Origin of the sequence: Sinorhizobium terangae, assembly GCF_009601505.1 — a bacterium.
Classification (GTDB): Bacteria; Pseudomonadota; Alphaproteobacteria; order Rhizobiales; family Rhizobiaceae; genus Sinorhizobium; species Sinorhizobium terangae.
In genome coordinates this window covers 1-55879 of record NZ_WITC01000099.1, presented here as the reverse complement: position 1 = coordinate 55879, position 55879 = coordinate 1, and the positions used below count along the sequence as shown (strand labels likewise).

54 protein-coding genes and 1 pseudogene (1 of these 55 cut by a window edge) are annotated in these 55879 nt (G+C 63.1%); 27 read left to right on the top strand and 28 right to left on the bottom strand.

Annotation, left to right across the window (positions count from 1 at the left end; genetic code table 11):
- The 9 genes from GHK62_RS23220 to GHK62_RS23180 form a co-directional block, all read left to right on the top strand.
- Nucleotides 1-778: the 3' portion of a LysR family transcriptional regulator gene (locus GHK62_RS23220; RefSeq protein WP_153441410.1), read on the top strand. 125 nt of this gene lie to the left of the window's left edge; 778 of the gene's 903 nt are visible here — the last part of the coding sequence; its start codon lies off the left edge, out of view; it ends in the stop codon at nucleotides 776-778.
- A 304-nt stretch (nucleotides 779-1082) separates the two neighbouring features.
- A complete protein-coding gene (locus GHK62_RS23215) occupies nucleotides 1083-1292 on the top strand; it encodes a cold-shock protein (protein WP_153441409.1) in 210 nt (69 codons plus the stop codon).
- A gap of 126 nt (nucleotides 1293-1418) precedes the next feature.
- On the top strand, nucleotides 1419-1706 hold the full coding sequence (locus GHK62_RS23210; protein ID WP_153441408.1) for a cold-shock protein: 288 nt from the start codon (nucleotides 1419-1421) through the stop codon (nucleotides 1704-1706).
- 149 nt (nucleotides 1707-1855) lie between these two features.
- On the top strand, nucleotides 1856-2092 hold the full coding sequence (rpsU, locus tag GHK62_RS23205) for a 30S ribosomal protein S21 (RefSeq protein WP_153441407.1): 237 nt from the start codon (nucleotides 1856-1858) through the stop codon (nucleotides 2090-2092).
- Nucleotides 2093-2662: 570 nt separating this feature from the next.
- On the top strand, nucleotides 2663-3820 hold the full coding sequence (locus GHK62_RS23200; RefSeq protein ID WP_234887017.1) for an AI-2E family transporter: 1158 nt from the start codon (nucleotides 2663-2665) through the stop codon (nucleotides 3818-3820).
- Nucleotides 3821-3908: 88 nt separating this feature from the next.
- Nucleotides 3909-5027, top strand: coding sequence for an efflux RND transporter periplasmic adaptor subunit (locus GHK62_RS23195; protein WP_153441406.1), 1119 nt, complete (start codon nucleotides 3909-3911; stop codon nucleotides 5025-5027).
- Between the two features lie 3 nt (nucleotides 5028-5030).
- Complete coding sequence (locus GHK62_RS23190) at nucleotides 5031-8258, top strand: efflux RND transporter permease subunit (protein ID WP_153441405.1); 3228 nt, start codon at nucleotides 5031-5033, stop codon at nucleotides 8256-8258.
- A gap of 233 nt (nucleotides 8259-8491) precedes the next feature.
- Nucleotides 8492-9568 carry a diguanylate cyclase domain-containing protein gene (locus tag GHK62_RS23185; RefSeq protein ID WP_153441404.1) on the top strand — a complete coding sequence of 359 codons (1077 nt, stop codon included), beginning with the start codon at nucleotides 8492-8494 and terminating at the stop codon, nucleotides 9566-9568.
- 360 nt (nucleotides 9569-9928) lie between these two features.
- A complete protein-coding gene (locus GHK62_RS23180; protein ID WP_153441403.1) occupies nucleotides 9929-11005 on the top strand; it encodes a diguanylate cyclase domain-containing protein in 1077 nt (358 codons plus the stop codon).
- A gap of 277 nt (nucleotides 11006-11282) precedes the next feature.
- On the opposite strand, the gene GHK62_RS23170 is transcribed toward GHK62_RS23180, so the two are convergent.
- The 7 genes from GHK62_RS23170 to GHK62_RS23145 all read right to left on the bottom strand — a co-directional run bounded on the left by GHK62_RS23170 (nucleotide 11283) and on the right by GHK62_RS23145 (nucleotide 16589).
- On the bottom strand, nucleotides 11283-11972 hold the full coding sequence (locus tag GHK62_RS23170) for a glutathione S-transferase family protein (RefSeq protein ID WP_153441401.1): 690 nt from the start codon (nucleotides 11970-11972) through the stop codon (nucleotides 11283-11285).
- Nucleotides 11973-12002: 30 nt separating this feature from the next.
- Nucleotides 12003-12584, bottom strand: a complete 582-nt coding sequence (locus GHK62_RS23165; RefSeq protein ID WP_153441400.1) for a VOC family protein — start codon at nucleotides 12582-12584, stop codon at nucleotides 12003-12005.
- Nucleotides 12585-12643: 59 nt separating this feature from the next.
- Complete coding sequence (locus GHK62_RS34465; RefSeq protein WP_283061318.1) at nucleotides 12644-12805, bottom strand: acyl-CoA synthetase family protein; 162 nt, start codon at nucleotides 12803-12805, stop codon at nucleotides 12644-12646.
- Nucleotides 12786-13949 (bottom strand): phenylacetate--CoA ligase family protein, encoded by a 1164-nt coding sequence (locus GHK62_RS23160; protein WP_234887015.1) that lies wholly within the window; start codon nucleotides 13947-13949, stop codon nucleotides 12786-12788. Before GHK62_RS23160 ends, GHK62_RS34465 begins: the two co-directional genes overlap by 20 nt.
- Before the next feature lie 2 nt (nucleotides 13950-13951).
- Nucleotides 13952-14749 (bottom strand): citryl-CoA lyase, encoded by a 798-nt coding sequence (locus GHK62_RS23155; RefSeq protein WP_153441399.1) that lies wholly within the window; start codon nucleotides 14747-14749, stop codon nucleotides 13952-13954.
- A 27-nt stretch (nucleotides 14750-14776) separates the two neighbouring features.
- Complete coding sequence (locus GHK62_RS23150; RefSeq protein ID WP_153441398.1) at nucleotides 14777-15589, bottom strand: class I SAM-dependent methyltransferase; 813 nt, start codon at nucleotides 15587-15589, stop codon at nucleotides 14777-14779.
- A 91-nt stretch (nucleotides 15590-15680) separates the two neighbouring features.
- Nucleotides 15681-16589 carry an SDR family oxidoreductase gene (locus tag GHK62_RS23145; protein ID WP_153441397.1) on the bottom strand — a complete coding sequence of 303 codons (909 nt, stop codon included), beginning with the start codon at nucleotides 16587-16589 and terminating at the stop codon, nucleotides 15681-15683.
- An 84-nt stretch (nucleotides 16590-16673) separates the two neighbouring features.
- On the opposite strand from GHK62_RS23145, the gene GHK62_RS23140 reads away from it, so the two are divergent.
- The 3 genes from GHK62_RS23140 (at nucleotide 16674) to GHK62_RS23130 (ending at nucleotide 19346) form a co-directional block, all read left to right on the top strand.
- Nucleotides 16674-17249: a TetR family transcriptional regulator gene (locus GHK62_RS23140; protein WP_153441396.1), complete on the top strand. Its 576-nt coding sequence runs from the start codon at nucleotides 16674-16676 to the stop codon at nucleotides 17247-17249.
- Between the two features lie 301 nt (nucleotides 17250-17550).
- The gene (locus GHK62_RS23135; protein WP_153441395.1) at nucleotides 17551-18225 is read left to right on the top strand and encodes a glutathione S-transferase family protein; all 675 of its coding nucleotides are present in this window, start codon (nucleotides 17551-17553) and stop codon (nucleotides 18223-18225) included.
- Nucleotides 18226-18296: 71 nt separating this feature from the next.
- The gene (locus tag GHK62_RS23130; RefSeq protein ID WP_153441394.1) at nucleotides 18297-19346 is read left to right on the top strand and encodes an aldo/keto reductase; all 1050 of its coding nucleotides are present in this window, start codon (nucleotides 18297-18299) and stop codon (nucleotides 19344-19346) included.
- A gap of 8 nt (nucleotides 19347-19354) precedes the next feature.
- Here the strand turns inward: GHK62_RS23130 and GHK62_RS23125 are convergent, their stop codons facing one another.
- Complete coding sequence (locus tag GHK62_RS23125) at nucleotides 19355-21202, bottom strand: adenylate/guanylate cyclase domain-containing protein (RefSeq protein ID WP_153441393.1); 1848 nt, start codon at nucleotides 21200-21202, stop codon at nucleotides 19355-19357.
- A gap of 291 nt (nucleotides 21203-21493) precedes the next feature.
- Here GHK62_RS23125 and GHK62_RS34460 point away from each other — a divergent pair, with 291 nt between their 5' ends.
- Complete coding sequence (locus tag GHK62_RS34460) at nucleotides 21494-21898, top strand: antitoxin Xre-like helix-turn-helix domain-containing protein (RefSeq protein ID WP_153441392.1); 405 nt, start codon at nucleotides 21494-21496, stop codon at nucleotides 21896-21898.
- Complete coding sequence (locus GHK62_RS23115; protein WP_153441391.1) at nucleotides 21895-22584, top strand: RES family NAD+ phosphorylase; 690 nt, start codon at nucleotides 21895-21897, stop codon at nucleotides 22582-22584. The genes GHK62_RS34460 and GHK62_RS23115 overlap by 4 nt, the downstream gene beginning before the upstream one ends.
- Before the next feature lie 3 nt (nucleotides 22585-22587).
- Here GHK62_RS23115 and GHK62_RS23110 read toward each other — a convergent pair whose 3' ends face one another.
- Nucleotides 22588-23274 carry a TetR/AcrR family transcriptional regulator gene (locus GHK62_RS23110; RefSeq protein ID WP_153441390.1) on the bottom strand — a complete coding sequence of 229 codons (687 nt, stop codon included), beginning with the start codon at nucleotides 23272-23274 and terminating at the stop codon, nucleotides 22588-22590.
- 234 nt (nucleotides 23275-23508) lie between these two features.
- On the opposite strand from GHK62_RS23110, the gene GHK62_RS23105 reads away from it, so the two are divergent.
- The 3 genes from GHK62_RS23105 to GHK62_RS23095 are packed head-to-tail and all read left to right on the top strand — an operon-like array spanning nucleotide 23509 to nucleotide 26430.
- Entirely contained in the window at nucleotides 23509-24486 is a 978-nt protein-coding gene (locus GHK62_RS23105; RefSeq protein WP_234887021.1) for an efflux RND transporter periplasmic adaptor subunit, read from the top strand.
- Between the two features lie 7 nt (nucleotides 24487-24493).
- Nucleotides 24494-25735, top strand: coding sequence for an ABC transporter permease (locus tag GHK62_RS23100; protein ID WP_153441388.1), 1242 nt, complete (start codon nucleotides 24494-24496; stop codon nucleotides 25733-25735).
- Complete coding sequence (locus GHK62_RS23095; RefSeq protein ID WP_153441387.1) at nucleotides 25732-26430, top strand: ABC transporter ATP-binding protein; 699 nt, start codon at nucleotides 25732-25734, stop codon at nucleotides 26428-26430. Before GHK62_RS23100 ends, GHK62_RS23095 begins: the two co-directional genes overlap by 4 nt.
- Before the next feature lie 81 nt (nucleotides 26431-26511).
- On the opposite strand, the gene GHK62_RS23090 is transcribed toward GHK62_RS23095, so the two are convergent.
- From GHK62_RS23090 to GHK62_RS23080, 3 genes are all read right to left on the bottom strand, one after another.
- Nucleotides 26512-28506 carry an acyltransferase family protein gene (locus tag GHK62_RS23090; protein WP_153441386.1) on the bottom strand — a complete coding sequence of 665 codons (1995 nt, stop codon included), beginning with the start codon at nucleotides 28504-28506 and terminating at the stop codon, nucleotides 26512-26514.
- Nucleotides 28507-29085: 579 nt separating this feature from the next.
- Entirely contained in the window at nucleotides 29086-29547 is a 462-nt protein-coding gene (locus GHK62_RS23085; RefSeq protein ID WP_153441385.1) for a nuclear transport factor 2 family protein, read from the bottom strand.
- A gap of 255 nt (nucleotides 29548-29802) precedes the next feature.
- Nucleotides 29803-31029, bottom strand: coding sequence for an aminotransferase-like domain-containing protein (locus GHK62_RS23080; RefSeq protein ID WP_153441384.1), 1227 nt, complete (start codon nucleotides 31027-31029; stop codon nucleotides 29803-29805).
- A 295-nt stretch (nucleotides 31030-31324) separates the two neighbouring features.
- Between GHK62_RS23080 and GHK62_RS23075 the strand changes: the two genes are divergently transcribed.
- Entirely contained in the window at nucleotides 31325-32308 is a 984-nt protein-coding gene (locus GHK62_RS23075) for a threo-3-hydroxy-L-aspartate ammonia-lyase (protein WP_153441383.1), read from the top strand.
- 88 nt (nucleotides 32309-32396) lie between these two features.
- A complete protein-coding gene (locus GHK62_RS23070) occupies nucleotides 32397-33005 on the top strand; it encodes a class I SAM-dependent methyltransferase (protein ID WP_153441382.1) in 609 nt (202 codons plus the stop codon).
- A gap of 525 nt (nucleotides 33006-33530) precedes the next feature.
- Here GHK62_RS23070 and GHK62_RS23065 read toward each other — a convergent pair.
- The 11 genes from GHK62_RS23065 to GHK62_RS23015 form a co-directional block, all read right to left on the bottom strand.
- Nucleotides 33531-33851 (bottom strand): hypothetical protein, encoded by a 321-nt coding sequence (locus GHK62_RS23065; protein WP_380784560.1) that lies wholly within the window; start codon nucleotides 33849-33851, stop codon nucleotides 33531-33533.
- Between the two features lie 50 nt (nucleotides 33852-33901).
- Entirely contained in the window at nucleotides 33902-34552 is a 651-nt protein-coding gene (locus GHK62_RS23060) for a L,D-transpeptidase (protein WP_153441381.1), read from the bottom strand.
- A 47-nt stretch (nucleotides 34553-34599) separates the two neighbouring features.
- Nucleotides 34600-35517, bottom strand: coding sequence for an ABC transporter substrate-binding protein (locus tag GHK62_RS23055; protein ID WP_153441447.1), 918 nt, complete (start codon nucleotides 35515-35517; stop codon nucleotides 34600-34602).
- Between the two features lie 243 nt (nucleotides 35518-35760).
- Complete coding sequence (locus GHK62_RS23050; protein ID WP_153441380.1) at nucleotides 35761-36282, bottom strand: metal-dependent hydrolase; 522 nt, start codon at nucleotides 36280-36282, stop codon at nucleotides 35761-35763.
- Nucleotides 36283-36538: 256 nt separating this feature from the next.
- A complete protein-coding gene (locus GHK62_RS23045) occupies nucleotides 36539-37201 on the bottom strand; it encodes a CBS domain-containing protein (protein WP_153441379.1) in 663 nt (220 codons plus the stop codon).
- A gap of 186 nt (nucleotides 37202-37387) precedes the next feature.
- Nucleotides 37388-37633 carry a DUF982 domain-containing protein gene (locus tag GHK62_RS23040; RefSeq protein WP_153441378.1) on the bottom strand — a complete coding sequence of 82 codons (246 nt, stop codon included), beginning with the start codon at nucleotides 37631-37633 and terminating at the stop codon, nucleotides 37388-37390.
- Between the two features lie 215 nt (nucleotides 37634-37848).
- Nucleotides 37849-38703: a sugar phosphate isomerase/epimerase family protein gene (locus GHK62_RS23035; RefSeq protein WP_153441377.1), complete on the bottom strand. Its 855-nt coding sequence runs from the start codon at nucleotides 38701-38703 to the stop codon at nucleotides 37849-37851.
- A gap of 4 nt (nucleotides 38704-38707) precedes the next feature.
- Nucleotides 38708-39484 carry an ATP-binding cassette domain-containing protein gene (locus tag GHK62_RS23030; protein ID WP_153441376.1) on the bottom strand — a complete coding sequence of 259 codons (777 nt, stop codon included), beginning with the start codon at nucleotides 39482-39484 and terminating at the stop codon, nucleotides 38708-38710.
- Entirely contained in the window at nucleotides 39481-40473 is a 993-nt protein-coding gene (locus tag GHK62_RS23025) for an ABC transporter permease (protein WP_153441375.1), read from the bottom strand. Before GHK62_RS23025 ends, GHK62_RS23030 begins: the two co-directional genes overlap by 4 nt.
- A 109-nt stretch (nucleotides 40474-40582) precedes the next feature.
- Nucleotides 40583-41566 (bottom strand): sugar ABC transporter substrate-binding protein, encoded by a 984-nt coding sequence (locus GHK62_RS23020; protein ID WP_153441374.1) that lies wholly within the window; start codon nucleotides 41564-41566, stop codon nucleotides 40583-40585.
- A gap of 77 nt (nucleotides 41567-41643) precedes the next feature.
- Nucleotides 41644-42705, bottom strand: a complete 1062-nt coding sequence (locus tag GHK62_RS23015) for a LacI family DNA-binding transcriptional regulator (RefSeq protein ID WP_153441373.1) — start codon at nucleotides 42703-42705, stop codon at nucleotides 41644-41646.
- Between the two features lie 156 nt (nucleotides 42706-42861).
- On the opposite strand from GHK62_RS23015, the gene GHK62_RS23010 reads away from it, so the two are divergent.
- From GHK62_RS23010 to GHK62_RS23000, 3 genes are all read left to right on the top strand, one after another.
- Nucleotides 42862-43893, top strand: a complete 1032-nt coding sequence (locus GHK62_RS23010; RefSeq protein ID WP_153441372.1) for a hydroxyacid dehydrogenase — start codon at nucleotides 42862-42864, stop codon at nucleotides 43891-43893.
- A 130-nt stretch (nucleotides 43894-44023) separates the two neighbouring features.
- On the top strand, nucleotides 44024-44995 hold the full coding sequence (locus tag GHK62_RS23005; protein WP_153441371.1) for an aldo/keto reductase: 972 nt from the start codon (nucleotides 44024-44026) through the stop codon (nucleotides 44993-44995).
- Between the two features lie 161 nt (nucleotides 44996-45156).
- Entirely contained in the window at nucleotides 45157-45411 is a 255-nt protein-coding gene (locus GHK62_RS23000; RefSeq protein ID WP_153441370.1) for a hypothetical protein, read from the top strand.
- Between the two features lie 58 nt (nucleotides 45412-45469).
- Here GHK62_RS23000 and GHK62_RS22995 read toward each other — a convergent pair whose 3' ends face one another.
- The 4 genes from GHK62_RS22995 to GHK62_RS22980 all read right to left on the bottom strand — a co-directional run bounded on the left by GHK62_RS22995 (nucleotide 45470) and on the right by GHK62_RS22980 (nucleotide 49442).
- Nucleotides 45470-46246 (bottom strand): sulfite exporter TauE/SafE family protein, encoded by a 777-nt coding sequence (locus tag GHK62_RS22995; RefSeq protein WP_153441369.1) that lies wholly within the window; start codon nucleotides 46244-46246, stop codon nucleotides 45470-45472.
- A gap of 392 nt (nucleotides 46247-46638) precedes the next feature.
- Nucleotides 46639-47694 carry a ketol-acid reductoisomerase gene (gene ilvC, locus GHK62_RS22990; RefSeq protein ID WP_225170529.1) on the bottom strand — a complete coding sequence of 352 codons (1056 nt, stop codon included), beginning with the start codon at nucleotides 47692-47694 and terminating at the stop codon, nucleotides 46639-46641.
- Nucleotides 47695-47769: 75 nt separating this feature from the next.
- Nucleotides 47770-48417 (bottom strand): TetR/AcrR family transcriptional regulator, encoded by a 648-nt coding sequence (locus tag GHK62_RS22985; protein WP_184108551.1) that lies wholly within the window; start codon nucleotides 48415-48417, stop codon nucleotides 47770-47772.
- Between the two features lie 176 nt (nucleotides 48418-48593).
- Nucleotides 48594-49442: a LysR family transcriptional regulator gene (locus GHK62_RS22980; protein ID WP_153441368.1), complete on the bottom strand. Its 849-nt coding sequence runs from the start codon at nucleotides 49440-49442 to the stop codon at nucleotides 48594-48596.
- Between the two features lie 85 nt (nucleotides 49443-49527).
- Between GHK62_RS22980 and GHK62_RS22975 the strand changes: the two genes are divergently transcribed.
- From GHK62_RS22975 to GHK62_RS22960, 4 genes are all read left to right on the top strand, one after another.
- Complete coding sequence (locus GHK62_RS22975) at nucleotides 49528-50139, top strand: cysteine hydrolase family protein (protein WP_153441367.1); 612 nt, start codon at nucleotides 49528-49530, stop codon at nucleotides 50137-50139.
- A 145-nt stretch (nucleotides 50140-50284) separates the two neighbouring features.
- Nucleotides 50285-51547, top strand: a complete 1263-nt coding sequence (gene macA, locus GHK62_RS22970; protein WP_153441366.1) for a macrolide transporter subunit MacA — start codon at nucleotides 50285-50287, stop codon at nucleotides 51545-51547.
- 8 nt (nucleotides 51548-51555) lie between these two features.
- Nucleotides 51556-53499 carry a MacB family efflux pump subunit gene (locus GHK62_RS22965; RefSeq protein WP_153441365.1) on the top strand — a complete coding sequence of 648 codons (1944 nt, stop codon included), beginning with the start codon at nucleotides 51556-51558 and terminating at the stop codon, nucleotides 53497-53499.
- A 568-nt stretch (nucleotides 53500-54067) separates the two neighbouring features.
- Nucleotides 54068-54511 (top strand): TIGR02594 family protein, encoded by a 444-nt coding sequence (locus GHK62_RS22960; protein WP_153441364.1) that lies wholly within the window; start codon nucleotides 54068-54070, stop codon nucleotides 54509-54511.
- 216 nt (nucleotides 54512-54727) lie between these two features.
- Here the strand turns inward: GHK62_RS22960 and GHK62_RS22955 are convergent, their stop codons facing one another.
- Nucleotides 54728-55294 (bottom strand): transglutaminase-like cysteine peptidase, encoded by a 567-nt coding sequence (locus GHK62_RS22955; RefSeq protein WP_153441363.1) that lies wholly within the window; start codon nucleotides 55292-55294, stop codon nucleotides 54728-54730.
- A gap of 196 nt (nucleotides 55295-55490) precedes the next feature.
- Here GHK62_RS22955 and GHK62_RS34455 point away from each other — a divergent pair.
- Nucleotides 55491-55879 (top strand): annotated as a pseudogene (locus GHK62_RS34455) (hypothetical protein); the annotation flags it as partial.

Sequence of the window (55879 nt, the reverse complement as noted above, 5' to 3'; positions counted from 1 at the left end):
CCACGGTCTCGGCCGCTTGCGGCGGCTGCTCAATGATCCGCTCTTCCTGAAGACTCCGAAGGGCGTAGTGCCGACCGATCGCGCCAAGGAACTGGCGACGCCGATAGCCGATATTCTCGCGCGGGTGAGAAGCGTCATCTCCACGGCCGAGCCCTTCGATCCAGCGCGCGCCCGTCGCCGTTTCACGATCGGCACGGCCGATGGCTTCTCGGTTTTCCTGCCGCCGCTGCTCGACGAGATCGCCCGCAACGCGCCGGGCATCGATCTCGTCGTGCGTCACATGCAAATGGAGACGGCGCTTTCCGATCTCGATGGGCGGCTGATCGATGTGGCGATCGCCCCTTTTTACGAGCTGCCGGCCCGCTTCACCGCGCAACCGCTTTACGAGGAAGAGTTCGTCGTCGCAGCGCGGAGCGGCCATCCCTTCCTCGAAAACCCGACGCTCGAGAACTATTGCCGCATGCAGCATCTGCTTGTCGCCCCCAGAGGCGACCCCCGGGGCATTGTCGACGAGCTGCTCGAAAGCCGCGGCCTCTCTCGCCGCGTAGCCCTGGCCGTGCCGAATTTTTTGCTGGCGCTCGATCTCGTCAGCAAGACGCAGCTGATCTGCTTTCTGCCGAAGCGCTTCGTCGCGATGCATGCGGAGCGCTTCGCCGTCGCCACCACAAAGCTGCCGCTGGGCCTCGGCAGCCCCAGCGTCCAGGCGGTTGTGCCGAAGGCGGCGTTGATGGACACCGGTCTCGTCTGGCTCCTCGACGTGCTCGGGCGGCCCGGTTAGCTCGTTTGCACCCCGCTCCCAAACCGCTGCCTGCACACGCCGGCCAGCGTGTCGATGGTCCTCGGAAATATTATCTTGGGTTCCCATCGGGCTCGATCGTATTTCCGCGTCACCCAAAACCTGCTTTCCCGATTAATTTCCGCCCGTCCATTGCATATCCGCTAATAACGTCTATATATGACCCGTCGAACATTGCTTGTGACCTTTGCCTCAGCGCCGACGCGCTCGACAGATTTCCTCTCAAATATCGATCAAATCGGATGAATATTCGTCCGGAAACTCCAACGATTGAAAGGAAATCGTTATGAATTCAGGCACCGTAAAATGGTTCAACAGCACCAAGGGTTTTGGTTTCATCCAGCCCGACGATGGCACGACGGATGTGTTCGTGCACGTTTCCGCGGTTGAACGCGCCGGAATGCGCTCGCTCGTCGAGGGCCAGAAGGTCAGCTACGACATCGTGCGCGACAACAAGTCGGGCAAGAGCTCGGCGGACAATCTGCGCGCTGCGTAATTTGTCATTCGCCGCCGCTGACCACGGATGTACTGGCAGCAGCGCCAAGCGAATGACAGGAAGAGGTCGGGGTAATGCCCGGCCTTTTTGTTTTGCCTCCGGAAGGTCTCGGCAAAGGAGATGGCGATGAGCCGCAACAGCTACAGTGTTGGCGACACGGTCGTACTCAGAGCCGACCTCACCCGGACGGCAAGCGACGATAGAAAATGCCGCATCGTCGGAACCCTACCGGCGGCCGAATACGGCGAGCCGCAGTATCGCATCCGCTTCGGCACCGAGAACTTCGACCGACGCATCTTCGAGAGCGACATCGATGCCTCCGAAACGGACTTGCCGGTTCGCCACGACGACGGGGCGGCGACGGTGAGCGGCAAACCATGGCTCAAACCGTTGAGCACAAAGGGAGCCAAGTGAAACAATCACTTGAGCCAATCGTTTTCCGGGTGACGCCAGGCGGTGTGCCGTCCGGGATTTTGAACCGGGGAGCCCCCTCTCCGCGTCAGACGAAACCGCATTCGAGCAACGCGTAACACGGCACCTGCCGTTGAAAGGAAGGACAGACTTTGCAAGTACTCGTCAGGGATAACAATATCGAGCAAGCCCTTCGCGTTTTGAAGAAGAAGATGCAGCGCGAAGGCGTTTTCCGCGAAATGAAGGCGCGTAGCGCCTACGAAAAGCCGTCCGAAAAGCGTGCGCGCGAAAAGGCGGAAGCCGTTCGCCGTACCCGCAAGCTGGCCCGCAAGAAGCTCCAGCGCGAGGGCCTGCTGCCGGGACCGAAGAAGGTCGCCCGCGCCCGATAGCGGAAAATCCGTGCCGGGGAAGGGAGTTCGCCTTCGCTCCGGCCGGGCCAATCGATCCAGAAATTCAAACTGCTTAAATGAGCGTTGCGCGCCCCACTACAGCGCCGCGCGTCTTTTCAGACGCACGCCAGGGGCGCTTGTAGCACTTTGAATTGCGGCATGATTTCATCTTTAAGTCGGCGACGATTTGAAGAAACATGCAGAAGGCGCGCCGTAGCCCCCGGCGATTGAAGCTCGCCTTCCGGACGGCGCGTGTCCGGGCGCATCTTCCCGCCACCCGACCCTCGCTGTACACTCCCCTCGCCGCCTGATCCGGTCCTGAACTGAAGTCAGAGCGATTCCAGGAAAAGTGTGCAACGGTTTTCCGTCCGGAATTGCGTCGCTTCAAAGAGCTGGATCACGCGGACTTGCCGACCGTTGCAGGGGCGCGCGGACGGCGGGCGTTTCTCGCCCCTACGGCGCAGCGCGTCTTATCAGACGTGCGAAGGACGCTGTAGCACTTTGAATTACTGCATGTTTTTATCCTTAAATCGGGTACGATTTAAGGATAAATGCAGTGGGGAAGTCGCCATGGATGATGTGCAAGCTCCGGTCAAGGCGGAAGCCGGCGCAAGCGGCTCGGCCAGCCCGGCGTCGATCGAGCCTCGGGTCACCGAATTCCTGCGGCTCGGGGTGCTTGCGCTTTTCGCCTACTTGTCGCTGACCCTCGTCGCCCCCTTCGCGATCATCGCCGTCTGGGCCGGTATTCTCGCGGTTGCGCTCTATCCGCTTTTCAAGGCGCTGACCGCCCTCTTCGGCGGTCGGCCGCGCCTTGCGGCGGCGGCAATCACGCTCCTCGCGCTCATGGTGATCGCCGGCCCGCTGGCGGCGATCGCGCTGAGCTTCGCCGAAGCCGTACAGGCGCTTCTCGGAAAGCTGGCGGCAGGTACACTTGCGGTGCCGGCGCCGCCGGATGCCGTGCGCGACTGGCCGCTGATCGGCGAATGGCTTCACACCGCCTGGACCCAGGCCTCCGGCAATCTTGAAGCGACGCTGCAGCGTCTTGCGCCGTCGCTGCTGCAGGCGGGCGGCACGGTAATTGGCAAGATCGCACGCATCGGCGTCGACCTCATTGGCTTTATCGTTTCGGTCATCATCGCCGGCTTTCTCTTCCGCCCCGGTCCGCGGCTCGGCGAAGGACTGAAAATTTTCGCCCGTCGGGTCGCCGGCGACCGCGGCGCCGGCTTCGTCGATCTCGCCGGCGCGACGATCCGCAATGTCGCACGCGGCGTGATCGGCGTGGCCTTGCTGCAGGCGCTGCTTGCCGGGCTCGCCTTCTCGCTCTTCGATATTCCTGGGGCGAGCGTGCTCGCCTTCGCAGTGCTCATCTTCTGCATCATCCAGATCGGCCCGGCCCCGGTGCTCCTGCCGGTCGTCATCTGGGCGTGGATGTCTATGGAGACCCGCGCCGCCCTCGGCCTGACGCTGATCCTCGCGCTGATCGGGCTGATCGACAACGTGTTGAAGCCGATGCTGGTCGCCCGCGGGCTGAAGACGCCGATGCTCGTCATTCTCGCCGGCGTCATCGGCGGCACACTCTCCTATGGGCTGATCGGCCTATTCCTCGGCCCGATCGTGCTCGGCGTCTTCTATGATCTCGTCGTCGCCTGGATGGGCTCGGCCCGGCGAGACGCCTCGACTCCGGACGCAACTAATCTGTCGACAAGCGATCAATCTGAAGTTGCGTGACTTGCCACGGTGAAGATGCTCTGGTTTCAATATTCCAGCGGAGAATAAGGGCCGCCTCAAAGCTGTTTCGTTCATAGGAGGACGTTGCATGCGTGGTTCGAGGATCCTGGCTGCCGCCCTTTCAGCGGGCTTGCTTGTCGCAATTCCATCGCAGACGGCCTTCGCTCAGCAGGCACAGGCACCGGCGCCCGCCGTCGTGGTCGCGCCAGCCGCGATCATGGATCTGCGCGAAAGCGCGGATTTCACCGGCAAGGTGGTGGCGATCCAGAGGGTCGATATTCGCGCCCGCGTTTCCGGCTTCCTGGAGAAAGTCAACTTCACCGAAGGCGATAAGGTCACCGCCGGCACCTTGCTCTATGAGGTCGAGGACGGCACCTATCGGGCTGCCGTCCAGGAGATCCAGGGCTCGATCGAGGCCGCCGAGGCAGCCCGCGACCTCGCCGTCCTCGAGCGCGACCGCGCGCAGCGGCTAATCTCCAGCAACACGGTCGCACAGGCAACGGTCGATACCGCCAATGCGCAGGTGAAGAAGGCCGAGGCCGATATCGTCCGCCTCACCGGCAGCAAGCAGGCGGCCGAGCTCAATCTTTCCTATACCCGGATCGTCGCGCCCTTCGACGGCGTCCTCGGCCTTACCAGCGTCGATGTCGGGGCGCTGGTCGGTCCGGATTCCGGCGCGCTGGTAACATTGACGCGGCTCGATCCGATCAATGTCGAATTCCCGGTCTCGACCGCCATCTTTCTCGAATATCGCCAGCGCGCGCTGAGAGGCGAAGTCGGCCGCGATGCCAATGTCGAGCTTCTGCTGCCGGACGGCACCACCTATCCAAAGAAGGGCACGATCAACTTCGTCTCCAGCAATGTCGCTGCGGGCACCGACACGATCACGGTCAGGGCCGAGTTTCCGAATCCCGACGCCCTCCTGCTCGACGGCACGCTGGTGCGCGTGACGCTCGAAGCGACCGACAAGCAGGAGGTGCTCGCCGTTCCCCAGCAGGCGATCCAGCGCGACCAGCAAGGCGCCTTCGTCATGGTGGTCGGGGACGACTCGAAGGTCGAGCTTCGCCGTGTCGACGTCCAGCGGACCGCTCGCGGCCAGGCGGTGATCGCCAAGGGCCTCAAGGAGGGCGAACGGGTGATCACCGATGGCGTCGGCAAGGTCAGGCCAGGTATCGCCGTCGATGCGGCACTGGCAACGGGCGGCTGAGCCATGATCTCCGAGATCTTCATCGATCGTCCCCGTTTTGCCGCGGTCATCTCCATCGTCTTGACGCTCGCCGGGCTGATCGCGCTCACCGCGCTACCGATCGCGCAGTTTCCCGATATCGTGCCGCCGCAGGTGAGCGTGACAGCCAGCTACCCGGGCGCCGGCGCCGAGGTGGTCGAGTCGACCGTGGCGCAACCGATCGAAAGCCAGATCGTCGGCGTCGACGACATGCTCTACATGAAGTCGACGAGCGGCGCCGACGGCTCCTACACGCTCACGGTGACCTTCGCCGTCGGCACCGATCCGGATATCGCCACCGTCAACGTGCAGAACCGCGTCTCGCTCGCCGAGGCGAGGCTCCCCTCCGAAGTCAGGCAGACCGGCGTCAGTGTGCGCAAGAAATCCTCCGCGCTGATGCAGGTGATCGCCATCTATGGCGAGGGTGAGAACACCAACTTCGACAACCTTTTCCTGTCGAACTACGCCACCATCAACGTGATGGATACGATCAAGCGCGTGCCTGGCGTCGGCGACGCCTCGCTCTTCGGCGCGCAGGATTATTCGATGCGGGTCGTGCTCGACATCGACCGGCTGACAAGCCTCGGCATGACGCCGACGGACGTGATCAACGCCCTGAAGGCCCAGAATATCCAGGCGGCGATCGGCCGCATCGGCGCCCAGCCGATGACGAACGATCCCCTCTTCCAGTTGAACCTGCAGACCCAGGGGCGACTCACCGATCCGGCGCAGTTCGAGAATGTGGTGCTGCGCGCCGAGCCCGACGGCTCTTTCGTGCGCATCCGCGACGTCGCCAAGGTGGAACTCGGCGCGGCGAGTTCAGATTCGAGCGCCCGCTTCAATGGCAAGCCGGTCGCGATGATCGGCACTTATCTGGCGCCCGGCGCAAACGCGCTTGAAGCCGCCGAGGGCGTCAGGGCCGCACTCGACCGCCTGGCGCAAGCCTTCCCGGAAGGCCTCACCTACAAGGTTTCCTACGACACCTCCGAATTCGTGGAGGCGAGCGTCGAAAACGTCGTGCACACGCTGGTCGAGGCCTTCGTGCTTGTTATCATCGTGGTCTTCCTTTTCCTCGGCAACTGGCGCGCGACGCTGGTTCCGCTCGTCGCCGTTCCGGTGGCACTCATCGGCACCTTCGCGGTGATCCTCGCCATGGGCTTCTCGCTCAACACCGTGTCGCTGCTGGCGCTGGTGCTGGCGATCGGCATCGTCGTCGACGACGCGATCGTCGTCGTCGAAAACATCGAGCGGGTGATGGAGGAAAATCCCGGTATGCAGGCGCCGGAGGCCGCGCGCCTTGCGATGGGCGAAATCACCGGCGCGATTGTCGCCATCACCCTCGTGCTGCTTTCCGTTTTCGTCCCGGTCGCCTTCATCCCGGGCTTGAGCGGTCAGCTCTTCCAGCAGTTCGCGGTCGCCGTTTCGGTATCGATGGTGATCTCCGCCATCAACGCGCTCACTTTAAGCCCCGCGCTCTGCTCGATCCTGTTGAAGCCGCATCACGGCGAGAAGCGCGGCGTTCTCGGCTGGCTGTCGCGCCGCATCGACAACGGCCGTGACGGCTATGTCTATGTCGCGGAAAAGATCGCGCGGCGCGCCATCATCGGCCTCGTTCTGATCGCGGTCGCGATCGGTGCCACGGGCTGGCTGTTCCGCATCGTGCCGACCGGCTTCCTGCCGAGCGAAGACCAGGGCATGTTCTTCACGGAAGTGCGCCTGCCCGAAGGCGCCTCTTACAATCGCACCAATGTAGCGCTGCGCCAGGTCGAGAATTTCCTCCGTGGCATCGAAGGCGTGCAGGACGTGACCAGCGTCGCCGGCTACAGCTTCCTCGACGGCATCTCGAAGTCGAACAGCGCCTTCGCAGTCGTCACAATGAAGCCCTTTGCCGAGCGCGAGGCGGTCTCGGCCTCGGTCAACAGCGCGGTCGCGACGGCCATGGCCAAGGGCGTGACGATCCGCGAGGCACAGGTTTTCGCCTTCAACCTGCCGCCGATCCTCGGGCTCGGCACCGGCTCCGGTTTCGAATATCAGCTGCTCGACCTGCAGGGCCGCCCGGCGGCCGACATCGCCGCGACAGCCGGCGGGCTGATCATCGCCGCCAACCAGAACCCGAAGCTCGGGCCGACCTTCACCACCTATTCGGCAAGTTCGCCGCAGCTCTATCTCGACATCGACCGCGACCGCGTGCAGGCGCTCGGCGTCTCGATCAGCGATCTTTTCGCGACGCTGCAAGGCACGCTCGGCTCTTACTATGTCAACGACTTCAACCTTTTCGGCCGCAGCTGGAAGGTGAACCTCCAGGCGGCCGAGGCCGACCGCGATTCCGTCAACGACATCCAGCGCCTGCATGTGCGCAATGCTTCGGGCGGCATGGTGCCGGTCGCGTCCATCGCGCGCGTCGACTATATCGTCGGCCCGCAGTCGATGGTGCGCTACAACAACAACCGCTCGATCACGCTCAACGGCCAGCCCGCCCCCGGCGTCTCCTCGGGCGAGGCGCTGCAAGCGATGGCCGCCCTTTCCGCCACCACGCTGCCGCCGGGCTTTAGCTACGAGTGGACCGGCACCGCGTTGCAGGAACTCGAGGCCGCCGGACAGACGACGGTGATCCTGGCGCTCGCCGTGCTCTTCGCCTACCTCTTCCTGGTCGCGCTTTATGAAAGCTGGACCATCCCGATTCCGGTGCTCCTGTCGGTGGCCGTCGGCGTCGCGGGCGCCCTCGTCTCGGTGCTGATCGCCGGCCTCTCCTTCGACATCTACGCCCAGATCGGCCTTGTCGTGCTGATCGCGCTCGCCTCCAAGAACGCGATCCTGATCGTCGAATTCGCCAAATTCCGGCGCGAGAAAGGCGCCGGCATCGTCGAGTCCGCCGTCGAGGGCGCGCGTACCCGCTTCCGCGCGGTGATGATGACAAGCTTCGCCTTCATCGTCGGGTTGATTCCGCTGGTGACGGCGCAGGGCGCCGGCATGCTCAGCCGCCGCGCCGTCGGCACCGGCGTCGCCGGCGGCATGCTCGCCGCCTCCCTCCTCGGCATCTTCATCATCCCCGCCCTCTACGTCGTCTTCCAGTGGCTGCGCGAACGCGGCCATAAGCTCGCCGGGCTGAGGGAGCACGGAACAAGCGTACCGCCGGCGGTAAGGGAGGCTGCTGAGACGCGGGACGAGCATGGCGACGAGACGCGCCCCCATGCGTCGATCGGGCAGGATTGAGGGGCAGTCGCGGCCAAAATCCCCACAACCCCAAACATTCTCCCTATTCCTTTCACCCGCCCTTAACGCGCGTTCGCTTACTTTCGGCTGTTCGATCGGATGCATCAGGCATCGTTCCGTCCGCATCACGCGGGATCGAAGATCCTTGCCGCCATTTTTCCGATCCGAGGTTTCCGCTTCATGCGTTCCCTCCCCGTCGCGCATCAGACGCTTTTCTTGAAAGGTGCCGCACCATGGCTGTCGTGAGCCCTTCGCCGAAACATATTGCGCAGCAGATCCGCCGGGATGTCTATTACAATGCCTTCGCAACGCTGGAGCGGCTGCAGATCGATGCCTCGCCGGTCAATTACGAGCTGATGTGCGAAATCATCAGCGGCAACAATCCGGAACTGCGCGAGAAGTTCGCGCGCCTCGGCCGCGACGTGACCGAGGAGGATCTGGATGTCTTGGCGCGCATGTACCTGCCGCACCATTTCGGCCAGTCGAAGGTCGAGGAGTCGACCACCCGCATTCAGAGCGAACTCTCGACTTTGAAGGAGTCGCTGCAATCGGGCCACAGCTCCCTTTCGAGCTATTCGACCATGCTCGGCCAGGCGAGCGGCAATTTCTCCTCGATCGATCCGGGCGATACCCAAAGGATCCAGTCCGAGCTGCAGGCGATCCGGGCGGCGACCGACATCCAGCGCTCGAAGAGCGACGAGATGCTGGAAAGCGTTTCGACCCATATCTCGGCGGTGACCGCGATTACCGGCGACCTCGACGAGTTCGAGCGGGCGAAGTTCACACACGCCGCCACTAATCTCGCCAACCGGCGCGGCTTCAACCGCAAGCTCGCCGAGCTTTACGGTGGCGAGCGCTATCCGGACGGCGCGGCCCTCATCCTCTGCAATCTGCTGGCGCTCGAACCCTTCGAGAAGAAGGAACTGATCAAGCACAAGGAAGCGATCCTGCAGCGCCTCGGCTCCGTGGTCTCGCAGACCATCCACGCCACCGATTTCGCCGCCTGGCTCGACCGGCCGCAGATCGGCATTCTCGTCGGAACCACCAGCGAAGCGGAAATCCAGCGGGTCGCCGAGCACATCCGCATGAACTGCCTGCGCGCCTTCAGTGGTCAGCGACCGGGCATGCCCGCCGTCACGGCCCATTTCGGATGCAGCACGACCTATGACGCCGACACGGCGGCGAGCCTCTTCATCCACGCCGAAACGGCGCTCGAAACCGCCACCGAACAGGCCGACGAAGCCGTCGTCTTCTTCCTGGACAGCAAGGCTGGCGGCCAACGCAAAGACTGGTCGCTCTACAAGCGCTGACCTTTCTGCCCTCACCACGCGTTCATTCGCGCGGCTCCCCTTTTCAGACTGCATCTTCCCTGACCGGATCGGTCGAGGGCAGTTACTGCTGTTTCACAGCCGCGATCGCAAACTTCGGGACCGCTTTGCCGTTTCCGGCCGATTATCGTTTGCTAATTCACCAGTCATTAATGGACGAGAGCTTACTCTAGGTTGTCCGACGGGACGCGGTCGCGTCAATCAAATCGCATGAATGGCGGAGTCGGACGCGATACCACTCGCTGCTGCATATCGATACGAGGCTCCGGCCCCCCGCGTACCTGTCCGACCGTCGTCCCAGGTGCATTTGCCTGTGACGCTTCATGCGAAAGGCGCTGCACCATGGCGATTGCGAATTCCTCCCCGAAACAGCTTGCGGATCAGAGCCGCAAGGAACTCTGCTACACCGTTTTTGCCACGCTGAACCGGCTGGAGATTCATGCCTCTCCGGTCAATTACGAGCTCATGTACGAGATCATCAGCGGCAGCAATCCGGAGCTCCGGGAGAAATTTGCCCGCCTCGCCAAGCCGATCGCGGAGGAAGAGGTCGATGCACTCGCACGGGCCTATCTGCCGCATCATTTCGGCAAGTCGCTCCTCGACGAATCCACCAACCGCATCCAGAGCGAGCTTTCGACCCTGAAGGAGTCGCTGCAATCGGGCCACAGCTCGCTCTCCAGCTATTCGAGCCTGCTCGGCCAGGCGACCGGCAAGATCTCTTCGATGGACCCGAGAGACACGAAGTCGATTCAGTCCCACCTGCAGGCGATCCGGCAACTGACAGAGGTGCAGCAGTCGAAGAGCACGCAGATGCTCGAAAGCGTTTCGACGCAAATCACGGCCGTCGCGGCCATTGCGAGCGACGTCGAGGAATTCGAGCGCACGAAATTCACCCACCTCGCCACCAACCTCGCCAACCGCCGCGGCTTCAACAAGAAACTCGCCGAACTCTATGGCGGCGAGCGTTATCCCGAAGGCACATCGCTCATCCTCTGCAATCTGCTGGCGCTCGAACCCTTCGAGGCCAAGGAACTCGTCAAACTCAAGGAAGCGATTTTGGAGCGGCTCGGCTTCGTCGTGTCGCAGATCGTGCAGGCGACCGACTTCGCCGCATGGCTCGACCGGCCGCAGATCGGCATCCTCGTCTGGACGAGCGCCGAAGCGGAAATCCAGAAGGTGGCGGACCAGTTGAAGAAGAGCTGCCAGAGCGCATTCGATAACCGCCAGCGCCGCATGCCGGTGGTCCTCGCCCGCTTCGGGTGCAGCACCACCTTTGACGCCGGCACCGCCTCGGAACTGGTCGGCCACGCCGAAAAGGCCCTGCAGACCGCCACCGAAACAGCGAGCGACCGGGTCGTGTTCTTCGCCGGCAGCGAAGGTGGCGGCACCCGCAAGGACTGGATGCTCTATCGGAAGTGAGGCTTGCGTGCGGCGCAAGCGAGCAAAGCGACGGCGCGATTCTGGATCCTCGGGTCAAGCGCTACAGCGCCGCGCGTCCAATCGGACGCGCAAAGGTCTCTGTAGCGCTTTGAATTGCTGCATGATTTTGTCCTTAAATCGATTCCGATTTAAGGAATCATGCAGTAGGATGACCGAAAGAGAAGGCCCGGCGGCAAAACAACAATGCGTCGTGCTTATGCGAACCCGCAGCAAACCACCACAATGCGCTGGTTCAACCTAAGTACGCTCTACCCTGTCACCTCTGACCGCGCACATAACTAATGTAGCTGCGAACGTCTGCCGCCGGCTCGCTATAGGCGCTGCCGAGCGCCTCCTCCATCGACGCCATATAGGTCTTCGCCCAATCCGGCAGCGGATAGTCGATCACCGCGAGGAACTCGAGCGTCGCAGCAAGCCTGATGTCGGCGATCGAGGGTTTTGCGCCGCCGATGAAGGACCTGTTGCCGATAAAGAACCTGTGGAACACCTCGAGCGGCTCTGCCAGCGCCTCGGTCGCGGCCATACGCGCATGCTCCTTCGCCACCGGGTCGGCATCGCTGTAGCCGACCTCGCCCGGATATTGCGGGAAGTTGAGCGCCGGATAGGTGGCGCGGGCGAGATAGGGATAGAAAGTGCCGATCAGGTAGAACATGGCGCTGTCGATCATCGCGCGCGCCTCGGGGTCTTTCGGATAGAGGTCGTCGAGGCCGTTCTTGTTGCAGAGATACTGCATGATCGCACAGCTTTCCCACAGCGCCCCCATCGGCAGGTCCCTCATTTCGATCATCGGCGTCAGATGCGACGGCGCCTTCGCCAGATATTCGGGCGTACGCGTCTGGCCGAAGACGTCGGTCTCGTTGAAATCGAGGCCCGCCGCGCGCATGAAGACACGCGCCGTCATGTTGTTGACGCTGGGCTTGATCACGTTGAGCTTGATTTCAGGCATGATTGCTCCTCCCTTTTGGTCCCACTCTCATCAGTAAGGGTTCTTCGGCGTCCGATCCTCCGACAGCGAGCCCCGCGTCCGTTCGGTCAGCGCCTCGATGGCGTCGGCAAGGTGCACCTCGGCGATGTTGTAGTCGCCGCGCGCCACTCGCACCTTGTGCGCCTCCATCAGTACCTCGGCGTGGGTGTGGCCGGCCGGCGGCTCGAAACGATAGGAGGCGAGTTCGACAAGCAGCCCGAGCGGATCCTCGAAATAGATCGAATCCATGAAGCCGCGGTCCTTGACCCCGCTGTGCCGGATCTCCCGCTCATTCAGGCGCTCGACCGCCTGCTGAAACGTCGCACGCGAGACGGCAAAGGCGATGTGGTGCACGCAGCCGATGTCGGTCGAGGTCCGCTTCGAGTCGGGCTTGCGGTTCTCGTCCGTGAAGACGGTGATCAGCCGGCCGTCGCCCGGATCGAAATAAAGGTGACTTTCCGTCGCCCGGTCGAGGTTCGGCTGCTCGAACACAAAGGGCATGCCGAGCAAGCCTTCCCAGAAATCGATCGAAGTCTGGCGGTCCGCGCCGACCAGCGTGATGTGATGAACCCCTTGCGATTGCAGCTTTCGCATCGTCATCCTCCCGTTTTTTTGCTTGGCGGCGCGTCGACGCAAGCCGCACAAGTCTGATCTTACTCCGCTCTCTGCACCAGTTTCGACTTGTATTCGCTGCGCTGAAGCGACCCCCAGGGCAGGATCTCCACGCGCGTCGAGACGACCAGCACCTCGCGGATGCGCTTCTCGATGCTTATGGCGAGCCCCGCGCGGCCTTCGCTATCCTTGCCGAGTTCCACCGAGACCGGCAAGGGCGGCCTGTCGCGGCCCCCTCGCTACGGGCCTCACCAGGATCATGCCGCTGACGGCCGGCGCAAATTCGCTGACCACGTCGCGGATGGCCGAGGGAAAGATGTTGACGCCGCGTACGATGAGGAGGTCGTCGGTTCGGCCGATGCAGCGCACGCGCGGCGCCGTCCGCCCGCAGCGGCAGGGCGACGTCCACATCTCCACGTGATCGCGTGTGCGAAACCTGAGCATCGGCGCCGCCCGGTGCTGGAGATGCGTCAGCACCAGTTCGCCGCGCGCGCCGTCCTCAAGCGCGACGGGCGCGGCGGTTTCCGGGTCGACCAGTTCGGCATGGACGACGCCGCGGCCGCCGAGATGCATGCCGCATTGCTCCTCGCATTCGCCCCAGAGCGACACGCCGATATCACCGATGCCCATCGCCTCGGTAACCTTCGCACCCCACGCCTCTTCGAGCCGCGCCCGAAATTTCGGCTCGCCGCCGCCGGGCTCGCCGGCGACCAGCAGTCGCCTGACGCTCGATCTCTTCAGATCGAAGTCGCGCTCCGCCGCCCATTCCGCGAGATAGGTCGCATAGGAGGGCGTCATTACCGCGGCCGCGGGCCGCAAAAGGCGGATCGCCGCCATCAGCCGCTCGGTGTGTCCAGTGCCAACCGGGATATGGCACAGGCCCAGCCGGTCGAAGGCGGCGAGCGCTGCGCCGGCCACGAACGGGCCGGCGTTGTAGGTGGAAACGATCGCCTCGCCCGGCCGGATGCCGGAGGCGGAATAGCTGCGCGCCGAGGTCGTCACCCAGTTGTCGAGGTCACCCGCCGTCAGCGGAATATAGCTCGGCGTCCCGGTCGTTCCGCTGGTCGAATAGATCCGCACAATCTCGCTGATCGGCGCGGCCACATGCGTTCCCATCGGATCGGCCGCGCTGCAGCTTGCGCGGATTTCGCTCTTCTCGGTGAGGGGCAGATCGACGATGGCGGCGAGACCGCCAATCTCGGCAGTGGTGTGGAAGCCGGCGGTCTCCAATTTTGTCCGATAGAAGCGCGAACGGGCGAGCAGATATTCGATCTGTTGTCGATAGAGCGCGTCGTCGAGCCGGACTTGCTCGCGCCAGGGCAGCGTTTCGATCTCGGGATCAAGCATGGTCAGCCGCCCCCCTCCTCTTCGTCTGTCCTGTAGGTAACTGATGCCTCCGCCGCCGACGCCATGGCGAAGCCGATCGGGTTTACCCGCTCTTCCGTCAGGTGCGCGAGAATGCCGCCCGCCCGGGCGAGCAGCGGGATCGCCTTGACCATCGTCACCGGGAACCCGAGGTCGAGAAGCACGGCGGCGATCGGCATGGACACGTTCATCACCAGCGGTTTACCCCAGACTTCAGCGGCGGTCGTGCGGGTAAGCCGCGCAAGCTTCACATGCGTGCCGCTCACGCCGCGCTCATCGGCAAGTTCGAGAATGCGCTCGGCGCGCGGATCGACGGGACGGTGCACCGGATGGCCGAAGCCCGGCAGCTTGCCGTCCGCCTCGCGAATGTCGGTGACCAGCGCGCGCACCGCAGCATCGGCATCCTCGCCGGCAGCGATGCGCGCTTCGGCCTTCACCAGCAGCGCGCCGCAGAGCTCGGCGGTTCCGACCAGCACCGGCCCGCAGCCGAGAAGACCGGCCGCCAAGGCGCCCTGAAGCGAATCCGGGTCGGCCGCGAGCGTCATCCGCGCCGCCTGCACGGTCGGCATCATGCCATGCTCGGCTATCGCGATCAGCAAGAGGTCGAGAAAATAGCGCTGGTCCTCCGTCGGCTCCCGGCCGGTCGTCAGCAGATGGAAGTATTCCGTGAACGTCAGCCGCCCCATCAGGTCGCGGCAGAGATCGCGGCCGCGCACCTCGACCCGATCCGCACTTACCGTTGAGATCCGGCTCGTCGCCGCACGCTGTTTGCCGATTTGCATACGTTCCTCCGGCCGCATGAAACTGCGCTAACGGCTAGCCGCCACGACATGGGCCCTGATGCGCCCGTCGATTGCGCCTTCGCCATAGCGCTGGTGAAGGGCGTCGGTTGCCGCCCGCGTCGCCCCGCCGAGGCCTGAAGGATCGCGCGCCTCGATTTCGTTTCTGAGCGGCGACCCCTGGCAGAAACCGGTCGCGATCTCCTCGGCCGAAAGCGCGCCGTTTTTCTTTTCCAGCGTCTCCAGCGTGATGTTGCGGAAACCGGCCGCCTCCAGGTCGGCGCGGATTAAGGCGGGGTCACCATAGCCATGCGGCGTTCTCGCGAGGAATCGCGGCGGGTCGGCGGGAAAATGCGCGGCCAGCGCTTCCGTCACCACGTGCGCCAATTCGTTCGTCTCGATCGCGTCCCAGACATTGAAGAGGAAATAGCCGCCCGGCTTCAGGACGCGATGGGTCTCTCGGTAAGCCTGCACCCTGTCCGGGAAGAACATCACGCCGAATTGGCAGAAGACGACGTCGAAGCTCCAGGCTTGGAATGGCAGCGCCAACGCATCCGCCTGTCGCCAGGTGATGCGCGGATCGTCCCCTTGCTTTTGTGCCGCGAGATCAAGCATCGGCTGGTTGAGGTCGGTCGCGACGAGCCGCGCGTTGGCGTCCATTTGCGGCGCGAGCGCGCGGGTGACGACGCCGGTTCCGGCCGCGATCTCCAGTATGTCGTGGGGTTTCAGCCGGGCCACGCGCGCGGCAAGATCGCGTGCATAATCCGAGAAGATAAGCGGCACCAACAGTCGATCGTAGAGCTCCGGTATCGCCCCCGCAAACACCTTGTCGATTTCCGCCATCGTGCCTGCCCTCCCGTCAAACAGATGTCGAAGGCGCGATCATACGCCGGTCGAGGGGAGCGCGGAAGGTGGTGGTCAGACGTCGATGGCCTTATCGATATCCCGTCGCGTCCGCCGGTTTGCCGGGATCCATCACCTCGTCCATGTAGCGCCAGCAATCCGGCCGGGAGCCGTCGATATCGGTGAAGCCGTAGACCTTGGCAAGGCCGCCGCTCGAAAGAGACTTGCCGTTCCACCGGGCCGTGTCCGGGTCGGCAGCGAGTGCTGCGACCGCGCGGCCGACGAACTGCGGCGTCTCGGAGATGACGAAGTGCGGCTGCTTCTGAGCCGCGTCGCGCCAGTTGGCCTCCGTGACGCCGAAAGCCTCCAGCATCATTTCCGAGCGAAGCCAGCCGGGGGTCAGCGAAACCGCCGTCGCGCCGTGCGCCACAAGATCCTTCGCATGCGCCCAGGCCATCCTGTTCGCCGAGACCTTGGCGAGATCGTAGAAGGGCGAGAGCCGATAGTGTTCGGCATTGTACTCCGCCGTTCCGTCCGTCACCTCGACGAGAAGACCACCCGGCCGCTCGATCATCAGCGGCAACGCGTAATGCGCGGTGATCAGGTGCGTGTCGATCGCAAGCCTTAGTATCCTCAGCCCGTTTTCGAGATCGTGGTCCCAGACCGGCTTGTTCCACTCGAACAGCCGCTCGCCGCCCCAGATATCGTTGACGAGGATGTCGAGCCGGCCCCGTTCCTGGCGGATGCGGTCGACGAGCGCCCTCACCTGCTCCGCCTGCAGATGGTCGACCTGGACTGCGATCCCGACGCCGCCTGCCGCTGTCACTCGCTCCGCCGTCTCCTCGATCGTCTCGGGCCGTTGGTACTCCGATTGCTCCGTGCGCGTCGTCCGCCCGGTGACATAGACGGTCGCACCCGCTGCCCCGAGTTCAACCGCGATTCCGCGCCCGGCGCCGCGCGTTCCGCCGGCCACAAGCGCCACTTTTCCCGTAAGCGACATCGCTTCCTCCCATCGAAATTGATCTGGCATTTGGCGTGAGCTCTATATATAAACGCTTATTCGGTTATAAATAAAGGTCCCAAAATGCCTCGCCCCAAAACCTTGCCCGACGAAGACGTGCTCGACATGGCGCTCGCGATCATGCGCAGGCAAGGGCCGGACGCGTTGACCTTCGCAGCGCTCTCTGCCGGCTGCGGCCTTTCCGCCTCGACGCTGGTGCAGCGTTTCGAAAGCAAGACCCGCCTCATCCAGGCGGCGCTCTCGCAGGCCTGGGACCGGCTCGACCGCCTGACACTTGAGCTGGCCGAGAGCACACCGAAGACGCCTGAAGGCGCGGTGGCGCTCTTGGTCGGCCTTTCCGGCGATTATGGCGGCATCGAATCCTATGCTGACGATCTCATGATCCTGCGCGAGGATCTGCGCGATCCGGCGCTCCGCGCCCGTGGCGCGCACTGGCGTGGCGTGCTGTCTGACGCGATCGATGCGCGCTTCGCCGGCGTGCCGGCCGCCCCCGCCGGCATCGGCCTGATGATGGCCTCGCAATGGCAGGGCGCCCTTCTCTGGTGGAGTTTTGACCCGCGCATGCCGGTGCAGGACTACGTCCGCCAGAGCCTCGACCGCTTCGTTGCCGCGTTCACGGGATCGTCTTCGGGGCCATGACGGCGTCGGTTCTCTCTTCATCTTCGTACTCCACCGTCATCCTCGGGCATGACTCGAGGATCCAAGCACAGGCAGCCGACAACACGTCGCGAGCCCGAAGTGGCGGCTGGATTCTGGATCCTCGGGTCAAAGCCCGAGGATGACGGAGCAAGGGGAAGCCGCGGATAAAAGCAGCCGAAGCCCTAGTTGCTCACGGCGAGACGCGCCGCGGCTGGAACCCTCCGGCTCCCCTTTTTCCCACCGCGATTGCGCCCTATAGTCATGGCGCGACGGCATCGGCCCGAAGACAAGGGATTTCGACATGGCGCTTACCCTCTATCTCCATCCGCTCGCCTCCTTCTGCCACAAGGTGCTGATCGCGCTCTATGAGTCCGGAACACCCTTCGAAAGCCGGCTGGTCGACCTAGCTGATGCGGACGAGCACGCCCACTTCCTCGATCTCTGGCCGGTCGGCAAGATTCCGGTTCTGCATGACGACGCCCGACACCAGACGGTGCCGGAAACCTCGATCATCATCGAATATCTTGAGCGGCACTACCCCGGCAGGAGGCCGCTTATTCCGCTCGACGCCGCGCAGGCCCTCGAAGCGCGGCTCTGGGATCGCTTCTTCGATCTCTATGTCCAGGTGCCGATGCAGAAGATCGTCACGGACAAGCTGCGGGCGATGGGTGAAAATGACCGGCGCGGCGTCCTCGATGCACGTGCGGCACTGCCTGTCGCCTATGACATGCTTGAGCGGCAGGTGGCCGACAGGACTTTCGTGATCGGCGAGAGCTTCACGATTGCCGATTGCGCCGCCGCCCCCGCCCTCTTCTATGCCGGCATCGTCGTGCCTTTCGACGGCACGCATCCCAATCTCGCCGCCTATTTCGAGCGGCTGCTCGAGCGCCCCTCTTTTCAGCGCACGCTCGCGGAGGCGCGACCTTACTTCCCCCTGTTTCCCTACCATGACGCGATTCCCGCGCGCTTCCTTTGACGTCGCGCGCTGTGTGACATCATGCGACGGAATGCACAGGACGCTGTCGAAAACCACGGAAGGATCGGGAAATGGAATACCGTCTGCTCGGCCGCTCGGGCCTGAAAGTCTCGACGATCACCATGGGCACCATGACCATCGGCGGCGAAGGGAAGTTCGCCCAGGTCGGCAATGTCGGCCTCGACGAAGCCCGCCGCTATGTCGACCTCTGCCTCGATGCCGGCGTCAACCTGATCGACACCGCCAATATCTATTCCGCCGGGGCATCGGAGGAGATCATCGGCGAAGTCCTCGGCGGCAAGCGCAAGAACGGCGTGCTGATTGCCACCAAGGCGCGCTTTTCCATGGGCCCCGGCCCGAACGACGGCGGCCTCTCGCGCCATCACCTGATCAGCGAATGCGAGGCGAGCCTGAAGCGGCTGAAGACGGATGTCATCGACCTCTACCAGGTGCACCAATGGGACGGCCAGACGCCGCTCGAAGAGACGATTGCCGCGCTGGACACGCTCGTCAACCAGGGTAAGGTGCGCTACATCGGCTGCTCCAACTATTCCGGCTGGCACATCATGAAGGCGCTCGGCGTCAGCGCCCACGAGCATCGCCAGCGCTTCGTCAGCCAGCAGATCCACTACACGCTCGAAGCGCGCGAGGCCGAATACGAGTTGATCCCGATCGCGATCGACCAGGGCCTCGGCGTGCTCGTCTGGAGCCCGCTCGCCGGCGGACTGCTTTCCGGCAAGCACCGGCGCGGCCAGACGCCGGAAGGCACGCGCCAGCTCGCCGGCTGGAACGAGCCGCCGATCCGCGACGAGGAGCGGCTTTGGAAGATCGTCGACATGCTGGTGGCGATCGCCGCCGAGCGCGGCGTCTCGCCCGCGCAGGTGGCGCTCGCCTGGCTTATCGGCCGCAAGGGTGTGACCTCCGTCATCATCGGCGGGCGCAAGGAGGAACAGTTCCGCGACAATCTCGCCGCCGCCAGCCTCAAGCTTACCGAGGAGGAGCGCGAGCTGCTCGACGCCGTCAGCCTGCCGCCGGTCATCTACCCCTATTGGCACCAGCTATGGACAGCCAAGGATCGCCTCGGCGAGGCCGACCTGTCGTTGCTCGGGCCGCATGTTTAAAGGGCGTCCTACTCCGCCATTTTCAGAAGCTGCGCGTAGCGCGGATGGGAGCGGATGGACTCGAGATCGGTATCGTTGCGGAACCAGGCGCGAAGTTCCGGAGAAACGAACGGCAGAGACTGTTCCAGCAAATCGATGGCCTGGTCCTGTTCTCCAAGCAGCGCATAGACGCAGGCGATATTGTAGCGTGCGTGCGTATCCTCCGGATCGATCGTCTTGACCCGCGCGACCAATTCCAGCGCACGATCGCGATCGCCCATCACCGCGCATGCGCACGCGCCGAGTTGGGCGGCGTCCGAGCTTTCCGGATGCTGCACCAAGCTCCGCTCGACGCGCTCGAGGCCGATCCTGCTTAGCCTTTCCTTCTTGTCGAGCTGCCCGAGGTGATCGAGCGCGTTTCCTGCAAGGATCGGAGAGCGGTAGTCGTCGGGTCGGATTTCGGCGGCGCGCTCGAAGTGCGCGACGGACTCTTCAAAATTGCGCCGGACAAAACAGTGGCGTGCATAGAAGTAGTGAGCCTCGTGGGAATTCGGATCGAGCGCAAGCGCGCGCTCGAAAGCAGCTACCGCTTCCTCATGGCGTCCGATCGTCGAGAGCGCGTAGCCGTGCGATGCGTGCACCTCCGGCAGATCGGGATCGAGCTCCAGCGCCTTGGCGCAGGTCTCAAGAAGCGATTCCGGCGGAACATGCTCACCGTGGAATCCGCACAGGAAGGAATCGCAGTCCGCGATACCGGCGTAGGCACGCGCAAAACGCGGATCGAGTTCCGCCGCGTAAGTGAACATCCGCCGGGCATGCTGCAGGGATGCCTTCGTCATCGTATAGAAGAGCTCTCGCCCCTTGAGGCAGTAGTTATAGGCCTCGACACTCGCCGTGACAGGCTGTTCGATCGCCTTCCTTTCTTTGGGTAGCAGCCTGATCTTCAGTTGCGTGACGATTGCCTGCGTGATCTCGTCCTGGATGTCAAAAATGTCCGTGAGGTCCCGATCATAACGTTCGGCCCAGACGTGCCGTCCGTCGCTGCCATCGATCAATTGCCCGGTGATGCGGACGCGCTGGCCCGCCTTGCGCACGCTTCCTTCCAGCAGGAAGCTGACGCCGAGTTCGGCCGCCACGCGCTGCGCGGTAACCCGCGTGCCCTTGTAGGCGAAGACCGTGTGCCGGGCGACGACGGAAAGGCCGGAGATTTTCGAGAGATCCGTGATGATATCCTCGGTGATACCGTCTGAAAAATACTCCTGTGCGGGATCATCGCTCATATTGTTGAACGGCAGGACGGCGATGGACGGCTTTTGCGCCACGGCCGGCACCCGATCAGACCGGTCGCTTGCCGCTTGCGGAGCATCAAGAACGACGTTGTACACCCGGACCGGCCGCTCGATGTTCTTCAGGAGCTGTTCGCCGGCATCCTCGAAAATCAGATCGAGCCGGTTGCCGACATGCTCGCGCACCGCGGCCGACACCGCCACACCACCTGGTTTCGCGAAATTCTCGATCCGAGCCGCGATGTTGACGCCGTCGCCGAAGATGTCGTCGTTCTCGACGATCACATCACCGATGTTGACGCCGATGCGAAACTCGATCCGCCGGTCCACCGGCACGGCCGAATTGCGCGCACGCATCCCCTGCTGGATCTTGGCCGCGCAATCGACGGCGCTCACCACGCTCTCGAACTCGACCAGCATGCCGTCGCCGATCAGCTTGACGATGCGCCCCTGATGGTCCGCGACCATGGCGTCCACCAGCTCCGCCCGGTGCGCCGTCAGCGCCGCGAGCGTTTCAGCCTCGTTCGTTCCCATGAGGCGACTGTAACCGGCCACGTCGGCCGAAAGGATCGTGGTGAGGCGACGCTTCATCGAAAAACCTCTCCTTCCGAGAGATGAAACTTATCAGGTTTGAACCCGGAACGGCACCAGATTTAGGATTGCGTTCTTGCTCACGCCCCGAGCAGGCGCGGCGATGCATGTGCGGCTGCCAAGCACGGCCGACCGGGATGCGGTCAGTCCGGGTGACGATGGCGACCGACAACGTACACCACCCGTCAAGTCAGTTGGGGCGCCACAACCGACTTGGCGATGAACTCGCCGCCCCTTGAAATGCTCTGTTGATATCATATGATATAGATGAGCAAATCAGAGGAGACGATCATGTCCAGCCCGCAGCCCGCAATAGTCCCGGATCGGGGCGCGGCGAAACAGGAAGAAGCCGTCATCGTCAAGGCGGTGGTGCGCGCCTGCGAGTTCTGGAAGCTGACCAACAAGGAGTCGGCCGAGCTCTTCGACGTGCCGATCGCCACCTGGAACCGCATGAAGGCCGGCGACTTCCGGGGCAAGCTCGACCAGGACAAGCGCACGCGCGCGAGCCTGATCGTCGGCATCTTCAAGGGACTGCGCCTCTTCTTCAACGGCCCCCTCACCTATGATTGGCCGAAATCGGCCAACACCGGCCCGGTTTTCAACGGCAAGACGCCGGTCGCCACGATGATCGAGGGCGGCATCCCTCAGATGCTCCGCGTCCGCCGCTATGTCGACGGCCTGCGCGGTGGGCTATGATCCCCGAAATCGACTTCACCGATCCCGCCACCGTCCGGCTGATATCCACCGCCTATATCGACGAACCGGCGGTCACTCCGCTTTGCGACAACGAGGATGAGATTGAAATCCTCAACCGGCTGGAGGCGCAGACCTCGGCACGGCTGAGTCCCGTCGCGCTGCCGTCGGGCGTCAGCCCCGCCGAACTGCTCAACGAATCCTTCGGCTATGGCTGGTCGCTCATCAACGCCGCGTTCTGCCATGCCCGCCCGCCGGGCAACCGCTTCAATGGCGAGGAGCGCGGCGCCTGGTATTGCGCCTTCGGGGCGCTCGCAAGCGAGACCTGCCAGGCGGAAATCATCTTCCACCGTACGCGGGCGCTCCGCGACGCCGGAAATTTCAACGACCTCGGCCATTATCGGGAACTGATCGCCGGTTTCCTCTGCCGCTTCCATGACGTGCGTGGCGAAAGGGGTGCGGCCTATCTCGATCCCGATCCGGCGATCGCCTATCCGGCCGGCCAGGCGCTCGCCGGCACCATCCTCGCCAAGGGAGGCAACGGCGTGATCTATCCCTCGGCCCGCCACCCCGAGGGCGAATGCCTCGCCGTGTTCCGCCCCTCCGTCATCCAGAACATCCGCCAGGGCCGCACGATAACCTTCGAATGGACAGGCTCGCCGGCGCCCCGCATCTTGTCCCAGATGTAAGGCCTAGGCGGCGAGAAACGCACGGGCAAAGCCCGGTTCCGTGACCTGGATCGATCCTTCGGGGAGCTTCAAGGTCCGCTCTACGGCCAGACCATAGCTTTGCATCCAGCTATCGAGCATGGCCGCCGCGCTCTCGACGTCGCCGGCTTCCGCCTGCTGCAGGGCGCGGTGCATGACCTTGGCGACACCCAGTCGTAGGTTAAGCAGCATCAGCGCCATCGCTTCGGGATCGGGCGCATCGAGGCTTCCCTCCTCTTGGCCACGCCGCAGGATTTCGGTCATGAACGGCAGGGTGACGGCGGTCAACGCCTCGTCGATGCGGTGGTAAAGCACGATGTTTTCCGGCTTGAACAGCGCATCGAAGGTGTTCTTCAATTGCGGGGCCATGTCCACCTTCATGCGCCGGGAGCTGGCAAAAAGCGCGTTCAGGCGGCCAACGGCGTCGAGCGATGGATCTTCGAGAAGCGGCCGCATTTCGTCCAGGCTCTGGCGGGCCATTCGCGCCGCCACCGCCTCCAGCAGCGCCTCTTTCGACGCGAAGTAGTGGTAGAAGGCACCCTTGGACAGGCCCACCTCCCGGATGACGTCATTGACAGTCGTATTCTCGTATCCGTGTTCGAAAAAGAGACGCTGCGCGCAATCGATCAGCTCATTCGTTCGAACATCCGGCGATTTTTTAATTCGAGCCATCGGTCGTCCTGGAATGGGAGCGTTAGCGATATCGGGCCGCGCGAAACCCGCAGTGGAAGTATGACTTGATAATAGACCGACGGTCGGTCTATTGCTAGAGTGCGTCTGCGTTAAAGTGGAATGCTCCAGATCAAAGTCTTCTGCGCCGTTTGCGCGTTTAGATCGGCAAGGCGCAAGGCATTCGGGTTCGTGGAGAGATTCGTGCGGTTGAAGCGTTACGCAATCGGTATTGCAATGGCCGCGGCGGTGGGTGCGGCGGCTTATTGGTACATCTCCCGTCCGGCACCCGTGACCGTGGTCAAGCCCAAGCGTGGCGATGCGGCCGAAATCGTCTATGCGAGCGGCGTCGTGGAACCTCGCATCTGGGCCAAGGTTACCCCTACCGTGCGCGAGCGGATCGTCGAACAGTGCAATTGCGAGGGGGAGCGCGTGGAAAAGGACCATGTGCTCGCACGCCTCGACGACACTGAGGCGCGCGCCACGCGCGGTGAACTCCAGGCGCGGCTGTCGCTGGCGCAGGAGGAGTATCGCCGCAAGCTCGCGCTTTCGGCACGCAACACGGCCAGCGTCCAGGAGGTCGACAGGGCCCGTACCGAAGTGGCGCAATTGGAAGCGCTGGTGGCCGCCCAGCAGGCGCGGCTCGCGAATTACGTGCTGCGCGCGCCGAGCGCCGGCCAGGTGCTGCGCCAGGATGGTGAGATCGGCGAGGTCGCGGAGCTCGGGACCGTGCTCTTCTGGGTCGGCGAACCGAAGCCCCTGATCGTCACGGCCGAAGTGAACGAGGAGGACATTCCGCGCGTCGAGGTGGGCCAGCGGGCGCTGCTGCGGTCCGACGCGTTTCCCGGGCGTGAGTTGGAGGCGGTCGTCGACATCATCACGCCGAAGGGCGATCCGGTGACGAAGACCTACCGCGTCCGCTTCCGCCTGCCCGACGACACGCCGCTCAGGATCGGCATGTCCACCGATGTCAACGTGATCGTGCGCCAGTCGCCGGACACGTTGATCCTTCCCTCGGGCGCCATCAGCGGCAAGCGTGTCGCCGTGGTCGAGGGAGGTGACGTGCGCTTGCGCGAGATCGAAACCGGCATACGCGGCACGGGCGGCGTCGAGGTACTTTCGGGACTTGAGGAAACGGCACAGGTCATCTCCCCCTTCCCCGCCGAGCTTGCCGAGGGCACGCGCGTGACCATTGCGGGAGGCAGCGGGAACTGAGGCCATCATGCATCTTATCCTCGATATCGCATGGACGCACATCGCCGGTCGCGGACGCCAGACCGCCGTCGCGATAGTCGGCGTGGCGGTCGGCGTCGGCTTCTCCATCGCGATGGCGGCGCTGATGCAGGGCGGCCAGGACGATTTCGTCCGCCAGCTCGTCGACACCATGCCGCATGTCGAGGTCAGCGACGAACAGCGCTCGGCGCGCCGGCAGCCGGCGGAAGACGTCTTCGAGGTCGCCGCCATATCGGGCTTGCGGCCGCGCGACGACCGCCGCGGCATCATCAACCCGACGGCGGCGCAAGCGTGGCTCGAGGAATGGATACCGGGACGGTTCGCCGCAACGCTCCACGCCGAGGGCGTCATCCGCTATTCCGGCCGCGAGGTGGGCGCCGTGGTGATCGGCATCGATCCGGAACGGGAAGCAAGCGTCTCGCCAATCGTCGAGGATTTCCGCGAAGGGAGCTTCGCCGCGCTCACCGCCGGCGGCAACAATGTCGTGATCGGCGATACCATGGCTTCGAGACTTGGCGCCGGGCTTGGCGATACCATCACCGCGGTATCGTCCGAGGGTCTTACCCGCAACTTCAAGATCGTCGGGCTGTTTCACACCGGGACCACCGCGCGCGACGAAGGCGAGGCCTATGTGTTGCAGAAGAATGCGCAGATCCTTTCTAACCGGCCGAACGCGATCAACCGGATCAGCGTCAAGCTCGACGATCCGAATGCCGCGCCCGCGATTGCACGGCGCGTCGAGGCGGAACTCGGCTACAAGGCGGTTGCCTGGCAGGAAGCGAACGAATCCATCCTGGAGGCGCTCGTGGTGCGCAACATCATCATGTATACGGTCGTGGCGGCCATCATGCTGGTCGCCGGCTTCGGCATCTTCAACATCATCTCGACCATCACCCACGAGAAGGCGCGCGACATCGCGATCATGAAATCGCTCGGCTTCTCGGAGGCCGACATGCAGCGCCTCTTCGTTCTCGAAGGGCTCGCAATCGGCGGCGCGGGTTCGCTCTTCGGCTGGGCGCTCGGATTTTCCATCACCTATGCGCTTTCCCTCGTGCACTTCGAAATTGCCGCAACCGGCCAGGAAATGACGCGGCTGCCGATCGCCTGGAGCATGCTCCACTACCTGATCGCGACAGCCTCCGCGCTAGGCTCTGCGGCGGTCGCCGGCTACCTGCCGGCCCGGCGCGCGGCCCATCTCAATCCGGTCGACATCATACGGGGCGCGACATGACGAGCCTGATCGAGGCGACGGACCTCACGCGTATTCTCCACGAGGCCGTGCCAGTCACGCTGGTGAGGGATGTCACGCTTAGTATCGGCGAGCGAGAGTTCGTCGCCGTGACCGGCCCCTCCGGATCGGGAAAGTCGTCGCTCCTCTATCTCCTGGGTCTGCTCGACCGGCCAACCGCGGGAACGATCAAAATTCGCGGCCGTGATGCTGAACCGCTGAGCGAGAAGGAGCGCGCCGTGACGCGCCTTAGCAATATCGGCTTCGTGTTCCAGTTCCACTTCCTGCTGCCCGAGTTCACTGCGCGCGAAAATGTCGAGATTCCGATGCGCAAGCTCGCCCACCTCACCCGCGCCGAGATGCGCGAGCGGGCGACAGCACTGCTCTCCTCGCTCGGGTTGGAGGATCACCTCCACAAGCGACCCGACCAGCTTTCCGGCGGCCAGCGCCAGCGGGTCGCGGTCGCCAGAGCGCTCGCCAACGATCCGCCGCTCATCCTCGCCGACGAGCCGACCGGCAGCCTCGACAGCAAGAGTTCGGAACAGGTGTTTACAATCTTGGAAGCGCTCGTCAACGAGCGCGGCAAGACGGTCGTCGCCGTCACGCACGACCTCGACATGGCCGCCCGCATGCATCGGCGCATCCATCTCGTCGATGGCCGGATCAGCGAGGAAGAAGGCGCCAAGCCGGGACTTTAAACAACGCGCACGATACCAGCGTGCAGCCGACAATGCGGTCCGGTCCCGCTCGGTACCCTCCTCAATAGAGCGGCCGTAGCCCTACTCCGTCCTGACCCCGCCGTCGACAGTTTCGCCGAAGATCGCGCGTCGAAGGCGAGCCGCAAGAGATTCCGCATAGGGCGCGGCGATGTGATGACGATCGCGGAACGTCAATTTCCCGTCGATCACGGCGGGGCAAGTGGTTTTGTTGCAGAAGAGATCGATGACGTCGACATAGGACGCATGCCCCGCTTCCGAAACGACCTTTCGTTCCGCCGCCGGAATCGTCTCCTCCACGGCCTCGCTGCGCGGTGTGTCGCAAACGCTGGGGCTCTCGTCCTGCCACAGGGCGCGCGCAACGCATTTGTCCAGATAGGACTTGTGCAACGGCCCGTCCCGAAGCACGACGACATCGCTGCCGGTGTCTTTCAATGTCTGGACCGTGCGCTTGATGCCCTTCGCCCATTCGCCGACGTCGATTTGGTAGCTCGATATGTAATTGATGTCGTTTTTGACGTAGCTGGAGGAATATTGCGAAAGGATCACGACATCCGGCTTCAGCGAGGCGATCTCGCCGAACACCAGCTTCCTCCACTGGTCGCACTCGCTGTAGTTCCGTGCCAACACCGAGTTCCAGGTCGTGACACTTGCCGCTGGGCATGACGACTTCAGATAGGTGACGAGCCGCCAGCCGTTGTTTTCGGCAATTCGCTTGAGCGGCGTCGACCAGTGGTCGGCATGGGAATCGCCGAAGAGAACGATGGTCTTCTTCGGATTCTTGGCGCCGAATTCACAGGCCTTTGGCGCAATCTCGTCCCTTTCGAGCACGCAGGCCGAATCGAATTCCCGCGCAGCCGATTTCCGCTCGGCGCTTTTGAGGACCTGTTGTTGCTCGGAGTCGAGGTTGAAGCTCGCCAAAGCTGCGCTTCCGTAGGCAACCGTCGCTCCCGTCGCCGTGAGCAGCGCAGCGAGTCCCAGCGACCGGCTCGTCTTGGCCGCCAGCCAGCCGCTGTGGCGCACCGGATTTTCGATGAAATGGTAGCTCAAAAGCGAGAGGACGAGCGTGAGCGCCAGGCACAGGAGCCGCTGGGCGATGGTCAGGTCCGGCTCAAGGATTCCCGCATAGACGATGACCGGCCAGTGCCAGAGATAGAGGGAATAGGAGAGCTTTCCGATCTCCTGGAACGGCTGAAGGGCGAGAACGGACCTCGGTCCGATGCGGCTTTCATGCGCGCCGCTGAGAAGCACCATCACCGTGCCCAGCACCGGCGCGAGGGCAATCGAGCCCGGAAAAGGAATCTCTTCCGTGACGGTCAGATAGGCCGCCGCGATCAAGGCGAGCCCCAACCAGCCGAGCGCTGGCGAAAAGCGGAACCGCCTTGCCCACTCCTGCGGGACCGCCATCGAAGCCAGGCCACCGGCGGCGAATTCCCAGGCTCTCAGCGGCGAGAAATAGAAAGCCCAGGGCTGAGCAATTGCAGTTACCCGCCAGCTAACAGCAAAGGAAACCGCGGCCACGCCGGCGAGCAGCAGGAACAGACCGCGCTTGCCGGGACGAAGCCGCGCAAGGACCAGGAGGAGCGCGGGCCAGACGAGATAGAACTGCTCCTCGACCGACAGAGACCAGTAATGGATGAAGGGGTTATTCGACGCGTCCGACGCAAAATAATCAACCGTCCAGCGGATGAGCCACAGATTGATCATATAGGACGAAGCAAACAGCGATCCTTTCGAATAGAACTGCTGCTCGGACGGCGAGAGAATGAAGTAGCCGAAAAGCAGCGTCAACAGGATGACGAACAATGAGGCCGGCAGCAGGCGGCGGGCGCGCCGACCGTAAAAGCGCCAGAGATTGACCGTGCCGCTCCTGGCAATCTCCTGCTGCAGATGCCGGGTGATCAGGTATCCGGATATGACGAAGAAGATATCGACGCCTACGAAGCCGCCGGGCAGGCCGGTCATGCCGAAGTGAAAGGCGACGACGCCGGAGACCGCCAAGGCGCGCAGTCCTTCGATGTCCGGGCGAAAGGTTCCTGGGGCCGCTTGCATACTCATACCACTGGTTGCATTTCTCTCAGGCGCCCCAGTCATTCATGGCACGAACAGATCTGGAGGCAAACGGTGATTTTGATGCGACGCAGCATCTTGCGCCGCAATGCAGCACGTCGTCGCGGAGGTGATCCTGACCGAAAATGAGGCGGCAATATGGGGCTTTCTTCAATTCTTTCTGAAGTTTGCGCGCTTGCCCGCACGTTTGCGGCTCTGAGGCGACTCAGAGGAACCGGACCATTGCCGTGCAGACGCCCCTCCGTGGCACACCTCCGCGTCGCAACCACGGATTGATGGAACCGACAAACACGCCCCCTCAAAAACGAAGGGTCGGCGCGCCGAAAACGCAAGAAACTCAGCGGTCCGAGATGACCTGTCCGGCCCGGCGTGGAAGCGCAATTCTCTGTCAGCGGCGCTCAGGTTTATGCCGTCAAGGAAGGGAAAATGGAGAGCCACCGTTACCTGTGGGGACGCCCGCGGATCGCGGGCGTCATTCCAGGCGTCAAGAACATTTGTTTTCGAGAGCGGGCCGCCGCACGGACCAGGTTCGCCGATTCGGCGCGGATTGAAACCGCCGTAGCCGTGCTACGCGCCCGCTTGTCCTGACACCGCGATGCCCTCAGGCCGCAGGGTGGTGTCCAGAGGCTTGGTCACCTCCAACAGTTGCAGCGTATCGACGAACTCCGTGATCTCGACCATCAGCCCGTCCCTGAAGGTGATTTTGTCGATGAACTCGGTTTCGAAGCGGGCATCGCCCGGAACGAAACGGATCTCGCCGGCGCGATGAGCGATAACCGTCTCGCCATCGATATGAAGGGCGAGCGTTTCCACCCTAGAGAGATCCCAGACGTCTATCAATTCCTTGAAATTGAGGCGCACGGCGTCGCCGCCTTCGATCTTCCGGCACATCGGGCCGAGCCCAGCGCTTCCGGCGATACGGAAGCTGCAGTCGGGATGTACATAGGCCATCAACGCGTCGAGGTCGTTGTCGGCCCGCGCCTGGTAGATCGCCTGCACGATGCTTTCAAGTTCGCTTCGATCGGTCATGGCAGTCCTCCCCTTTCGGTTACTGCACAACGCGCATGAATCGGAAACGATGACAGCCCACTCTCTCGTCAGGCGAGAAGCGTGGGCTGCCCATAAGTTTGCCGCCAATCACCATTGCTCGCAACTGAGAATGAGGCCACGGGCCCTGTCACGACCGAGCGCTGGACAGTTCCGCCGATAAGCAGGCCGATAAGCAGAAAGGCCCGACGTTTCCGCCAGGCCCTCTCGAAAAATGCTCAGGTCGTTCCTTGCGACTCAGGCAGCCTCGGCCACCTCGCCGCGGATCAGGTCGCCGAGCCGGCGGATGCCCTCTTCGATCATCTTGTCGTTGGCGCAGGAGAAGCTCAGGCGCAGCGTGTTCTCGCCGGAACCATCGGCGAAGAAGGCACGGCCGGGGACGAAGGCGACCTTCGCCGTCTGGATCGACTTCGCCAGCAGCTCGGCACCGTCCGTGCCCTTCGGCAGCGTCACCCAGACGAACATGCCACCTTCCGGCTTGGTCCAGGTCACCCCTGCCGGCATGTATTTTCCGAGTGCGGCCAGCATGGCGCTGCGGCGATGCTTGTAGACCCTATGGATCTTCGCCACCTGCTCGTCGAAGCCGCGTTCGGCGACAGTGCAGATTGCCATCTGGTTGATGGTCGAGGAATGCAGGTCCGCTGCCTGCTTCATCAGCACCAGCTTGCGGATCACCGCTTCGGAGGCGCAGACCCAGCCGACGCGAAGCCCGGGCGCCAGCGTCTTCGAGAAGCTGCCGCAATAAATCGTCCGGGCGCTGTTGATGTCGCCCTTGCGTGCGATTTCCAGCGCCAGGATCGGCGGGATCGCCTCGCCGTCATAGCGCAGCGACTGATAGGCCGCGTCTTCGATCACGGCAACGTCGAGTTCCTCCGCGAGGTCGAGCACGCGCTCGCGGCCGGCGCGGTCCACCGTCTCGCCGGTCGGGTTGGCGAAATCGGCGGAGAGATAGGCGAACTTCACCCGGCCACCGGCCTCAGCCGCCTGCTGGCGGTAGGCCTCCGGCGTGCGATTGCCGCCGGGGTTCAGCTGGTCGTAGTTCGGCTCATAGGCATTGAAGGCCTGCAGAGCACCGAGATAGGTCGGCCAGGTGACGAGCGCGGTATCCTTCGGCGACAGGAACAGCTTGCCGAGATAATCGAGCGCCTGCTGCGAGCCGGAGGTGATGAAGATGTTGTCGACAGTTGCCGGAATGCCGAGGGCCGCCATCTGCTTGGCCAGCCACTCGCGCAGCGGCCGGTAACCTTCGCTTACCGAGTATTGCAGCGCCGCGCTGACGGCCGGGCCGCCGAAGATCTCGGCATAGGCCGCCTTGAATTCCGCGTCGGGGAAGAGTTCGGGATCGGGAATGCCGCCGGCGAAGGAGATGATATCGGGACGATCGAGCAGTTTCAGAAGCTCACGGATTTCGGAGGCGCGCATCCGGCTCGAACGCGTCGCAAAGATATGGTCCCAATGCAGCATGGGCGGTTTCCTCGAGGTCGTGGGAACGGGACCGCGGAAGATGAAGCGGCTTTCCGATGTCCCGCGTTTCTTTGTCGATTGTCCAGCGACAGGATCACGTCCGCTAATTTATGTCAACGTTATTGACCTAAATCAGTTCTTTTTTCGTGGTTCCCGACTTACGAAACCAGTTTCTGCCGCATGGTTACTTGCATGACGTAACGTGAGATATAGGCGCGCTGTGTAGCGCGCGCGGATGTCGCGCGCTATGCTCCCTCTATCCGTGGGAACCGCGTCGGGAGGTTGCGTGAACGGCATGTCATCAGCGTCCACTTCACTTAAGATTCCATCATTCGAGGACGTTCAAGCGGCGCGGCAGCGCATTTCCGGTGCCGCGCATCGCACCCCCGTTTTGACATCGCGGACGGCTGACGGAATCGCTGCGGCGTCTCTGTTCTTCAAGGCGGAGAATTTGCAGCGCGCCGGTGCGTTCAAGTTTCGCGGTGCCTACAATGCGGTCGCGGCACTCGACCAATCGTCCCGGAGAAACGGTGTTGTTGCCTTCTCCTCCGGCAACCACGCCCAAGCGCTGGCCTATGCGGCAAGACTTCAAGGCGTTCCGGCAACGATCGTCATGCCGACGGACGCGCCGGAGATAAAGATCGCGGCGACGAAGGCCTATGGCGCGGAGATCCATTTCTATGACCGGTACACCGAGGATCGCGAGGAAATCAGCCAACGTCTCGCCGCCGAGCGAGGCGCAACGCTGATCCCGCCCTTTGATCATCCGGACGTGATTGCGGGACAGGGCACGGCCGCGCTGGAACTGATCGAGGACGTCGGAGAACTTGATCTGCTCGTCGTGCCGCTCGGCGGAGGCGGTCTGCTCGCTGGCAGCGCGCTCAGCGCCCGCGCGCTCTCACCCGTCTGCAGGATCGTCGGCGTCGAGCCGGAGGCGGGCAATGACGGCCAGCAATCGCTAAGGAAGGGCGAGGTCGTGCATATCCCGCCGCCGAAATCCATCGCCGACGGCGCGATCGTCACCCATATCGGCGAGCGCAACTTCGCCATCCTGAAACGCACGGTCGACGAGATCATAACCGTTACCGACGCCCAACTGGTCGAAACCATGCGATTCTTCGCCGAACGCATGAAGATCATCGTGGAGCCGACCGGCTGCCTGGCCGCTGCAGCCATAATGCACGGTGTGCTGCCCTGCCCGGGCGCAAGAGCAGGCATTCTCTTGAGCGGCGGAAACGTCGATCTGAAAGCGTTCAATACGCTGCTAGGCACGCGCTAGATTCCGTCACCCGCGCGTCTCCCCTCGGCGCTTGTCCGAACTGACGGCGCGCCTTATAGGCACCATGACGTTCGATGAAGGAAATGAGATGCCGCCGCTCAGCGACGAGACGAATGCCTTCTACCGCGACAACGCAGCAACCTATGCAAATCGGCAGCGCAAGGCGCCGGCGGCACGCCTCGACCGGTTCCTCGCCAGACTTGAACCCGGCGCCAGGATTCTCGAACTCGGCTGCGGCGGCGGACAGGACAGCGCCTATATGCTTGCCAGGGGTTTCGATGTGACGCCAACCGACGGCTCGCCGGAACTTGCGGCGGAGGCGGAGCGGCTACTCGGGCGGCCGGTCGAGGTCGTCCGGTTTGACCAGATCGGATGGCACGACGTCTTCGACGCGGTCTGGGCGGAAGCCTGCCTCCTGCATGTGCCGCGATCCGATCTATCCGGCGTCCTCACGCGCATCCTGCGCGCGCTGAGAGGCGGCGGAATACTCCATGCCAGCTTCAAGGCAGGAAACGCCGAAGGCCACGATCGCTTCGGGCGCTATTACAACTATCCCTCGCGGGACTGGTTGATGCGACAGTTCACAAACGGTTGGGCGAATATCGAGATTGGCGAAGCTGACGGCGGCGGCTACGACGGAGAGCCGACCCGCTGGTTGCATGTGTCGGCTGCAAAACCGATTTCAGCAGAACAATAGTAAAGAAGGCCGGACGCACCCGGTCTGCAAGGCCTTTTAGTTCGACTGTGCCGCTCAGACCTCCCCTTCGTCCCAGTAGCTGCAGATCAGCAGGAAGCAGATTCCAGCCAGAATGAAGAAATCGAAGAGCGCGAAGTGCTGCAGAATCGTAGTCATTACGCTTCCTCCCGCCAACCAACACATCAGAACACGAATTGGTCTCCAGAGGAAGAGAAATGCAGAATAATATTTCGGAATACCTTGGTTTAGGAAGGTAAGATTTGCGTCGCACAATAGTATTCTGCGGTGCACAATGATATATTCACGGAAACTCAAACAAGATCGGACCGCTTTAATCTGGTCGCCTCTTCAGCAGAGCCATTCAGATTTCCGATGCGCCACTCTATGGCGGAGATGAAAAGCGGAACGTGATGGCGCGGTCGCGCCGCAAGTTGTTCGGCAGATTCGTTGAAACAGCCGAACGCACTGATTTTGACGCGACGGAATGGCGGATGAAAACCGCTACCGGATTTCCCGGGATAGGTCTTAGGCGGGCTGCACCGATTTGACGCTGCCGCTGCTGTCGACGACGCAGTTGAACTTGCGCCCGCCGGCATCGACATCGACGGCGTAGGTCGTCGCATCGAGCTGGCGCGAACTCGTTGGGAGAACCCTGGCGCCGCTGGCTTGGGCGACAACCGCATTGGCGCAGATAAGCTGCAGATCGGCGGGCGCAGTTTGCAGGCTTGTGCGGGCCATGTTCTGCGGCTCAGGCGCCGATGACTGGCATCCGCCAAGAAGCGAGACGCCGGCGGCAACAAATGCGCCGCGCGCGATCGAATATGCGTTCAACCTGGTCGTCGACAAAGCCTCACCTCCGAATGTCGCTTTCGCTGGCGATTTTCAAACGCCCCCATTCACACACCCTTGTAGAGCGCCGCCCCCTGCATCAGCACGATGACCTTCGCGCCGATTTTCACGCGAGAATGCAGATCGATGATGTCGTCATTGTTCATCCGGATGCAGCCGGAGGAAACGTCGAGACCGATCGTCCAGGGTTCCACCGTGCCGTGGATGCGATAGATCGTGTCGTTCTCTCCCTCGTAGAGATAGAGCGCCCTCGCGCCGAGCGGATTGTCCGGCCCACCCGGCATGCCGGCTGCCCACTTCGCCGCATTCGGGTCGCGCGCCACCATCTCGGGCGGCGGCGTCCAGGTTGGCCACTCGGCCGTGCGGCCGATGCGAACGATGCCGGCCCAGCCGAAGCCCTCGCGCCCGACGCCGATGCCATAGCGGATCGCCTGGCCGCCGGGCTGGACCAAATAGAGAAAATGCTGGTTGCCGTCGATGATGATCGTGCCCGGCGGCTCGGCCGTGCGAAACGGTACGACCTGGCGGCGGAAGGCCTCCGGCACCTGTTTGTTGCGCGCAAAATACTGCCGTGCCTTGCGCTTGTCGTAGTCGACCCATTTCTTCGTGCGGGCATCGTAGATCTGCGTCGCGGCGAGCGCCGCCAGCGGCCCGAGGCAGAGGCCCGCGGCAAGCGCGATCAAGCCGATTTTCCGCATCCTTCGGCCACCTTTTACCTGGGTCCCAAGGCCGTCCCGGATCGTCGTCATGGCTTTGCCCACCCGTCTATGCGCGCCGCGTTGCCGTCGACCCATTCCTTCGCGTAGTCCGGAGGCGTCTGACGCTCCACCTCCACCGCGTAGCTCATCGCCGTCACTTCTTCCGGAGAGAAGTCCACCTGTTCCAGGAACTTCGCGATATCGGGGTGCTTTTTGCCGAAGGCGGCGGCATAGGCGATGTGGAAATGCGCGGTGCCCCAAGCGGTGGCCGCGCTCGACTTTGTGATCCACAGCGGATCGTCCGCCGGTACGATCTTCCATTTCGCCGGGTCATGCACCGGCTCCTCGATGCGCGTGAGCTTGTGCAGCTCGAAGACGTGGTGCGGCGCGTAACAATAGAAAACCATCGGCCGCGCGGTCGCGACCGCCGCATCGACCGCCGCCATCGCCACCTCCTCCTCCGTCTCGACGAGCGTCACGTTCGCGGCATAGCCGTAGCTGTTCGCCCTCACCCGCTCGATCCCCGTCGAAAGCCACGTCGGCGCGCCGATCCAAACTTCGCCGCGCCCATCTCCGTCGGTGTCTAGCACGGCGGTCTTCGCCGGGTCGCTGAGATCGGCGATCGTCTTGAGGCCGGCAGCGACGGCTTCAGGCGTCGCGCAAAGACCCTGCCAGGCCGGCACGGCGCGCCCGCTCAAGACGACGGCACCCTTGTCGGTCACGTATTTCTTGATGAGATCCTCGAAATTCGGCCGCCAGACTTCTGGCTGGATGTCGACCTCGCCTTTGTCGAGCCCGACGAAGGCGTTGATCGTTCCGAGTTCGCGCACTTCCGCATCGAGACCGAACTTCTTGGCGATGCTCAATTTGAGGATGTTGGCCGTTGCCTGTCCAGACGGCCAGTTGGGCATGGCGATCACCAGATCGGCTGCCTCGGCCGCAAGGGCAACAGTTGTGGCGAGCATGGCTGCGAAGGCGGCCACGCGAAATTTCGTGCTTCTCTTCACAGTGCCCTCCGAACAGATTCCCCGAATACAGCGGCTGATTGTGAATGAACGCTATGAGTCGAAGTCTGCAGCGTCGCGCCATGTCGGACGCTACGTACGCAATGCGCATGCAGTTGATCTGTTTGCGGGGTCCACGCGACCCGGAATGCTATACAGGCATGTCTTGATGGCCGGCAGGATGCACCAGCTTATTCCCGTCCGTCAACTTGTCGTTGTCGGGCCCGTCGCAAAACCTCGCTTCCTGCGGCTCTTGAGGAGCACGACCACCGCGGCAATGAGGATCATGAGCTCGACGGCAAATGTCCAATGCAGAAGGAAATTTAGAAACCAGGGGCTATAGCGGGCGGGGATGTGGACGAGGTTCAGCCGCGCCTCCGACAGCGGATAAAACCATCTGATATCCGCGGCCACAGAATCCATTGCGAGATGCAGCAGGATGTTGAGGAGGCCGGCCCATACGAATATCAGCCGTTCGCGCTTGCCGGAAACCAGAAGTACCAGACCGATGACCGCCGCGGCCGCAATCCAGAATAGCGGGGTGTGGGTCCAGTAGTCGTGGTGCAGTGTTCGCCGATGATCGACTACATAAAAATAGATGAGATCGAAGTCCGGCAGGACGGAGCAAAGCAGACCGACCGCGAGCAGTCCGCGCCAAGCCGTTTCGCGCTTCCTCGCCATCTGGCGCGTCAGCAGATATCCGGCGGGCAAATGTGCGATAAACAAGGGGCGGCGTCCTTGATAATCGGTCCTCGCAACGAGAACCATAGGTGGTAAGCGGGAATTGCCAGCTGCAACCGCTTTTGTCAATTCCGCGGATGCACCCTCTGCGCCATCGCGCGACTGTCGTGCCCGTGCTGAGAGCACATTGGAACGCCGCCTCGGGGTTGGCCTTCAGTTGCATCACGACAAGAATCTTGCTTTCGCGGCGGGCGCCCCAACCGCGCACGGCGCCAGTCTCCAAGATCAAGAACGTGGGCGGCTAAATCTCCTGTTCCACGACCAGCCTGTCGACATAGCTCTCGACGCCGTTGATATTCTCCATCAGCACCTTGATGGCACGACGCTCCAGCTCGCTCTTCACCTTGCCTTCAAGCACGGCTTGGCAGGCTTCCACGGAGACCTTGATTTTTTCCGGGTCGAGGCCGAGTTCGGAGCGTAGGCGCGCGCGGATCGCTACGGCGAGCGCCTCGTCTCCCCTGACCGTGCCCTCACCCCGAACGTCGACGATCGCGCGCAACAGGTCGACGCGGCTGATGATGCCGACCAGCGCACCATTTTCCACGACCGGCACGCGCTTTATTTTGTTCTTGAACATCAGTTCGGCAACGGCGCCGATCGGCGCGTCGCGGCCAACCGTGAAGACCTCGGTCGACATCAGATCGCTGATGCGCCAACTGTTGCTTCGGATGTAGCGGTCGAGATCGACCAGGGCGCTCTCGGCCGTCGCGCTACCTCGCCCGGTTCCGAGCTCGATCCTTCGCAAGAGATCGCCTTCCGTCAGCATGCCCGCCACCGCGCCATCGTCATCAATGACAGGCAGACCACTCAGCCCCTTCGCTACCATGGTTTCGATCGCGTGACGCACGCTGCTTCCCGTACTGATCGTGGCCACGTTTATCGTCATGATTTCATCGGCGCGCATGTGGGCCTCCACCTGTTGCGGGAGAAACGAAACCATTCGAGCCGTCGCAGCTGAGTCTATGCCCCGGACTCATCCATTCTGCCTGACGGATTTGGTCTGAGAGGAGGAAAGATGCAGGAAATGCCGAACATTTTCAAATTTTTCCGATACACCGAAGCGCGAAAATCGGCTTCGCTGATCCGGCGGCTACGGTGCAACGGCGATGCCCGCCTCCCTGGAGGCATCCAGAAATGCGATCCGGGCGACATAAGGCGCCAGATGGCCGCTCAGCACCTCCTCGCATGCGCTAACAGCAGCGTGATAGGCGGGTCCTTTCCGTCGCGGCCAAGCCTCCTGCAGCATTGCGAGAGCCTCGCTTGTGGTGGACACAAACACCAACGTGCCGTCGCCAGACCTCACAACAACACACTCGCTCCAAGGACCGGCACTCATAGTTCGTCTTCCCGTCGGGCAACGCTACTGGACGCTATAGTAGGTAACGTAGCAATCGTCTTTTTGAAGTCGTGCCCGGGAGCGGCAGTGCTGAAAAATCTTTGAAACCCGACGATTCTCAGGACCGTCGGCCGTTCATCGTTCGAGGATGCGGCGGGCAGCGCACAGACGCAAGCGGCGGCATAGCGCCGCCGAGCGTCGGCCTATTTGTGCCTTCAGCCCAGTTGCAGGCCGGCCGCCCGGGCCGCCTCGCGCAGGAACGGCAAGCCGACCTCGATGACGTCGCGCGGGTCTTCGGCAACCGGTCGCCATGTTGCCAGCCCTCCCGCGATGTCCTGGTCGACATGGTTCATGCTCTCGAGCGTTATCGGGCCTTCGTAGCCGATGTCGGCGATCGCCTTCATGCAGGCCTGCCAGTTCAGCATGCCGCGTCCCGGCACGCCGCGATTGGCTTCGGAGACATGCACATAGCCGAGATGGGGCGCCGCCGCCTCGAAGCCGGCGGCAAAACTCTCCTCCTCGATATGCATGTGATAGGTGTCGAGATGAATGAAGATATTGTCGGCACCGATCCGCTCGATGATCCGCGCGGCGTCAATGCCGCGGTTGATGAGGTGAGTCTCGTAACGGTTGCAGGGCTCGATGCCGAGTTTCAGGCCGTGCGACCTCGCCGCCTTCGCCGCCCGTTCGAGAAACCGGCACATGCCATCGATCTCCCTGGTCGTCGCCGCACGGCCCGTGGTCTTGCCGATCGAGCCATAGGTGACGCCGGCAAGGCCAAAGCTGCCCACTTCCTCGCAGACCCGGAAGGCGGGCTCCAGGAAGTCGAGCCCGTCCTGCGGGTGTGCGACGATATCGAGCGCCCGGGGCAGCCCGAGCGACGGTATGAGTTCGACGCCATAATGGCCGGCAAAGGCACGCGTCCGCCGGGTGTCGATTTCCCGCGGCCTCAGCAGCGGAATTTCGAGAAGCCCGATGCCGAGCTCCTTGAGCCGGTCCATTTGCGGCTCGATACGTGCGAGATCCCAGACCGGCGCGATCGCGAAAGTGTGCAATCCGAAGATGTTCATGAAGTCAGCCCCGTTGTTCGTGCATGGCCGCAGCCGAAAGGTCGCCGCCACCGACGATGCGGCTGACGACCTCGCTCATGTTGGTTCTGGCGGTGGCGAGATTTGCGTCGGCCCGCCCGTGACGCAGGACGACGATTCGGTCGGTGACCGCAAGCACGTCGTTCAGGCGGTGGGAGATCAGGATCACGGCAATGCCTTCCGATTTCAGCCGGCGGATAAGATCGAGCACGCTTTGCACCTCCCGCACGGCCAAAGCTGCCGTCGGCTCGTCCATGATGACGAGCTTCGGATTGAAGGTGAGCGCCCGGGCAATCGCCACGGTCTGCTGCTGGCCGCCAGAAAAGGAGCCGACGGAACGGTTTATAGACGGCAGGTGGGCGCCGAGCCGCGCGATCATGCTTGCCGCCTCGCGGTCCATCCGGGCCTTGTCGATGAAGCCGGGAAACAGCCCCAACAGCTTTCGTGTCGGCTCGCGGCCGAGGAAAATGTTGCTCGCCACGTCCTGCTGTTTTGCCAGCGACAGGTCCTGATAGATCATCTCGATGCCGAGTTCGCGCCGCGCGCCGGGGTCGAGCGGCAGCACGTCCTTGCCGTCGAACTCGATCGAGCCGGCGTCGGCCCGGTAGATGCCGGTGATCGTCTTCATCAGCGTCGACTTGCCGGCGCCGTTGTCGCCAACGAGGCCGACGACCTCGCCCTTGTCGACGGAAAGATCGACGCCATGCAGCACGTCGACCGCGCCAAAGCTCTTGCGGATGCCGGAGAGGGTGAGAAGGGTCATACGCGGCTCTCCTTGCGCACCTGATATTGATCGATGAAGACCGCGAGGATCAGCACCGCGCCGATCGCCATCTGCTGATAGTAGGATTGCACCGCGAGCAGGTTGAGCCCGTTCTGCAGCACGCCCATGATCAGCGCGCCGATCATGGTGCCGAGAATGGAACCGCGGCCGCCGAAGAGATTGGTGCCGCCAATGATAGCCGCGGTGATCGCCGTCAGTTCGTAATTGAGGCCCGCCGTCGGATCGCCGGAGTTGATGCGCGCCATGAACAGCATGCCTGCGAGCCCCGCGAGCGCGCCGGAGAGCGTGTAGAGGATGCGCCTGTGGCGCTCGACGCGGATGCCGGCGGCGCGCGCGGCACTTTCGGAGTCCCCGAGCGCCATGGTGTGGCAGCCGAACTTCGAATAGGCGAGCACACAATGGGCGACGATCGCGGTGATGACGAAGATGATCACCGGCATCGGAATGCCAAGCGGCCGCCCCTGCCCGACATAGACCATCACCGCTGGCAGGCCATAGATCACCCGGCCGTCGGAAATGACCAGCGCAAGCCCGCGCGCAAGCCCCAGCATGCCGAGCGTCACGATGAAGGCCGGGACAAAGGCGCGTGTGATCAATTGGCCGTTGACGCAGCCCGCGGCCGCCCCGGCCAGGATACAGGCGGCAAGCCCCACGGGCGACGGCGCGCCGAGATTGACGGCGACATAGGCGCCCGCCACGCCGGAAAGTCCCATCACCGAGCCGAGTGACAGGTCCAGTCCGCCGGACCCGATGACATAGGTCGCAGCGATCGCCAGCACGCCGATCGTCGAGGTGGCAAGCAGAATGTTCAAGAAATTGCTGAGCGACAGGAAGAACGGTGACAGGATGGCCATGACGGCGCTGAGCACGATCAGGACGATGAAGGATTCCAGCCGTATGTGCAGTTGCTCGACCGATGTTCGTTGCGCCCGCGCCCAGAGGCCGGGCTGCGACGTTTCATGTGCCATGATTTCCACCTCTACAGCGCCGTGCGTCTTTCCAGACGCACAATGGTCCATGTAACACGTTGAAAGTCCGGCTGGCGCGGGATGGCGCGCCAGCCGGGTTCGGCAAAGATCACTTGACGTATTGAAGCATCGGCTCCTTGCCGGCGTCGAGCACGTCCTTGGTCAGCACCAGCGTCGGCACCGCGATGTCCGCCGTGACGCTTTCGCCGGCGATCGCCTTCTTGACGTTTTCGACCGCCTGTTTTCCGACGAGATAGGGAAGCTGGGCGACCGAGGCGTTGAGCCTGCCGTCCTTGATCGACTTCACCGCGTCGGAATTGCCGTCGACGCCGATGATCGTCACCTGGTCGCCCTTGCCGGCGGCATAGACAGCCTCGACCGCACCAAGCGCCATGCCGTCATTGGCGGCGAAGATGCCGACGAGGTCCGGGTTGCGGGTCAGGATGTCGTTGGTGATCGAGGCCGCCTTGCCGCGGTCCCAGTCGCCGGGCAGCGAGGCGACGACCTCGAGGCCGGGCGCCAATTCCTTCAGCCGTGCCGCAAATCCTTGCGCGCGCCTCTGCCCGGTAACGTTGCCCGACAGGCCCTCGATCACCAGCACCGGACCCTTGGCGTCCTTGCCGAGCTTCTCAACCAAATATTCGGCGCCCTGCGCGCCCGCCGCGACATTGTCCGAGCCGATGCGGAAGGTGATCTTTATGCCCTCCTTGTCGAGCACGGCCTGGTCGAGATTGCCGTCGAGATCGACGACCTTGATTCCGGCGTCCTGCGCCGCCTTGAGGCACGGCAAGAGGTTTGTCGAGTTGATGGCCGCAGTGATCATCGCCACCGGCTTGCGCTCCAGCATCGTGTTGCAGAGGTTGAGCTGCGGTTCGGCCGCCTGGTCGCTCTCGGCGGCCTGCAGGAAATACTTCACGCCGGCTTCCTTGGCGCCGTCTTCGACCCCCTGGCTCATGGCGCCCCAGAACGGATTGGCGAGCGTTTTCATCAGGACGCCATATTCGCCATCTTCGGCGATAGCGGGCGCGGCGAAGGCCATTGCAACGCCCAACGCCAAAGTAAATCGATTTATCTTTGCGACAAATGGTTGCATCGTTTCCTCCAGTTGATGTCACGCACCGTGAGTTTCAGCCAGATCCGGCGCTTGCCTTCCGTCTTCGACAATCGGGGTCATTGTCGTTTTCCTCCCCCGGAATGCGGTCCGCTACCTGGCGACCCAACGGATTCCCGCATCAAGACCTTGCATGGTTCGAGCCGCGCCATGGGCGGCCCCCCTTCCCCGCCGATCCGGCGAAACAGCACGTCCATGGCCTCGATGGCGATCTGCCTGACGGGCTGAACGACCGCGGCGATCGCCGGCCATGTTACCTGCATCCACTCGGCATCGTCGAAGCCGACAAGCGAAATGTCGTTCGGGCAGTGCCATCCCCGCCGTCGGAATTCGCTGAGCGCCACCAGCGTGCCCCTCAGGAACAGCGAATAGACGGCGGTCGGCCGCTCGCCCTTGGCGAAATAGTCTCGGAGCGAAGACCGCAGCGGCTCGACATCGCTTTCCGAAAGGATCACGTCGACGCGTGTGTCCGGGGCGAGCTGCAGCGCGCGCTCGCGAAAACTCTCCAGCCGGGCGCGCACCGTCGCCGCCTGTTCGCCGAGACCGAGCACGAGAATATGGCGATGGCCTCTCTCGACCAGCTCGCGCGCCACCGCGGCGCTCGCCGAAACACTGTCGGCCGAAACGGTATCGAAGGCATCGTCCGCAAGCACCCGGTCGATCAGCACACCGGTCATGCCGTTCTTCTTCATGAAGCCCGCCGCCGGTCCGTGCTCGTTGCGCACCGGCGCCAGCACCACGCCGGAGACGCGCCAATCATGCATGCGGGCGAGGATTTCCTTTTCGCGCGCCTCCGACTCCCGACTCGACGCGGCGACCAGCGCATAGCCGCGCTGCTCGGCCAGCCGTTCGAGCTGTGTGATCATGGAGCCGAAGAATTCGCTTTCGAATTCCGGAACGATCGCGCCGATGATCCGGCGTTTGGCCCGCCTCAGGTCCGAGGCGAGCGGATCGACGCGATAGCCGAGCAGTTCCACCGCGTCGAACACGCGCTGGACGTTCTCGGGCTTCACCGTCGCGACACCTTGCAGGACTTTCGACACCGTCGCGGCAGAGACGCCGGCGCTGTTCGCCACGTCATGGATCGACGGCCGCCGCGCATGCGCTTCCCGATGAACCATCCTCTCCTCCCGAGAGCAAGCAGTCTGCCGAGTGTCGCACAACAAGCGATAAATCGATTTTTTCGTATTGTAAATCGTTTCATTCGGCGTACAACCTGAGCGTCAGCGGTACATGTACCGAATGCATCGGAAGGAGCCGACCGGGAGGAAGAAGCCATGTCCGACAATTCGCTGCCGCTGGTGATCAGCGCGCCGGAACCGCGTACACTCGACCTCATTTTCAACCCGCCCGCACTCGCCCGGCTTCGCGCCGGCTACCGGATCGTCGAGACAACCGACAGCGGTATTGCAGGATTGCACAACGATATCCTGGCCGACGCCCGCTACATCATCGGCCAGCCGCCGATTTCGGATGCGCTGCTGGCCAGGATGCAGTCGCTGCGCTGCGTCTTCAATGTCGAGACCAACCTGATCAACAACATGCCCTACGAGACGCTGTTCGAGCGCGGCATCCATGTGGTGACGACCGGCGCGGTCTTTGCCGAGCCCGTGGCGGAGCTTGGTCTTGCCTTGGCGATCAACCTTGCGCGCGATATCGTCGATGCGGATCTAGCCTTCCGCGAAGGCAAGGAATTGTGGGGCGGTGACGGCAACCGCACGGCTCGACTCATCTCCGGCGCCGACGTCGGCATCATCGGCTTCGGCGACCTCGGCAAGGCGCTCAACCGCCTGCTTTCGGGCTTCCGCACCCATACACGGGTTTTCGACCCCTGGCTGCCGCCGTCGATGCTGATCGAGCACGGCGTGGAGCCGGGCTCCCTGGATGAGGTTCTGTCCGGGAGCGACTTCGTTTTCGTCGTCGCCTCGGTCACCAGCGAGAACCAGGGTTTTCTCGGCGCCGACGCCTTCGCGAAGATGCGCAAAGGTGCTGCCTTCATCCTGCTCAGCCGGGCTGGCGTCGTGGATTTCGAGGCGCTGATGGAGGCGGTCCGCAGCAAGCACATCGTCGCGGCCAGCGATGTCTTTCCGGAGGAACCACTGAGCCTCGATCATCCCGTGCGCGCGCTTCCCGGCTTCCTGCGCTCGGCCCACCGCGCCGGCGCGCTAGATATCGCCTTCAAACGCATGGGAGACATGGTGCTCGAGGACATGGACCTGATGGACCGCGGCCTGCCGCCAATGCGCTGCAAGCGCGCCGAGCGCGAAACCGTGTCGCGCATGCGCTCGAAGCCGGTCGACAGGAACTAGCCCCTGCCCCACAAACAGGCCTTGTTGCCGCCGGTCGCGTTTGACTTCCCTTGCCCGAAACCTAGGTAGAAGGCGACCTGCAAACGATCGTTCCGGATCGACCCGTTCAATCCCACCTGCGAGAAAAGCCATGCACTACAGAACACTCGGCCGTACCGGCCTCAGCGTTTCCGAAATCGGTTATGGTGCCTGGGGCATCGGCAACAGCGGCTGGAGGGGTGCGGACGACGAGGAATCGGCTCGCGCGCTCAACCGGGCGATCGACCTCGGCCTCACCTTCATCGACACGGCGCTCGGCTATGGCGAGGGCCACAGCGAAAGGCTGGTCGGCAGGCTGCTCAAGGAACGCTCCGAGACGATCTACGTCGCAACCAAGATCCCGCCGAAAAACAGGATATGGCCGGCCCGTCCCGGCACACCGGTCGAGGACGGCTTTCCCGCCGACCACGTCGTCGCCTGCACCGAGACCAGCCTCAGGAACCTCGGCGTCGACACCATCGACGTACAGCAGTTTCACGTCTGGTCGGACGAGTGGGTCGGCCGCGGCGACTGGCTCGAGGCTGTCGAGCGGCTGAAACGGGACGGCAAGATCCGCTTCTTCGGCGTGTCGATCAACGATTACGAGCCGGCAAACGCCCTCGCCCTCATCGAAAGCGGCGTCGTCGACAGCGTGCAGGTGATCTACAACATCTTCGAGCAGACGCCCGAGGAAAAGCTGTTCCCGGCCTGCAAGCGCCACAATGTCGGCGTGATCGTCCGCGTCGCGCTCGACGAGGGCGGCCTGACAGGACAACTCCGCGCCAACTCGGCCTTCCCGGAGGGAGACTTCAGGGCCAACTATTTCCGCGGCGACCGCAAGCGCGAAGTCGAGGAACGCGCGCAAAAAATCGTCGAGGACCTGGCAATCGCCCCCGACGCGCTCGCCGAGACGGCGCTCCGCTTCGTGCTCAGCCATCCGGCCGTATCGACCGTCATCCCCGGCATGCGCTCGGTCCGCAATGTAGAACGCAATTGTGCGATCGGCGATGGACGCGGCCTTCCCGCCGGTCAGCGCGAGAAACTGCGCGCACACAAATGGCCGCGCAATTTCTATCGCGATTGAGCCTCCTATCAAGGGTTTGCGAGCCCGAACCGCTTCCTCGTTGCATCTCGAGCGCGCATCGCGGCACTTAGGCGCGTCTGGATGGAACCGAAGTCGAGGACGATGGTTGGAACTCCACCTATTGCACGCGAAGTGCAATTGAGAACATCGGAGGTTCCACCATGTTGAACAAAGTGTTGGTTGCGGCTGCCATGCTCACGGCTGTTGCATCGCCCGTCTTTGCCCAGGCAGATATCAAGTGCGATCAGGCGGCGATGACAAAGCTCGAAACCGACGTCGGCCAAATCACCGATGCAATGAAGAAGGATTATGCCAAAAAGGAACTCGCCATGGCCAAAGAGGCCATGAACGCGAAGGACATGGAAAAGTGCAAGACGCATATGTCCAAAGCTATGAAGGGCAACGAGCCGATGTAGCGTCCGGCAAGCGCAAGGAAGCGCCGGGCTCCGTGGAGGCCGGTGCTCCCTCGCGCTTTTAGAGCCATCCGGTTAGCTCGAGCGTCTGGTAGCCGGCCAAAAGCGTGATCAGGGAGCCGACGAGCCGCAGGAGCGCATTTTCTGGCAATGCCTTGACAACCCATCCTGCAAGAGGCGCCGCAAGAACGCCCCCGGTGATCAGTCCGCTGACAGATGTGAAGTAATTGCGGGTTTCGCCGGCTTGCTCCCAATGGCCGGTTACAATCGTGGCGAGGAAGCTCAACGAAACTGAAAGTGCGATCAGGAATTCGGTCGCATTGACCGTCCCGATTACGTATCGCGGCTGTCCACCGGCGCCAAGTAGACCGGTGGTGGCGACAGGGCCCCAGCCGCCACCGCCCGCCGCATCTAGAAATCCGGCGACTGCGCCCAGCGGCGCCACAATTCTCAGCTTCACGGGGTTGGTGGGGATACGACGAAACGACCGCAACAACAGCCAGCTCCCAATGACTGCGAGATAGGCTGTGACGAATGGCTTGACCTGATCTCCCTCAAACGAGGTAAGGACAAAAGTGCCGAGCATACCCCCGCCAACGCCAAAGGGTATCAGTCGCCGAAACAGCTTCCAGTCGACGTTGCGATGATAAAGGTGAGCCGAACCGGAAGCGGCGGTGGTGAACAATTCCGCGGCATGCGCTGAAGCTGATGCTTGCGCGGGGGGCACCCCAAAGGCGAGGAGCACTGTTGAAGAGATCACCCCATAGGCCATCCCAAGAGCTCCATCGACCAACTGGGCCAGAAACCCGACTACCGCAAACAGCAGGAAGTCTTCCATGAGGGCTCCGCGCATGAGTTGCCGTCGCACCAACCTGACGTATGCAATCGGCACACGGAGGCTCTATGGTTCGACCAAGTTGCAGTCGGAATGCTCTTGGCAAGCAGAAAAACGGATCATGGGCGAGCTTGTTCCGCGAGTACGGCCAATTCAATTCTCGGAGCGTGACGAGAGGTGCGAGCGGTTTTCCGCTCACAGCCCGTTTAATCTATTGGAATCGATCAAGAACGGTCGTCGAGAAAGGAGGCCGAGGCAAAACGCCCGGCTTCCTTTCGCCTCTTCGGAGATAAGGCGTGCCGAGCTGCGCATCTGCACAGGGACGCGGCACACTTGAAAACGGCGCATAACCCTTTCCGGAAATCGATGCGATTTCCGGGGTCATGCGCGCTCGCTTAGTTCTTTGCCTTGTCGACCAGCTTGTTCTTGCCGATCCAGGGCATCATGCCGCGCAGCTTCGCGCCGACTTCCTCGATCTGGTGAGCGTCGTTGACGCGGCGGATGCCCTTGAAGCGGGCCGCACCCGAGCGGTACTCCTGCATCCATTCCGAGGTGAACTTGCCGGTCTGGATGTCCTTGAGGACGCGTTTCATCTCGGCCTTGGTTTCTTCGGTGATGATGCGCGGGCCGGTGACGTATTCGCCCCACTCGGCGGTGTTGGAGATCGAGTAGTTCATGTTGGCGATGCCGCCTTCGTAGATCAGGTCGACGATCAGCTTCACTTCGTGCAGGCACTCGAAATAGGCCATTTCCGGAGCATAGCCGGCTTCGACCAGCGTTTCGAAACCGGCGCGGATGAGTTCGACCAGACCGCCGCAGAGAACGACCTGTTCGCCGAAGAGGTCGGTTTCGCACTCTTCCTTGAAGTTGGTTTCGATGATGCCCGAGCGGCCGCCGCCGACACCGCAGGCGTAGGAGAGAGCGAGATCAAGCGCGTTGCCGGAAGCGTTCTGGTGAACGGCAACGAGGCAGGGAACGCCGCCGCCCTTCTGGTATTCGCCGCGAACCGTATGGCCCGGGCCCTTCGGGGCGATCATGACGACGTCGACCGAGGCCTTCGGCTCGATCAGACCGAAATGGACGTTGAGGCCGTGGGCGAAGGCGATCGCCGCACCGTCGCGGATGTTGTCGGCGATCTCACCCTTGTAGATGTCGGCCTGCAGTTCGTCTGGCGTCGCCATCATGATGAGGTCCGCCCACTTGGCCGCTTCCGCGACCGAGAGAACTTGAAGGCCGTCGGCCTCGACCTTCGCTGCCGTTGCCGAGCCCGGCTTCAGCGCGATGCGGATTTCCTTGGCGCCGGAATCCTTGAGGTTCAGCGCATGGGCGCGACCTTGGCTGCCATAGCCGACGATGGCGACCTTCTTGGACTTGATCAGGTTGAGATCGGCATCACGATCGTAATAGACGCGCATCGAATTTTCCTTCCCTTTGCTGGTCTGTTGTTCCACTGGCTGGCCCAAACGCACGACCCGGAAGATCCCTTGATCTTCGCAAAGGCTTATGCGTCCGTTTGAGACCCGCCGCTACCCTTTCTTGCCGTAGAGCGTAAGAAAGGCGTCGACCGCCCGCTCCGCCCTGCGGCTGAAACCCTTCTTCATCTCGCTCGGCTCCTCGCCAAGCAGCATCCGCAAATGCCAGTCGGAAACGACGAGGCCGTAAAGCGCACCATAGGCCTCCTCGGCATCGTCGAAGGCGAGAAGCCCTGCCTTGCGGCCAGCCTCGAGCAGCGCGCCGGCGCGCCGGCCGATCTGGCGGCGGCCGCGCTCCTGCAACATATGCCCGAGCTTCGATCCCTCGCGGCTCGCCTGGCCGATCGCCAAGCGATTCAGCGCCAGCGAGACGTCGCCGGCGAGCACGTCGAGGAGGTCCCTGGCAAAGGCGACGAGATGCCGGCGCAGGCCCTCCACATCGAGTGCCCCGGCGGAAACGTCGAGTGTCCTGACCTTGCTCGCCTGGTAGCTGATCATCGCCGAAAGCAGCCCGTCGCGATCGCCGAACCACTTATAGAGACTTTCCTTGGAGCAATTGGCGGCCCGCGCGATGCCCGCCGTCGTCAGCGCCTTCTCGCCACCGTCGACGAGCAGTCTCAGCGCCTGTTCGAGCACGGCGCCCTGCCGCTCGGTCAGGCCGCTTGCGGCATTTGCCCCCCTGCTCTCCAAGACGTCCTGCACTTCGCCATCGCTCCGTCAGTACCGTACGGTACGGTTCGCAAGTTTCTAATGCGGTGGCGAAAAGGCGTCAAGGCGATTTTGACCGGCGTGGTGAATTTTCGTCCGCCTTCGCATGTGGGCACTGTTGCAGACGCACCGTGACTGGTCCCGGCAGGGAGGAGGTGTGGCGCGGCCAGCTACCTCCACCCGCGCAGCGCCGCCTCCACAAAGGCGGCGACCGCTTCGACGCTCGGTACGCGCGCCCTTTCGGGATGGATCATCAGATAGGCCGGGCGGTCGGCCACGGCCGTCGCTTCGTCGACGATCTCGAAGCGCGGATCGCGCCGGGCGGAGAGTTCCGGCAGCATCACCTCGGCACCGAGCGCAAGCGCCGCCTCGGCCAGGATCTCCAGCTTGTCGGCGGAGAGCACCACGCGTGCCCTCGGCCTCGCCCGGTCGAGCGCCAGCATTTCAGGCACATGCGCCAGCGCATCGCGGTAGCGCACGACCGGGTGCTCGCCCGACGGAAGGCCGGCGGGACGACAGAGCCGGAAACGGATCGCGCCGATGCGCTTGATCCGCGTCGTGTCCTCGCCGGTGCGGCCGAGGCGCACGGCGATGTCGGCCTCCCGGCGCTCGAAGCTCAGTGCCTGGTCGTCAGCCACGAGATCGAGGGTGATGCCGGGATGGCTGCGTTCGAGGTCGCCCAGCGCCGGCGCAATGATGCGGCCGAGAACGAAGCTGACGCTCGTCACGCGCACGTGGCCGTGAAGCTCCGCCGTCGCCCGCTTCAGCGCTGCCATCGACAGCGACGCCTCCTCCGAAATCGTCCGCAGCCGATCGAGCACCGTGGCAAGCACCGGCGTCGGCGTGAGCCGCCCCCCGATGCGGTCGAACAGCGCCGCCCCGATCCGCCGCTCCAGCGCCGCGAGGCGGCGTGCAATGGTCGTCTGGTCGACCTCGAGGGTGCGCCCAGCGGCACTCAGCGTCCCGCCCCGGACGATATGGTCGAGCAGTTCGAGATCAGCCCAGCTCTCTGCAATCATGCAGGTTCACCTCTGAATATTTCGACTTCCTCGGCGTTTTCGCGGAGCATAGGGTGAAGCATCTAAACAGGCAATGGAGCCCGCCATGACGACCTCGCCCTTCACCCTCTTCTCCCTCGCCGGCCGCCAGCCCATGCCACCGGCGCTTGGTGAAGCCACGTTGATCCTCATCGACTATCAGAACGAGTATCTTTCCGGACCGCTGACGCTCGTCGACGCGGAAGCCGCCGTCGAGCGCGCCGGCATCCTCCTTGCCGCCGCGCGGCAGGCTGGCGCGAAGATCATCCATGTTGCCCACAAGGGCGCTGCCGGCGGTCCCTTCGATCGTGCCGCCGAACGGGGCGCCTTCGTCGATGCACTGAAACCGCTCCCCGCCGAAGCGATCTTCGAAAAGCCGCGCCCGAACGCCTTCTCCGGCACCGGCCTTGCGGATCTCGTCGGCGACGCCGGCACGAAGGTCGTGATCGCCGGCTTTATGACCCACAACTGCGTGTCCTCGACGGCGCGTGCCGCGCTCGATTTCGGTTACGAGATCACCATCGCGGCCGATGCCTGCGCCACCCGCGACCTGCCCTATCCGGCCGGCGCCGTAACAGCGGGTGAATTGCATATCGCGGAACTTGCCGCACTCGCCGACCGCCATGCCTGCGTCACCGACGTCGCCACGCTCACCGCCCGGAAAGACGACGCAGCCTAAGCTGTTGGTGAAGATGATGTTTCGGGCGCCGGATATCCGCCGGCGCCTCGCACACATTACAAAAATATAATGATCTCAATGCTTTTCGCCGATCTCGTTCATCTCTATCTTGAGAAGCAATGAACGCCAGCGAAGCGGTGAGGCCATGAGCAGGGCAGCGAAGACGATCAGGGACGAGGCGACGGCGCTCAAGCCCGCGCCCGCCAATGTGCGTGTCATCCCGGCAGCCGCGCCGCCGGTTCGCCGGAAACGCCGCTCGCGCCTCTGGATCGCCGCGCCCGTTCTCCTCGCCGTGCTTGGCGCCGGCTATTATGCCTGGAGCCAATACGGGGCCGAGCCTGCCACCGCGATGATCACTCAGGTCGTCGCGCGCGGCGACATCGAGGACTGCGTCACCGCCGTCGGCACCCTCGACGCGATCGATTCCGTCGACGCCGGCGCACAGGTTTCCGGCCAGCTGAAATCGCTCCACGTGGAGATCGGCGACAAGGTCGAACAGAACCAGCTCGTCGCCGAAATCGACCCAGCCACCATCGAGAACCGGATCGAGATCGACCAGGCGGAACTCGCCAATCTGGAGGCACAGCTCGTCTCGAAGAAGGCGCAGCTCGTGCTGAAACAGGCAAACATCGAGCGCCAGCGCAATCTGGTCGCGACCAACAGCGTCTCGCAATCGACGCTTGACCAGGCGGTTGCCGACCATGCGGCCGCCGCCGCCGACGTCGACGCCATCTCTGCTCAGATCCGCAAGCAGAAGGCGACGCTTGCCGGGGACAAGGTCGATCTTGGCTACACCAAGATCTATGCGCCAATGGCCGGCACGATCGTCGCCAACCCGGCCAAGGAAGGCCAGACCCTGAACGCCAACCAGACGACTCCGACGATCGTCACGATCGCCGATCTCTCGACGATGACGGTGAAGGCTCAGGTCTCCGAGGCCGATGTCGGCAAGCTGAAAATCGGCATGGACGCCTATTTCACCCTGCTCGGCCAGCCCGGCAAACGCTTCACCGGCAAATTGCGGCAGATTCAGCCGATGCCCGACACGGAAAACAACGTCGTTCTCTACTACGCCCTCTTCGACGTGCCCAACCCGACCGGCGAACTGATGATGTCGATGAGCGCGCAGGTGTTCTTCGTCGAGGCTGCGGCCAAGGACGTGCTTGTCGTGCCGAGCGCGGCGATCCATGCGAACGGCGACGGCAAGGCGCAGGTTACGGTTGTCACGCCCTCGGGCGCGACCGAGGCCCGCGCCGTCGAGGTCGGCATCCGCAACCGCGTCAGCGCCGAGATCGTCAGCGGGCTGGAGGAAGGCGATCGTATCGTGGTCGATGCGGCGTCCGCCTCGACAGGCGACAGCGCACGCAACAACCGTTCGCGCGGCATACGCATGCCGCCGATGTTCTGAGCAAGCAGATGACCACGCTTCTCTCGCTCAGGGACGTCAGCAAGACCTATTTCAACGGCGATCTCGCCGTCGAGGTGCTGCACGATATCTCGCTCGACATCGAGGCCGGCGAATTCGTCGCGATCATCGGCCAGTCCGGCTCCGGCAAGTCGACGCTGATGAACATTCTCGGCTGTCTCGACCAGCCGACGTCGGGCGAATACCTGATCGATGGCGAAAGGGTCTCCGGCTTCGACGGCGATGAGCTTGCGGCGCTGCGCCGCCGCACCTTCGGCTTCGTCTTCCAGGCCTACAACCTGATCCCGACGGCGAGCGCCAGGGAGAATGTCGAGGTGCCGGCGGTCTATGCCGGCATGCCTGCGCGCGACCGGCACGACCGCGCCGAGGAGCTTTTGAAATCGCTGAAGCTCGGCGAGCGACTCGACCACCGGCCGAGCCAGCTTTCCGGCGGCCAGCAGCAGCGCGTGTCGATCGCCCGGGCGCTGATGAACGGCGGGCGCGTCATCCTCGCCGATGAGCCCACCGGCGCGCTCGACAGCCAGAGCGGCGACGAGGTGATGGCGCTCTTGCGCGAAATGAACGAGGACGGCCACACCGTCATCGTCATCACCCATTCGCGCGAGGTCGCCGAACAGGCCGACCGGCTGATCGAAATTCACGACGGCCGCATCATCGCCGACCGGACGAAGAAGGGGCGCAGCAATCCGGAGGGCGCATTGGGACTCGCCGAGCGCACCCGCGAAGGCTTTGCCGCGATCGCCGATGTCTCCGAGGCGGTGAAGATGGCGATGCGGGCTTTGCGCGCCAATCTCTTCCGCACAATTCTAACGCTGCTCGGCATCGTCATCGGCGTCGGCTCGGTGGTGGCGATGCTCGCGATCGGCACCGGCGCGCAGGACTCCGTCTTGAACCGTATCTCTTCGATGGGCTCGGATCTCCTCCTCGTCCGCCCGAGCATGGCCAACTTCCGCGGCAGCGCCGGTGGAAGCAACGTCACGCTCGTGCCGGCCGATGCCGACGCGATCCAGGAGCTGCCGAACGTCGCCTTCGCCGTGCCGGAAATGACAAGCACGGTGACGCTGAGGCGTGGCAATGTCGACTACCAGACGACGGCGAACGGCACGGTGCCCCAGTTCACGGCGGCGAAATCCTGGAGCGTCGGCCGCGGCGAGTTCATCAACCGCGACGACATGGAAGGCTACGCTCCCGTCGCCGTCCTCGGCGAGACCGTGGTGAAGACGCTGTTTGCGGACGGTTCCGACCCGATCGGCCAGTATGTGCTCGTCAACAAGATCCCCTTCCAGGTGATCGGCGTGATGAGCGAAAAAGGCGCCAGCGCCGGCGGCAACGACCAGGACGACGTCGTCCTCGTGCCGCTGACGACCGGCAGCATGCGCATCTTCGGCCAGCGCAACATCCGCACGATCACCGTCGAGGTGAAGGACTCTTCCGCCATCGACCTGACGCAGGATCGCATCCAGGCGCTGCTCAACGAGCGGCACAAGAGGGAAGACACCCAGATCACCAACATGTCGTCGGTGCGCGAGGCCTTCACCGAGACGTCGAACACGATGAAGCTCTTCCTCGGGTCGGTCGCGGCGATTTCGCTCCTCGTCGGCGGCATCGGCGTCATGAACATCATGCTGGTCAGCGTCAGCGAGCGGACGCGCGAAATCGGCGTGCGCATGGCGACTGGCGCGCGCGAGCGCGACATCCTCGTGCAGTTCATCGTCGAGGCGCTGGTCGTTTCGGCGATCGGCGGAGCGATCGGCGTCGCTGCCGGATTGGGCACCGGGGCCCTCGCCAAGACCTTCGGCATGCCGGTAAGCTTCACCATCGGGCCCGTGGCGCTTGCATTCGCCTGCTCGTTCCTCACGGGCCTGCTCTTCGGCTTCCTGCCGGCCCGCAACGCCTCCCGCCTCCAGCCAGCGGTGGCTCTGAGCGCGGATTAATCCGGAAGAGGCCACCCGCGAGGACGGCCGCCCGTTTCACCTTAGCGCCTTCCATCGCGACGCCCCGAACAACCCGAAGGAACTAACCATATCCGGGTATCGGAACAGACCGGAACAATCCTGGATAGATCCACCTGTGGCCGCCTGTGGAGGGTCCTCCGGGGCTTGTGACGCGGAGAAATGGCGCGAATAGAGCCATTGCCACAATTTTGCTTTACGCAGCCGGCAAAGTCCGCTCGCTATCCAGCGGATGGCAGGGGAATACCGAATTTTTGTTTCGTTAGAGTTGGGCCCGAACCTCTCGGTTCGCCCGCCTGTTGGGGCCGTGTTGCAGCGTTCGACGCAATACGGGGACGCCACCGTTCTGCGCGCTGGATAGAGAACAAAACAGAAGCGGACTCGGCTCGGCCGAGCCCGAGGGTGGATTATTGCGCGTTCGTGCGAGCGCGCAATGGCGTTCTAGTGCTTTGATTCCAAAGCACTTTACTCGCTTTCAGCGGCTCCGCACAGAGGCGGATGGCTCTAAAGCAGCGAACGCACACCGAAAAATGGCAAGGAGACTCAAGCCATGAGGGTTCTAGCGTTTCTCGCCGCAATATATGTCGCCTGCACAATGCCGGATACGGCTACCGCCAGCATGTTGGCCCAGGCTCAGCAATTTACCGGACTGCATGAAGTCAAGAACAACAGGCGGCTGCGCGCCGCCCTCGGCATAAATCCCGCCCGCACGCCATGGTGCGGCCATTTTATGGGCATGGTTGCCCGGAGGGCCGGCCGAGAGCCACCCAAAGCCTATAGTTTCGCAAGTTCCTGGCTGCACTTCGGCGCACCCGTGCGCCTCGCCTTTGCGCGTCCTGGCGACGTCATCGTCGTGCGCACCGGCCGCGGATACCATGTCGGGATCCTCTCCGCCCTATCCAAGTCGACCGCACAACTGATTGGCGGCAACCAGTCGGGGCGCGTTCAACTGTCGCAGTTCAGTCGAAGACAGGTCGTCGCCGTACGAAGATAGCCGCGGGAAGACGCGACTCCGACGTATTGAAGTCGCATGCCTGGAAGGATGCGCTGCCGCTGGCGGTTGCGCCCGCATCTGCACGGTCGGGGCCGCCTAACAGCGGCTACTGCATGATTCCTCAAATCGGAATCGATTTGAGGACAAATTCATGCAGCAATTCAAAGTACTACAGCAACTTTAGCGCGTCTCAGAAGACGCGCGGCGCTGTGGGGCTCAGATCCGCTGCGCGCCGGCGATCAATTCCCAGCGTCGGCCGTTCGATTGGGACTGGCGGGCGAAATAATCATAAGGGGTCCTCGACCAGTCGCGCACCGAATTGGTCATGTTGTCGAGCACGAGGTCGCCCTCGCTGGTGCGCACGGTCAGCACCGTGTGCCCCTCACCCCGATAACGGGCAACCGTCAGGAGCAGCGCCGAGGCGGGCCAGCCGCGCTTGAGCAATTCCCGCTTCTTCAGGATGGCGAAGTCCTCGCAGTCGCCATAGGCCGTGGGCACGCGCCAATCGTCGTCCCGGCCGACGTTTGCCAGATCGCTTCGCTCTCTGATGCGCGCATTGACCGCGCGGTTGACCTGCTGCAGCTCGCTCGCCTTTTCCGGGTGCAGAACGACCAGCTTGCTTCCGCCGACGGTACTACACAGGCGCGGCTCGCGCGTGCAGAACGAGGCGAAAGCCGGTGGCGCGAAGGCCTTGCCGCCGGTCCTCATCGTCGTGCCAGCATCGGCCACCTGCGGGATGGCGAACAGCAACAAAGATGCGGTCAGCGCGATGAAACATTTCATGAAAATGACCTCCAACGGCGGGCGTAACGCTCCCGAGTCCAACAACGCATAACCAAAGGGGATTAACTCAAGGTTGATTAGCCCGAAATTGGGCGATGTTGTGGCGGTACTACTAATAATTCGTAACTTGACCCTCCTGCGCTTTACGCGAATTATTTACTACTTATTTCAAATATTTATTTGTTGGAGTTGTGTAATGTGTAAGTTAAACAAGTCCGTATTAAATATTTTCTTTATCCTCTCGACAGCATCAATAACATCGGTAGTTCTCACGACAGACGCGAACGCAGTACAGCGACAGCGTATGACTGCAAACCAATGCAGCCCGCTGACTGAAGATAACTTCGCCGCCTGCTGCGTAGCGCTCAACCGCTCCAAGATCCTCACACCTGCACAGATCAAAATGTGCCCTCCCCTGTCGACTGCAACCATAAAGGGTGCCTCGACCGGCGGCGAGCGCAGTGATGCCAGACCGCCCAAAGGCGGTGGCACGGGCAGCGGTGGCACTGGCGGTAGCGGCGGCACCGGCGGTGGCGGCGGCAGCAGCCCTCCTCCTCCTGACGACAATGGCGGCGGTGGCGACAA

What these genes read in the sequence shown, in the direction of transcription:
- GHK62_RS23215 (WP_153441409.1), top strand. Translation starts at nt 1,083, where the DNA reads ATGAATTCAGGCACCGTAAAATGGTTCAACAGCACCAAGGGTTTTGGT.
- GHK62_RS23210 (WP_153441408.1), top strand. Translation starts at nt 1,419, where the DNA reads ATGAGCCGCAACAGCTACAGTGTTGGCGACACGGTCGTACTCAGAGCC.
- GHK62_RS23200 (WP_234887017.1), top strand. Translation starts at nt 2,663, where the DNA reads ATGGATGATGTGCAAGCTCCGGTCAAGGCGGAAGCCGGCGCAAGCGGC.
- GHK62_RS23195 (WP_153441406.1), top strand. Translation starts at nt 3,909, where the DNA reads ATGCGTGGTTCGAGGATCCTGGCTGCCGCCCTTTCAGCGGGCTTGCTT.
- GHK62_RS23190 (WP_153441405.1), top strand. Translation starts at nt 5,031, where the DNA reads ATGATCTCCGAGATCTTCATCGATCGTCCCCGTTTTGCCGCGGTCATC.
- GHK62_RS23185 (WP_153441404.1), top strand. Translation starts at nt 8,492, where the DNA reads ATGGCTGTCGTGAGCCCTTCGCCGAAACATATTGCGCAGCAGATCCGC.
- GHK62_RS23180 (WP_153441403.1), top strand. Translation starts at nt 9,929, where the DNA reads ATGGCGATTGCGAATTCCTCCCCGAAACAGCTTGCGGATCAGAGCCGC.
- GHK62_RS23170 (WP_153441401.1), bottom strand. Translation starts at nt 11,972, where the DNA reads ATGCCTGAAATCAAGCTCAACGTGATCAAGCCCAGCGTCAACAACATG.
- GHK62_RS23165 (WP_153441400.1), bottom strand. Translation starts at nt 12,584, where the DNA reads ATGCGAAAGCTGCAATCGCAAGGGGTTCATCACATCACGCTGGTCGGC.
- GHK62_RS23160 (WP_234887015.1), bottom strand. Translation starts at nt 13,949, where the DNA reads ATGCTTGATCCCGAGATCGAAACGCTGCCCTGGCGCGAGCAAGTCCGG.
- GHK62_RS23155 (WP_153441399.1), bottom strand. Translation starts at nt 14,749, where the DNA reads ATGCAAATCGGCAAACAGCGTGCGGCGACGAGCCGGATCTCAACGGTA.
- GHK62_RS23150 (WP_153441398.1), bottom strand. Translation starts at nt 15,589, where the DNA reads ATGGCGGAAATCGACAAGGTGTTTGCGGGGGCGATACCGGAGCTCTAC.
- GHK62_RS23145 (WP_153441397.1), bottom strand. Translation starts at nt 16,589, where the DNA reads ATGTCGCTTACGGGAAAAGTGGCGCTTGTGGCCGGCGGAACGCGCGGC.
- GHK62_RS23140 (WP_153441396.1), top strand. Translation starts at nt 16,674, where the DNA reads ATGCCTCGCCCCAAAACCTTGCCCGACGAAGACGTGCTCGACATGGCG.
- GHK62_RS23135 (WP_153441395.1), top strand. Translation starts at nt 17,551, where the DNA reads ATGGCGCTTACCCTCTATCTCCATCCGCTCGCCTCCTTCTGCCACAAG.
- GHK62_RS23130 (WP_153441394.1), top strand. Translation starts at nt 18,297, where the DNA reads ATGGAATACCGTCTGCTCGGCCGCTCGGGCCTGAAAGTCTCGACGATC.
- GHK62_RS23125 (WP_153441393.1), bottom strand. Translation starts at nt 21,202, where the DNA reads ATGAAGCGTCGCCTCACCACGATCCTTTCGGCCGACGTGGCCGGTTAC.
- GHK62_RS34460 (WP_153441392.1), top strand. Translation starts at nt 21,494, where the DNA reads ATGTCCAGCCCGCAGCCCGCAATAGTCCCGGATCGGGGCGCGGCGAAA.
- GHK62_RS23115 (WP_153441391.1), top strand. Translation starts at nt 21,895, where the DNA reads ATGATCCCCGAAATCGACTTCACCGATCCCGCCACCGTCCGGCTGATA.
- GHK62_RS23110 (WP_153441390.1), bottom strand. Translation starts at nt 23,274, where the DNA reads ATGGCTCGAATTAAAAAATCGCCGGATGTTCGAACGAATGAGCTGATC.
- GHK62_RS23105 (WP_234887021.1), top strand. Translation starts at nt 23,509, where the DNA reads ATGGCCGCGGCGGTGGGTGCGGCGGCTTATTGGTACATCTCCCGTCCG.
- GHK62_RS23100 (WP_153441388.1), top strand. Translation starts at nt 24,494, where the DNA reads ATGCATCTTATCCTCGATATCGCATGGACGCACATCGCCGGTCGCGGA.
- GHK62_RS23095 (WP_153441387.1), top strand. Translation starts at nt 25,732, where the DNA reads ATGACGAGCCTGATCGAGGCGACGGACCTCACGCGTATTCTCCACGAG.
- GHK62_RS23090 (WP_153441386.1), bottom strand. Translation starts at nt 28,506, where the DNA reads ATGAGTATGCAAGCGGCCCCAGGAACCTTTCGCCCGGACATCGAAGGA.
- GHK62_RS23085 (WP_153441385.1), bottom strand. Translation starts at nt 29,547, where the DNA reads ATGACCGATCGAAGCGAACTTGAAAGCATCGTGCAGGCGATCTACCAG.
- GHK62_RS23080 (WP_153441384.1), bottom strand. Translation starts at nt 31,029, where the DNA reads ATGCTGCATTGGGACCATATCTTTGCGACGCGTTCGAGCCGGATGCGC.
- GHK62_RS23075 (WP_153441383.1), top strand. Translation starts at nt 31,325, where the DNA reads ATGTCATCAGCGTCCACTTCACTTAAGATTCCATCATTCGAGGACGTT.
- GHK62_RS23070 (WP_153441382.1), top strand. Translation starts at nt 32,397, where the DNA reads ATGCCGCCGCTCAGCGACGAGACGAATGCCTTCTACCGCGACAACGCA.
- GHK62_RS23060 (WP_153441381.1), bottom strand. Translation starts at nt 34,552, where the DNA reads ATGCGGAAAATCGGCTTGATCGCGCTTGCCGCGGGCCTCTGCCTCGGG.
- GHK62_RS23055 (WP_153441447.1), bottom strand. Translation starts at nt 35,517, where the DNA reads ATGCTCGCCACAACTGTTGCCCTTGCGGCCGAGGCAGCCGATCTGGTG.
- GHK62_RS23045 (WP_153441379.1), bottom strand. Translation starts at nt 37,201, where the DNA reads ATGCGCGCCGATGAAATCATGACGATAAACGTGGCCACGATCAGTACG.
- GHK62_RS23040 (WP_153441378.1), bottom strand. Translation starts at nt 37,633, where the DNA reads ATGAGTGCCGGTCCTTGGAGCGAGTGTGTTGTTGTGAGGTCTGGCGAC.
- GHK62_RS23035 (WP_153441377.1), bottom strand. Translation starts at nt 38,703, where the DNA reads ATGAACATCTTCGGATTGCACACTTTCGCGATCGCGCCGGTCTGGGAT.
- GHK62_RS23030 (WP_153441376.1), bottom strand. Translation starts at nt 39,484, where the DNA reads ATGACCCTTCTCACCCTCTCCGGCATCCGCAAGAGCTTTGGCGCGGTC.
- GHK62_RS23025 (WP_153441375.1), bottom strand. Translation starts at nt 40,473, where the DNA reads ATGGCACATGAAACGTCGCAGCCCGGCCTCTGGGCGCGGGCGCAACGA.
- GHK62_RS23020 (WP_153441374.1), bottom strand. Translation starts at nt 41,566, where the DNA reads ATGCAACCATTTGTCGCAAAGATAAATCGATTTACTTTGGCGTTGGGC.
- GHK62_RS23015 (WP_153441373.1), bottom strand. Translation starts at nt 42,705, where the DNA reads ATGGTTCATCGGGAAGCGCATGCGCGGCGGCCGTCGATCCATGACGTG.
- GHK62_RS23010 (WP_153441372.1), top strand. Translation starts at nt 42,862, where the DNA reads ATGTCCGACAATTCGCTGCCGCTGGTGATCAGCGCGCCGGAACCGCGT.
- GHK62_RS23005 (WP_153441371.1), top strand. Translation starts at nt 44,024, where the DNA reads ATGCACTACAGAACACTCGGCCGTACCGGCCTCAGCGTTTCCGAAATC.
- GHK62_RS23000 (WP_153441370.1), top strand. Translation starts at nt 45,157, where the DNA reads ATGTTGAACAAAGTGTTGGTTGCGGCTGCCATGCTCACGGCTGTTGCA.
- GHK62_RS22995 (WP_153441369.1), bottom strand. Translation starts at nt 46,246, where the DNA reads ATGGAAGACTTCCTGCTGTTTGCGGTAGTCGGGTTTCTGGCCCAGTTG.
- GHK62_RS22980 (WP_153441368.1), bottom strand. Translation starts at nt 49,442, where the DNA reads ATGATTGCAGAGAGCTGGGCTGATCTCGAACTGCTCGACCATATCGTC.
- GHK62_RS22975 (WP_153441367.1), top strand. Translation starts at nt 49,528, where the DNA reads ATGACGACCTCGCCCTTCACCCTCTTCTCCCTCGCCGGCCGCCAGCCC.
- macA (WP_153441366.1), top strand. Translation starts at nt 50,285, where the DNA reads ATGAGCAGGGCAGCGAAGACGATCAGGGACGAGGCGACGGCGCTCAAG.
- GHK62_RS22965 (WP_153441365.1), top strand. Translation starts at nt 51,556, where the DNA reads ATGACCACGCTTCTCTCGCTCAGGGACGTCAGCAAGACCTATTTCAAC.
- GHK62_RS22960 (WP_153441364.1), top strand. Translation starts at nt 54,068, where the DNA reads ATGAGGGTTCTAGCGTTTCTCGCCGCAATATATGTCGCCTGCACAATG.
- GHK62_RS22955 (WP_153441363.1), bottom strand. Translation starts at nt 55,294, where the DNA reads ATGAAATGTTTCATCGCGCTGACCGCATCTTTGTTGCTGTTCGCCATC.